51 protein-coding genes (2 of these 51 only partly in view) are annotated in these 57671 nt (G+C 65.2%); 22 read left to right on the top strand and 29 right to left on the bottom strand.

Annotated elements, in window-relative coordinates:
• From B9Z03_RS20330 to B9Z03_RS20355, 6 genes are all read left to right on the top strand, one after another.
• On the top strand, positions 1–120 hold the final stretch of the coding sequence (locus B9Z03_RS20330) for an alpha/beta fold hydrolase (protein WP_085465871.1). It extends 816 nt beyond the left edge of the window; only the last 120 of its 936 coding nucleotides appear in the window; the start codon falls outside the window, past its left edge; it ends in the stop codon at positions 118–120.
• Positions 121–147: 27 nt separating this feature from the next.
• A complete protein-coding gene (locus tag B9Z03_RS20335) occupies positions 148–387 on the top strand; it encodes a DUF4160 domain-containing protein (RefSeq protein WP_085465872.1) in 240 nt (79 codons plus the stop codon).
• Entirely contained in the window at positions 380–784 is a 405-nt protein-coding gene (locus B9Z03_RS20340; RefSeq protein ID WP_085465873.1) for a DUF2442 domain-containing protein, read from the top strand. The genes B9Z03_RS20335 and B9Z03_RS20340 overlap by 8 nt, the downstream gene beginning before the upstream one ends.
• A 186-nt stretch (positions 785–970) precedes the next feature.
• Positions 971–2155 carry a CaiB/BaiF CoA transferase family protein gene (locus B9Z03_RS20345; protein ID WP_085465874.1) on the top strand — a complete coding sequence of 395 codons (1185 nt, stop codon included), beginning with the start codon at positions 971–973 and terminating at the stop codon, positions 2153–2155.
• A complete protein-coding gene (locus B9Z03_RS20350; protein WP_085465875.1) occupies positions 2152–2784 on the top strand; it encodes a LysE family translocator in 633 nt (210 codons plus the stop codon). The genes B9Z03_RS20345 and B9Z03_RS20350 overlap by 4 nt, the downstream gene beginning before the upstream one ends.
• Before the next feature lie 27 nt (positions 2785–2811).
• Positions 2812–4461 carry a thiamine pyrophosphate-binding protein gene (locus B9Z03_RS20355; protein WP_085465876.1) on the top strand — a complete coding sequence of 550 codons (1650 nt, stop codon included), beginning with the start codon at positions 2812–2814 and terminating at the stop codon, positions 4459–4461.
• Between the two features lie 38 nt (positions 4462–4499).
• Here the strand turns inward: B9Z03_RS20355 and B9Z03_RS20360 are convergent, their stop codons facing one another.
• The gene (locus B9Z03_RS20360) at positions 4500–5399 is read right to left on the bottom strand and encodes a helix-turn-helix domain-containing protein (protein ID WP_085465877.1); all 900 of its coding nucleotides are present in this window, start codon (positions 5397–5399) and stop codon (positions 4500–4502) included.
• 86 nt (positions 5400–5485) lie between these two features.
• On the opposite strand from B9Z03_RS20360, the gene pobA reads away from it, so the two are divergent.
• The 5 genes from pobA to B9Z03_RS20385 are packed head-to-tail and all read left to right on the top strand — an operon-like array spanning position 5486 to position 9527.
• Positions 5486–6658: a 4-hydroxybenzoate 3-monooxygenase gene (gene pobA / locus B9Z03_RS20365; RefSeq protein WP_085465878.1), complete on the top strand. Its 1173-nt coding sequence runs from the start codon at positions 5486–5488 to the stop codon at positions 6656–6658.
• 25 nt (positions 6659–6683) lie between these two features.
• Positions 6684–7079 (top strand): 4-carboxymuconolactone decarboxylase, encoded by a 396-nt coding sequence (pcaC, locus tag B9Z03_RS20370; protein ID WP_085465879.1) that lies wholly within the window; start codon positions 6684–6686, stop codon positions 7077–7079.
• Between the two features lie 10 nt (positions 7080–7089).
• Positions 7090–7830 carry a protocatechuate 3,4-dioxygenase subunit beta gene (pcaH, locus tag B9Z03_RS20375; RefSeq protein WP_085465880.1) on the top strand — a complete coding sequence of 247 codons (741 nt, stop codon included), beginning with the start codon at positions 7090–7092 and terminating at the stop codon, positions 7828–7830.
• Between the two features lies 1 nt (position 7831).
• Entirely contained in the window at positions 7832–8446 is a 615-nt protein-coding gene (pcaG, locus tag B9Z03_RS20380) for a protocatechuate 3,4-dioxygenase subunit alpha (protein WP_085465881.1), read from the top strand.
• A gap of 19 nt (positions 8447–8465) precedes the next feature.
• The gene (locus B9Z03_RS20385) at positions 8466–9527 is read left to right on the top strand and encodes a 3-carboxy-cis,cis-muconate cycloisomerase (RefSeq protein ID WP_085465882.1); all 1062 of its coding nucleotides are present in this window, start codon (positions 8466–8468) and stop codon (positions 9525–9527) included.
• A 6-nt stretch (positions 9528–9533) separates the two neighbouring features.
• On the opposite strand, the gene B9Z03_RS30435 is transcribed toward B9Z03_RS20385, so the two are convergent.
• The 5 genes from B9Z03_RS30435 to B9Z03_RS20405 all read right to left on the bottom strand — a co-directional run bounded on the left by B9Z03_RS30435 (position 9534) and on the right by B9Z03_RS20405 (position 13555).
• Positions 9534–9662: a hypothetical protein gene (locus B9Z03_RS30435; RefSeq protein ID WP_280174846.1), complete on the bottom strand. Its 129-nt coding sequence runs from the start codon at positions 9660–9662 to the stop codon at positions 9534–9536.
• Between the two features lie 130 nt (positions 9663–9792).
• Positions 9793–10764 carry an ABC transporter substrate-binding protein gene (locus B9Z03_RS20390; RefSeq protein WP_085465883.1) on the bottom strand — a complete coding sequence of 324 codons (972 nt, stop codon included), beginning with the start codon at positions 10762–10764 and terminating at the stop codon, positions 9793–9795.
• Positions 10765–10787: 23 nt separating this feature from the next.
• Positions 10788–11900: an ABC transporter permease gene (locus tag B9Z03_RS20395; RefSeq protein WP_432417009.1), complete on the bottom strand. Its 1113-nt coding sequence runs from the start codon at positions 11898–11900 to the stop codon at positions 10788–10790.
• Positions 11897–12772 carry an ABC transporter permease gene (locus B9Z03_RS20400; RefSeq protein WP_085465884.1) on the bottom strand — a complete coding sequence of 292 codons (876 nt, stop codon included), beginning with the start codon at positions 12770–12772 and terminating at the stop codon, positions 11897–11899. Before B9Z03_RS20400 ends, B9Z03_RS20395 begins: the two co-directional genes overlap by 4 nt.
• A gap of 3 nt (positions 12773–12775) precedes the next feature.
• Positions 12776–13555 carry an ABC transporter ATP-binding protein gene (locus B9Z03_RS20405; protein ID WP_085465885.1) on the bottom strand — a complete coding sequence of 260 codons (780 nt, stop codon included), beginning with the start codon at positions 13553–13555 and terminating at the stop codon, positions 12776–12778.
• 189 nt (positions 13556–13744) lie between these two features.
• Here B9Z03_RS20405 and B9Z03_RS20410 point away from each other — a divergent pair, with 189 nt between their 5' ends.
• Positions 13745–14155: a cupin domain-containing protein gene (locus B9Z03_RS20410; RefSeq protein WP_085467786.1), complete on the top strand. Its 411-nt coding sequence runs from the start codon at positions 13745–13747 to the stop codon at positions 14153–14155.
• A 3-nt stretch (positions 14156–14158) separates the two neighbouring features.
• Here the strand turns inward: B9Z03_RS20410 and B9Z03_RS20415 are convergent, their stop codons facing one another.
• The 9 genes from B9Z03_RS20415 to B9Z03_RS20455 all read right to left on the bottom strand — a co-directional run bounded on the left by B9Z03_RS20415 (position 14159) and on the right by B9Z03_RS20455 (position 21376).
• Positions 14159–14536, bottom strand: coding sequence for a hypothetical protein (locus B9Z03_RS20415; RefSeq protein WP_085465886.1), 378 nt, complete (start codon positions 14534–14536; stop codon positions 14159–14161).
• On the bottom strand, positions 14536–15987 hold the full coding sequence (gene hydA, locus B9Z03_RS20420; protein ID WP_085465887.1) for a dihydropyrimidinase: 1452 nt from the start codon (positions 15985–15987) through the stop codon (positions 14536–14538). The genes B9Z03_RS20415 and hydA overlap by 1 nt, the downstream gene beginning before the upstream one ends.
• 19 nt (positions 15988–16006) lie before the next feature.
• Positions 16007–16363 (bottom strand): type II toxin-antitoxin system PemK/MazF family toxin, encoded by a 357-nt coding sequence (locus B9Z03_RS20425; protein WP_085465888.1) that lies wholly within the window; start codon positions 16361–16363, stop codon positions 16007–16009.
• Complete coding sequence (locus tag B9Z03_RS30440) at positions 16360–16578, bottom strand: antitoxin MazE-like protein (RefSeq protein WP_085465889.1); 219 nt, start codon at positions 16576–16578, stop codon at positions 16360–16362. Before B9Z03_RS30440 ends, B9Z03_RS20425 begins: the two co-directional genes overlap by 4 nt.
• A gap of 64 nt (positions 16579–16642) precedes the next feature.
• Positions 16643–17533 (bottom strand): hypothetical protein, encoded by an 891-nt coding sequence (locus tag B9Z03_RS20435; RefSeq protein WP_244561799.1) that lies wholly within the window; start codon positions 17531–17533, stop codon positions 16643–16645.
• A 293-nt stretch (positions 17534–17826) separates the two neighbouring features.
• Positions 17827–18501, bottom strand: a complete 675-nt coding sequence (locus B9Z03_RS20440; RefSeq protein WP_139832345.1) for a hypothetical protein — start codon at positions 18499–18501, stop codon at positions 17827–17829.
• Positions 18498–19748 carry a Zn-dependent hydrolase gene (locus B9Z03_RS20445; RefSeq protein ID WP_085465891.1) on the bottom strand — a complete coding sequence of 417 codons (1251 nt, stop codon included), beginning with the start codon at positions 19746–19748 and terminating at the stop codon, positions 18498–18500. The genes B9Z03_RS20440 and B9Z03_RS20445 overlap by 4 nt, the downstream gene beginning before the upstream one ends.
• A gap of 9 nt (positions 19749–19757) precedes the next feature.
• Positions 19758–20054 (bottom strand): cupin domain-containing protein, encoded by a 297-nt coding sequence (locus B9Z03_RS20450; protein ID WP_085465892.1) that lies wholly within the window; start codon positions 20052–20054, stop codon positions 19758–19760.
• The gene (locus B9Z03_RS20455; RefSeq protein WP_085465893.1) at positions 20051–21376 is read right to left on the bottom strand and encodes an omega-aminotransferase AptA; all 1326 of its coding nucleotides are present in this window, start codon (positions 21374–21376) and stop codon (positions 20051–20053) included. Before B9Z03_RS20455 ends, B9Z03_RS20450 begins: the two co-directional genes overlap by 4 nt.
• Before the next feature lie 241 nt (positions 21377–21617).
• On the opposite strand from B9Z03_RS20455, the gene B9Z03_RS20460 reads away from it, so the two are divergent.
• The 3 genes from B9Z03_RS20460 (at position 21618) to B9Z03_RS20470 (ending at position 25473) form a co-directional block, all read left to right on the top strand.
• A complete protein-coding gene (locus tag B9Z03_RS20460; protein WP_085465894.1) occupies positions 21618–22250 on the top strand; it encodes a TetR family transcriptional regulator C-terminal domain-containing protein in 633 nt (210 codons plus the stop codon).
• 76 nt (positions 22251–22326) lie between these two features.
• Positions 22327–23304 carry a TAXI family TRAP transporter solute-binding subunit gene (locus B9Z03_RS20465; protein WP_085465895.1) on the top strand — a complete coding sequence of 326 codons (978 nt, stop codon included), beginning with the start codon at positions 22327–22329 and terminating at the stop codon, positions 23302–23304.
• A gap of 99 nt (positions 23305–23403) precedes the next feature.
• Positions 23404–25473, top strand: a complete 2070-nt coding sequence (locus B9Z03_RS20470; protein WP_085465896.1) for a TRAP transporter permease — start codon at positions 23404–23406, stop codon at positions 25471–25473.
• Between the two features lie 16 nt (positions 25474–25489).
• On the opposite strand, the gene B9Z03_RS20475 is transcribed toward B9Z03_RS20470, so the two are convergent.
• The 5 genes from B9Z03_RS20475 to B9Z03_RS20495 form a co-directional block, all read right to left on the bottom strand.
• On the bottom strand, positions 25490–25861 hold the full coding sequence (locus tag B9Z03_RS20475; protein ID WP_176247575.1) for an META domain-containing protein: 372 nt from the start codon (positions 25859–25861) through the stop codon (positions 25490–25492).
• A gap of 150 nt (positions 25862–26011) precedes the next feature.
• Entirely contained in the window at positions 26012–26929 is a 918-nt protein-coding gene (locus tag B9Z03_RS20480) for a DMT family transporter (RefSeq protein ID WP_244561800.1), read from the bottom strand.
• A complete protein-coding gene (locus B9Z03_RS20485) occupies positions 26926–28140 on the bottom strand; it encodes a cytochrome P450 family protein (protein ID WP_085465898.1) in 1215 nt (404 codons plus the stop codon). Before B9Z03_RS20485 ends, B9Z03_RS20480 begins: the two co-directional genes overlap by 4 nt.
• A 31-nt stretch (positions 28141–28171) precedes the next feature.
• On the bottom strand, positions 28172–29485 hold the full coding sequence (gene preA, locus B9Z03_RS20490; RefSeq protein WP_085465899.1) for an NAD-dependent dihydropyrimidine dehydrogenase subunit PreA: 1314 nt from the start codon (positions 29483–29485) through the stop codon (positions 28172–28174).
• A gap of 3 nt (positions 29486–29488) precedes the next feature.
• On the bottom strand, positions 29489–30856 hold the full coding sequence (locus B9Z03_RS20495) for an NAD(P)-dependent oxidoreductase (protein ID WP_085465900.1): 1368 nt from the start codon (positions 30854–30856) through the stop codon (positions 29489–29491).
• A 204-nt stretch (positions 30857–31060) separates the two neighbouring features.
• Here B9Z03_RS20495 and B9Z03_RS20500 point away from each other — a divergent pair, with 204 nt between their 5' ends.
• Entirely contained in the window at positions 31061–31651 is a 591-nt protein-coding gene (locus B9Z03_RS20500; protein ID WP_085465901.1) for a transglycosylase SLT domain-containing protein, read from the top strand.
• A 3-nt stretch (positions 31652–31654) separates the two neighbouring features.
• Here B9Z03_RS20500 and B9Z03_RS20505 read toward each other — a convergent pair whose 3' ends face one another.
• From B9Z03_RS20505 to B9Z03_RS20530, 6 genes are all read right to left on the bottom strand, one after another.
• Positions 31655–33772 (bottom strand): dipeptide ABC transporter ATP-binding protein, encoded by a 2118-nt coding sequence (locus B9Z03_RS20505; protein WP_085465902.1) that lies wholly within the window; start codon positions 33770–33772, stop codon positions 31655–31657.
• Between the two features lie 10 nt (positions 33773–33782).
• Positions 33783–34982: an ABC transporter permease gene (locus tag B9Z03_RS20510; RefSeq protein WP_085465903.1), complete on the bottom strand. Its 1200-nt coding sequence runs from the start codon at positions 34980–34982 to the stop codon at positions 33783–33785.
• 13 nt (positions 34983–34995) lie between these two features.
• Entirely contained in the window at positions 34996–36033 is a 1038-nt protein-coding gene (locus B9Z03_RS20515) for an ABC transporter permease (RefSeq protein ID WP_139832346.1), read from the bottom strand.
• A gap of 91 nt (positions 36034–36124) precedes the next feature.
• Positions 36125–37777, bottom strand: coding sequence for an ABC transporter substrate-binding protein (locus B9Z03_RS20520; protein WP_085465904.1), 1653 nt, complete (start codon positions 37775–37777; stop codon positions 36125–36127).
• A 219-nt stretch (positions 37778–37996) separates the two neighbouring features.
• Positions 37997–42157: a translocation/assembly module TamB domain-containing protein gene (locus tag B9Z03_RS20525; protein WP_244561801.1), complete on the bottom strand. Its 4161-nt coding sequence runs from the start codon at positions 42155–42157 to the stop codon at positions 37997–37999.
• A gap of 28 nt (positions 42158–42185) precedes the next feature.
• A complete protein-coding gene (locus B9Z03_RS20530) occupies positions 42186–44099 on the bottom strand; it encodes an autotransporter assembly complex protein TamA (protein ID WP_348529049.1) in 1914 nt (637 codons plus the stop codon).
• A 348-nt stretch (positions 44100–44447) separates the two neighbouring features.
• Between B9Z03_RS20530 and B9Z03_RS20535 the strand changes: the two genes are divergently transcribed.
• Complete coding sequence (locus B9Z03_RS20535) at positions 44448–49919, top strand: alpha-2-macroglobulin family protein (protein ID WP_085465907.1); 5472 nt, start codon at positions 44448–44450, stop codon at positions 49917–49919.
• Positions 49916–52000 carry a penicillin-binding protein 1C gene (gene pbpC / locus B9Z03_RS20540; protein ID WP_085465908.1) on the top strand — a complete coding sequence of 695 codons (2085 nt, stop codon included), beginning with the start codon at positions 49916–49918 and terminating at the stop codon, positions 51998–52000. The genes B9Z03_RS20535 and pbpC overlap by 4 nt, the downstream gene beginning before the upstream one ends.
• A 5-nt stretch (positions 52001–52005) precedes the next feature.
• Here the strand turns inward: pbpC and B9Z03_RS20545 are convergent, their stop codons facing one another.
• The 3 genes from B9Z03_RS20545 to B9Z03_RS20555 all read right to left on the bottom strand — a co-directional run bounded on the left by B9Z03_RS20545 (position 52006) and on the right by B9Z03_RS20555 (position 53685).
• Positions 52006–52344, bottom strand: coding sequence for a YciI family protein (locus B9Z03_RS20545; protein WP_085465909.1), 339 nt, complete (start codon positions 52342–52344; stop codon positions 52006–52008).
• 113 nt (positions 52345–52457) lie between these two features.
• Positions 52458–53267, bottom strand: a complete 810-nt coding sequence (locus tag B9Z03_RS20550) for a creatininase family protein (protein WP_085465910.1) — start codon at positions 53265–53267, stop codon at positions 52458–52460.
• Positions 53268–53301: 34 nt separating this feature from the next.
• The gene (locus B9Z03_RS20555) at positions 53302–53685 is read right to left on the bottom strand and encodes a RidA family protein (RefSeq protein ID WP_085465911.1); all 384 of its coding nucleotides are present in this window, start codon (positions 53683–53685) and stop codon (positions 53302–53304) included.
• A 267-nt stretch (positions 53686–53952) separates the two neighbouring features.
• On the opposite strand from B9Z03_RS20555, the gene B9Z03_RS20560 reads away from it, so the two are divergent.
• The 4 genes in view from B9Z03_RS20560 to B9Z03_RS20575 are tightly spaced (at most 15 nt apart) and all read left to right on the top strand, a layout consistent with a single transcriptional unit that may run on beyond the window.
• Positions 53953–54957, top strand: a complete 1005-nt coding sequence (locus B9Z03_RS20560; protein WP_085465912.1) for an ABC transporter substrate-binding protein — start codon at positions 53953–53955, stop codon at positions 54955–54957.
• Positions 54958–54972: 15 nt separating this feature from the next.
• Entirely contained in the window at positions 54973–55776 is an 804-nt protein-coding gene (locus B9Z03_RS20565; RefSeq protein ID WP_085465913.1) for an ABC transporter ATP-binding protein, read from the top strand.
• On the top strand, positions 55763–56617 hold the full coding sequence (locus tag B9Z03_RS20570) for an ABC transporter permease (protein WP_085465914.1): 855 nt from the start codon (positions 55763–55765) through the stop codon (positions 56615–56617). Before B9Z03_RS20565 ends, B9Z03_RS20570 begins: the two co-directional genes overlap by 14 nt.
• Positions 56618–56624: 7 nt before the next feature.
• A protein-coding gene (locus B9Z03_RS20575; RefSeq protein ID WP_085465915.1) for a cytosine deaminase crosses the window boundary here: on the top strand, positions 56625–57671 show its 5' portion. It continues 270 nt past the right edge of the window; the window shows 1047 of its 1317 coding nt (coding positions 1–1047); it begins with the start codon at positions 56625–56627; its stop codon lies beyond the right edge, outside the window.

Raw genomic sequence — 57671 nt, forward strand, 5'->3', positions numbered from 1 at the left:
TCGAGTCTGGTTTCAACGATTTACCCGCAGACCCGCCACGAAAGCCTGAACGAGGTGAACCGCGACCAGGTGATGGCGGATTTCGCGGCGTGGCTGGAGCGAGTGGTACCCCCACGTTGAAAAACCCAACTGGATGGGTTATTGGATATGATCACCGTTCTGAGAGAAAGCGGCTTTCGCATCGTCATTTTCCTGAACGACCATCTGCCCGAGCATGTCCACGTGTATGGCGATGGAGAGGCCAGGATCGATCTGGGCGGAGAGGCTGGCGGCGCGAAAGTCGTATGGTCGTTGGGAATGAAACGGAGCGACGTTCGCCGCGCAGTGTCGATCGTCAATGCGCACCGCGATGATCTCATCCTTCGCTGGAGGGAGTTGCATGGTTGAAATCACCGATGCTGAAATGATAGCGGCGCAAAGGCGTGGCGCTGAGGCACAACACACTGAACCTCGCGCCATATCGGCCCGATATGACCCGAAGCTGAAAAGGGTCATTGTCAAACTCTTGAACGGCTGCGCTTTCGCATTCCCGCCACACCTTGCCCAAGGTCTGGAAACGGCAACCGACGAACAACTGGCGAAGGTCGAAATACTCGGGGCAGGCTTCGGGCTGCGCTGGGAAGCGCTTGATGTCGATCTGAGCGTGCCAGGCCTGCTCGATGGCATCTTCGGAACGAGCAGATGGATGGCTGCGAATGCCGGCCGTACGACATCGGAGGCGAAGGCGGCCGCCGCCAGGGCGAACGGCGCAAGGGGCGGACGGCCGCGAAAGGCGGCGTCCTGAGCATTGAACCGTCCGGTCACAGCCATAGATCAGTCGCACCTGCGCGCCGAGCCTGGCGAAGCTGATCGGCTTCCGCCACGCGACGTTCCCTGCTCCGCCAGAAGGTGTGCGCCGCGTGGCACAAGGCAAGCCCGTGACATCATTCGCGGCCGCTGCTAGTCAGCCGGCAATCGGAGTTTCTCACGCATGTCCAAGCCACCGCTCTCCGGCGTCCGCGTCATCGAACTGGCCCGCATCCTCGCCGGCCCCTGGGCCGGACAGGTGCTCACCGACCTCGGCGCCGACGTGATCAAGGTGGAAAACCCGGACGGCGGCGACGACACCCGCAAATGGGGACCTCCCTTCGTCATGGCTGCGGACGGCACCAACCTGTCGGCCGCCTACTATCACTCGACCAACCGCGGCAAGCGCTCGATCGAGATCGATTTCACCACGCCCGAGGGCGCCGAGACGCTCAGGAAGCTGATCGCCGATGCCGACGTGCTGATCGAGAACTTCAAGGTCGGCGGCCTGAAGAAATACGGCTTCGACTACGACAGTGTGAAGGCGCTCAACCCGCGCCTCGTCTACTGCTCGATCACCGGCTTCGGCCAGACCGGTCCCTATGCGCCGCGCGCCGGCTACGACTTCATCATCCAGGGCATGTCCGGCATGATGTCGATCACCGGCGAGGCCGGCCGCGAGCCGCAGAAGGCCGGCGTGGCCATCTCGGACATTTTCACTGGCCTCTATTCCGTCATTGCCATCCAGGCTGCCCTGCGCCATGCGGAGGCAACTGGCGAGGGCCAGCACATCGACATGGCGCTCTACGACACGCAGATCTCGGTACTCGGCAACCAGAACCTCAATTATCTCGTCTCCGGCAACGCGCCGATCCAGATGGGCAACGCCCATATGAACATCGCGCCCTACGAGGTGCTGCCGCTGGCCGACGGACACTTCATCCTCGCGGCGGGTAACGACGGCCAGTTCCAGCGCTTCTGCAAGGTGGTGGGGCTCGAGAACCTGCCCGCCGATCCCGACTTCGCGACCAATCCGGCGCGCGTGGTCAACCGCGCCCGCCTGCGCGAAAAACTCATCGCCGCGCTCGCCTCCTGGACCCGCGCCGACCTGCTGCCGAAGCTCGATGCGGCGGCGGTGCCGGCGAGCCCGATCAACAACATTGCCGAGAGCTTCGCCGACCCGCAGGCGGTCGCGCGCGGTATGCGGATCGACCTCCCCGACGGGCACGGCGAGACGCTGCCCGGCGTGCGCGCGCCGATGCTGTTCTCGGCGACCCCGATCGAATACTCTCGCCCCTCGCCGAGGCTCGGAGAGCATACGGCGGAAATCCTGGCTAAGCTCGATCAAAGCAAGGAACACGATAGATGAGCGTCTGGACCCTCTTGGCTTTCTCGGCCGTTGCCTTCATCGCCATCGCCACGCCCGGCCCGACGGTGCTGCTGGCGCTTGCCAACGGGTCACGCTTCGGCTTCCGCCGCGCCGCGTGGGGCATGGCGGGGGCCGCGACGTCGGACTTCGTTCTCGTCGGCGCCGCGGCAATCGGACTCGGCGCGCTGCTCGCCGCATCCGAGTTCTGGTTCGGGGTCGTCAAATGGGTCGGTGTTGCCTACCTCGCCTGGCTCGGCATCCAGCTTTTGCGGTCGCACGGCAGCCTCGACCCCGCTGCTCTCGCCACGACAGACCAGCTTCGCGGATCTCCGCGCGCGCTGTTCGGAAAGAGCTTCTTCGTCGCGGTGACGAACCCAAAGGGATACCTCTTCGTCTCGGCCTTCCTGCCGCAATTCGTGTCAGCCTCTGGCCCTCAGCTTCCCCAATATGCGATCCTGGCTATTCTGTTCGCGGCGATCGACGTGGCGGTGATGGCGATGTACGCGGCCTTCGGCGCCCAGGCAGTGCGCGTGCTGACGCGAGGCGGCCTGGTCTGGCTCGACCGCGCCTGTGGCGGTGCGCTTCTGGCGCTTGCGGGCTCCCTCGCCTTTTATCGCAAGGCGGCCTGATATCCGAACCGACCTAGAGGACATCGCATGAAGACCGGCGGACAGCTCATCGTCGACTGCCTGGAGGCCAACGGGGTCGAGCGCATCTATTCGGTGCCGGGCGAAAGCTATCTCGCCGTGCTCGACGCGCTGCATGATTCGAAGATCAGGAACATCGTCTGCCGCCAGGAAGGCGGGGCCGCGATGATGGCGGATTGCGAAGGCCGCCTGACCGGGAAACCGGGCGTCTGCTTCGTCACCCGCGGCCCTGGAGCCACCAACGCGTCGGCCGGCATCCACATCTCGCGGCAGGATTCCAATCCAGTCGTCATGTTCGTCGGCCAGGTCGCGCGCGGCAATCTCGAGCGCGAGGCGTTCCAGGAGGTCGACTACCGGGCCTTCTTCGGCTCGATGGCCAAGTGGGTGGTCGAGATCGACGACGCCTCCCGCATCCCCGAACTCGTTACCCGCGCCTTCGCCGTGGCCACCTCCGGACGCCCGGGCCCGGTGATCGTCGCCCTGCCGGAAGACATGCTGACCGAGCAGGTGGAGGCGCCGGTGCCCCTGCCCTTCGTGCCGGTCGACAGCGCGCCCGGCGAGGCGGAGATGGCTGCCACCATCGCCCTGCTGGAAAAGGCCGAGCGGCCCTTCGTCATCCTCGGCGGCACGCGCTGGACGGCTGACGCAGTCAAGGCCATGTGCGGCGCGCTGGAGCGATGGAACCTTCCCGCCGGCTGCTCCTTCCGCCGCCAGGCGCTCTGCGATCAGCTTCACGTCTCCTACGCGGGCGACATCGGCATCGGCATCAACCCGAAGCTCGGCGACTATATCAAGAAGTCGGACCTGATCCTGCTCGTCGGCTGTCGCTTCGGTGAAATGCCGTCCGCCGACTACACATTGATGAAGAGCCCCTATCCCGACCAGAAGCTGGTCCACATCTATCCCGACCCGCACGAGCTCGGCCGCGTCTATCGCCCGACCGTCGCGATCAACGCGACACCGGCTGCGTTTGCCCATGCCCTGGCCAGGACCGCACCACGGGCCACGCCGGTCTGGGCGAACCGAACTGCCGAGATGCACGAAGACTACCTCGCCTGGTCGACGCCACCCGCCGACGGACCGGGTCCGGTCAAGATGGGTCCGATCATGGCCTGGCTGGAGGAACACCTGCCGGAGGACGCGATCATCGCCAACGGCGCCGGCAACTTCGCCACCTGGATACACAGGTTCCACCGCTTCCGTCGCTTCAACTCGCAGGCCGCGCCCACCTCTGGCTCCATGGGCTACGGCGTGCCGGGCGGCGTCGCCGCCAAGCTGGCGTTTCCCGAGCGAGAGGTCATCGTCTGGGCCGGCGACGGCGACTTCCTGATGAACGGCCAGGAGTTCGCGACGGCGATCCAGTATGGCGCACCGGTCATCGTCGTGATCCTCAACAACGGCATCTACGGCACGATCCGCATGCATCAGGAGCGCGAATATCCCGGCCGCGTCTCAGGCACCACGCTCCAGAACCCCGACTTCGCGGCCCTCGCCCGCGCCTATGGCGGCCACGGCGAGACAGTGGCCACGACCGACGAATTCGCCCCCGCCTTCGAGCGGGCCCGCGCCAGCGGCAAGCCCTCGATCATCGAGGTCAAGCTCGATCCTGAAGCGATCACACCGACGCGCACGCTGACGCAGATCCGCGAAGGAAAGTAGGGGACGCGTCTTCTGCCTTCGGTACGCGCCGCGCCGGCTCAGGCCAGCTCAGGCGGCGCAAGCCGTCCCTTTTCCGCCGAGCGATATTCCCCCGGTGTCACCCCTGTCTGTCGCCGGAAGAAACGGTTGAAGTAGGCCGGATCTGCAAATCCAAGCGATTCCGCAATACGGTTCACCGGCGTCGGCGTGAAGACGAGATCGCGGCAGGCGGCCTCGGTGATGCGCCGCGCGATCAACCCCTGCAGCGTCTGTCCCGTGACCGCGCGCGCGATGCGGTTGAGTTGGGAGACGGAGACCCCTATCCGTTCGGCATAGAACGCCGCTGGCAGGCCATGCCGGTAGTGCGTCGCCACCAGCGTCTCCAACATCTGCGCCCTAGAGTTCTGGGGGTCCGGCTTCGCCGCGTCGTCGGAGCGTCCGGCAGTCCAGATCCGCGCGAGGCCGATCACCGCGAGCGCCGTCAGCGCCTCCAGCGCCGCCCCGCGCCCGACCGGCCGATCGCGCATTTCCGCATCGATGCGCAGCAGGATCTCGTCAACACCGTCCGCGACGGGAAGAACACGCACAGCATCGGCAAAGGCCGCGACGTGCCTGTCCGCCGACCCCACCGAGACCAGCCGGTCCGCGAGCGCCGTCACGACGATGCCGCCAACCGAGGGCGAGAAGCGGAATCCGTGCACCGCTCCCGCGGGAATGAAGAGGACGCAAGGCGCCGCCAGCCGCGTCACCGAGCGGCCGTCGAGAACCTCGCCTTCGCCCCCGGTCACCAGGAACATTTGGAACAGCGAGGGGTGGCGGTGCGTGGCGATCTCGAAGCGGTGCAGCCGCGAGCGTTCCGGCAGCGGCTCGCAGTGGATCCAGAAATCGGCCGCCTCCTCGCGTGCCTCGCGATAGAGTCGGTATTCGGGAACGTCGTTGGGAGCTTTCCTGGCATCCATGCGCGGATTGTGCAGTCAGATGCCCGAAATGTCCATTGCTGGGCCCTTCGCATGCGTTCAACGTGCAAGCATCAAGGGAGGAACGCTTGCGAACCCAGGTCGCCATCATCGGCTCTGGCCCGTCAGGGCTGCTGCTCGGCCAGTTGCTGTCCGACGCCGGCGTCGACAATATCATCCTGGAGCGTTCCTCCAAGGCGCATGTGCTCGAACGCATCCGCGCCGGCGTGCTGGAGGAAGGCACTTGCCGCCTGCTGGACCAGGCCGGCGCAGGCGAACGGATGCACCGTGAGGGGCTGCCGCATGACGGCTTCGACCTGACCTTCGACGGTAAGCGCCATCGCATCGACCTGCGCGACCTGACGGGCGGCAGACGGGTCATGGTCTATGGCCAGACCGAGGTGACGAAAGACCTGATGGACCGCCGCGAGGCGACCGGAGGCAAGACCTTTTACGAAGCGGCCGATGTCGAGCCGCACGACTTCGCCGGCGAGCGCCCCTGTCTGACGTTCCGCCACGGCGGCGTCGAGCACCGTCTCGACTGCGATTTCATCGCCGGCTGCGACGGCTATCACGGTGCCTCGCGCAAGGCCGTGCCGAAGGATGCGATCCGGCTGTTCGAGCGCGTCTACCCCTTCGGCTGGCTCGGCGTCATCGCCGACGTGCCGCCGGTGAATCACGAACTGATCTATTCCAACCATCCGCGCGGCTTCGCGCTATGCTCCATGCGCTCGCACACCCGCTCGCGCTACTATGTGCAGGTGGCGCTTGACGAGAAGGTCGAGGACTGGTCGGACGAGCGCTTCTGGGACGAGATACGGCGACGGCTGCCGCAGGGCACGGCGGAGGCGATGACCACGGGTCCGTCGATCGAAAAGTCGATCGCGCCGCTGCGCTCCTTCGTCGCCGAGCCCATGCGTTTCGGCAGGATGTTCCTCGTCGGCGACGCGGCCCACATCGTCCCCCCGACCGGTGCCAAGGGCCTGAATCTCGCTGCGAGCGACGTCCACTATCTGTTTGAAGGCCTTCGTGAATTCTACTCCGAGGGGTCGTCTGCCGGCGTCGATGTCTATTCGGCCCGCGCCCTGTCACGCGTTTGGAAGGCGGAGCGTTTCTCCTGGTGGATGACCTCGCTCATGCACCTCTTCCCCGACAATGGCGATTTCGGCCAGCGCATCCAGGAGGCGGAACTCGAATATCTCGTCGGCTCGCGTGCGGCGTCGACCGCTCTTGCCGAGAACTATGTGGGTCTGCCCTATTGAAGGACGACCTATCCGGAGAAAAGCGATGAGCGACAAGGAGAAGAACGAGCGGCTGGCGACAGGCATGAAGACCCGGCGCAGCGTTCTGGGCGACGCCTGGGTCGACGCCGCGAATGCGCGCCGCACCGAGTTCGATTCCGACTTCCAGGACTACATCACCGGCATGGCCTGGAACGATGTCTGGTCGCGTCCCGGCCTGACGAAGCGCGAGCGCTCGATGATCACCATCGCGCTGCTGGCCGGCCTTGGCCAGTGGGACGAGGTTGCCATGCACACCCGCGCGACGCTCAACACCGGCGCCAGCCGCGACGACCTGCGCGAGGTGATGTTCCATGTCGCCGTCTATGCCGGCGTTCCGGCTGCAAACCACGCCATCAAGGTGATGAAGCAGGTCTTCGCCGAGATCGACGCAAAACCCTGAGGAGGAAGCCATGTCCAACAACCGGCCCGAGACCGGATCCTTCTTCGCCCGCGACCGCGAATGGCATCCGCCAGCATTCACGCCCTGGTACAAGACCTCCGTTCTGCGTTCGCCGCAAAAGGCGATGATCTCGCTCGACAACACGATTTCCGAGATCACCGGGCCCGTCTTCGGCCACAACATGCTGGGCGAGCTCGATGACGACCTGATCCACAATTTCGCCAGGCCCGGCGAGAGCGCCATCGGCCAGCGCATCATCGTCTACGGCCGTGTGCTCGACGAGCGCGGCCGCGGCGTGCCGGGCGCGCTGCTGGAGTTCTGGCAGGCTAATGCCGGTGGGCGTTACCGCCACAAGAAGGAGGGCTACATGGCCCCCCTCGACCCGAACTTCGGCGGCTGCGGCCGCACCATCACCGACGAGGACGGTGCCTACGCCTTCCGCACCATCAAGCCCGGCCCTTACCCCTGGCCGAACGGCCCGAACGACTGGCGTCCCGCCCACATCCACTTCTCGATCTTCGGCCACGGCTTCGCGCAGCGGCTGATCACCCAGATGTATTTCGAAGGCGACCCGCTGATCTGGAAATGCCCGATCGTGCGCACCATTCCCGACAAGGCGGCGATCGAACAGCTCGTCGCTGCGCTCGACATGGAAGCGACGATCCCGATGGACGCCCGCGCCTACAAGTTCGACATCGTGCTGCGCGGCCGCCGCTCGACCATGTTCGAGAACCGCCTGGAGGGGAATTGATATGGCCCAGTCGCTCAATCGCCTCAAGGAATCCGCCTCGCAGACGGCAGGCCCCTACGTGCATATCGGCCTCACGCCCAACTTCGCCGACATTCCCGGCGTCTATCCCGAGGATCTCGGCATCTCCATGGTCAACGACAAGACCAGGGGCGAGCGAATCACGGTGAAGGTGCGCGTGATCGACGGCGCCGACACGCCGCTGAAGGACGCGCTGGTCGAGATCTGGCAGGCGGATGCGGACGGGCTCTACAACTCGCCTTCCGAGATGCGCGGCGCGGCCGACCCGAACTTCCAGGGCTGGGGCCGCAAGGCGACCGACATGACCACCGGCGAATGCGTCTTCGAGACGATCAAGCCCGGTCGCGTGCCGTTCCGCGACGGTCGCCCGCAGGCCCCTCACATCACGTTCTGGATTGTCGCGCGCGGCATCAACATCGGCTTGCATACACGGATGTATTTTGCCGACGAGGAGAAGGCCAATGCCGAGGACCCGATTTTCCAGCGCATCGAGCACAAGAATCGCATCCCCACGCTGATCGCGCCGCGCGACGGCGACACCTACACTTTCGACATCCGGCTGCAGGGCGAGAAGGAAACCATCTTCTTCGACATCTGAGCCCGTGCGATAAGGCCGCATGACCGTCTCGCCCTTCGACCATCCGATCCTGTCCGGCCTGCTCGGCGATGCCGAGCTTGCCGGCTTCTTCTCGACCGAAGCCGAACTCGACGCGATGCTGCGCTTTGAGGCGGCCCTCGCCGAGGCCGAGGGCGCGGAGGGCGTCATCCCGCTGGACGCCGCGAAAGCTGTTGCCGCGGTCCTGCCACGGGCAGCGCTTCATCACGCTGCGCTCCGCGAGGCGACGCGGCGGGACGGCGTGATCGTTCCCGAACTGGTGCGCCAGCTGCGCGCCGCGGTCGGCGAGGAGCTTGGCAGGCATGTGCATGTCGGAGCGACCAGCCAGGACGTGATCGACACCGGCCTTGCTCTGCGGCTCGCCGAGGTTCTTCCGATCCTTGACACAAGGCTTGCGGCGGTTGTCGCGACGCTCGACGCGCTCGACACCCGCGACGGCAAAATCAAGACGATGGGGCACACGCGGATGCAGGCCGCGATCCCCGTTCCCGCCTCGCGCAAGATCCTGAGCTGGCGCGACCCGTTAGCGCGCCATCGCGAGCGCCTTGCCGCCGTGTGCGCCGACGTCGAGATCCTGCATTTCGGCGGCGCGGCCGGCACGCTCGAAAAGCTCGGCGACAAGGGAGAAGCCGTCGGCCGCCGCCTCGCAGCCTCGCTCGGTCTGGCTTACATCCCCCGCCCCCGCCACACCGAGCGAGACGGCATCGCGGCGCTGGCCTCCTGGCTGTCCCTGGTCACCGGCAGCCTTGGCAAGATGGGGCAGGACGTGGCGCTGCTGGCGCAGAACGAGGTCGCGGAGGTGAAGCTCGCGGGCGGCGGTGGATCGTCGGCCATGCCGCACAAAGCCAATCCGGTCGGCGCGGAAGTGCTCGTCACGCTTGCCCGCTTCAACGCCACGCTTCTGTCGGGCATGCATCAGGCGCTGGTGCACGAGAACGAGCGCTCGGGCGCGGCCTGGACACTGGAATGGATGCTGCTGCCGCAGATGATCCTTGCGACGGGCGTCGCCCTGCGGACGGCGGCGACGTTGATCGATGGCCTGACCTTCGTCCGAAAGGGCTGACCGCCCTTAGAGCCCTGCCATCCTGAGCAGTCGGCTCACTTCGGCGATGACCGCATTTGTCATGTGCCAGTTGTTGTACAGCTGCTCGTAGAGAATGTAGAACGTCACGACGACGACGGCGATGACGATGCGCATGGGCGGGGTTCTCCGGATTGTAGCGTGGAGCCTATGAACCTTTCCTTGCGCGAGTGTTTCGCTCCGCTCCCGCCAAACGAAAAAGGGGCGGTTGCCCGCCCCTTTCGCAGTTCGGACCCGCAGCGGACCGTTACTTGATCGCCGCGTCGGTGATTTCCTTCGTCCAGGCGCCCGACGGCTCCTTGGTCAGGATCTTCTGGTCGAGCAGCGCCTTGGCGGTGCGGTCGTACGCCGCCTCGATCAGCTTGCCGTCGGCATTGTCGATCAGCTTCGCCACCTCGCCCATCATGCGCTTCTGGTGGTTCTCGTCCTGGCCGCCGTTCTCGACCACGATGTCGGCCGCCTCGTCGGGGTTCTTCACCGCGTAGTCCCAGCCCTTCATCGAGGCGCGGACGAACTTGACCATCTTCTCCTTGAAGGCCGGGTCCTTCAGCTTGTCCTCGAGCGTGTAGAGCCCGTCCTCAAGCAGGTCGACGCCCATGGCCGTGTAGTTGAACACGATCAGGTCGTCCGGCTTGTAGCCGGCGTCGATGAGTTGCCAGTATTCATTGTAGGTCATCACCGAGATGCAGTCCGCCTGCTTCTGGATCAGCGGCTGCACGTCGAACGACTGCTTCAGCACCGTAACGCCGTCGGCTCCGCCTTCGGTCGGGATGCCGAGCTTGTTCATCCAGGCGTAGAACGGATACTCGTTGCCGAAGAACCAGACGCCCAGCGTATGGCCCTTGAAGTCGGCTTCGGTCTTGATCGGGCCATCCTTCGGGCAGACGAGTTCCATACCCGCCTTCTTGAACGGCTGGGCGATGTTGACGAGGCCGACGCCCTTCTCGCGGGCCGCCAGCGCGCCGCCCATCCAGTCGACGATCACGTCGGCGCCGCCGCCGGCGATCACCTGCTCGGGCGCGATGTCGGGGCCGCCCGGCTTGATCGTGACGTCGAGACCTTCCTCGTCATAGAAGCCCTTGTCCTTGGCCACGTAGTAGCCGGCGAATTGGGCCTGCGTCACCCATTTGAGCTGCAGCGTCACCGCGTCGGCCGCCTGGGCCTGAACGGCGGCCAGCGACACGCCGCCGGCCAGCATTGCGAAGATCAGCTTTTTCATTCTTGTTCCCTCTGAAGTTAAGTCTATCCACCACGGACAGACGGATGCCAGAACGTCACGGCCCTCTCGATAAGGGCCAGCAAGCCGTAGAAGATCGACCCAGCCAGCGCCGCCACCGCGATCTCCGCCCAAACCATGTCGACATTCATCCTGCCAACCTCGGTCGAGATGCGGAACCCCATGCCGACCACCGGAGTGCCGAAGAATTCCGCGACGATAGCGCCAATCAAAGCCAGTGTTGAGTTGATTTTCAAGGCGTTGAAGATGAAGGGCGCGGCGGCCGGAAGCCGCAGCTTGAGAAGTGTCTGCCAATAGTCGGCGGCATAGGTGCGCATCAGGTCGCGCTCCATATGGCCCGCGGCCGCCAGACCTGCCACCGTGTTCACCAGCATCGGGAAGAAGGTCATGATCACCACGACCGCCGCCTTGGAATGCCAGTCAAAGCCGAACCACATCACCATGATCGGCGCCACGCCGATGATCGGCAGCGCCGAGACCATGTTGCCGATCGGCATGAGGCCGCGCCGCAGGAACAGGAACCGGTCGGCAAGGATCGCGACGGCAAAGCCTGCGCCGCAGCCGATCGCATAGCCGATCAGCACCGACTTGAAGATCGTCTGACGGACGTCTGCAAACAAGATCGGCAGCGACGACGCGAACCTCGCACCGATGGCGGAGGGCGGCGGCAGGAGGATGAATGGGATTCCCGCGCCGCGCGTCACGGCCTCCCAGATGATCAGCAGCCATGCGCCGAAGATGGCGGGAATGATCAGCTTGAGCGCCCAGCCCAGCTCCCGCGTCCTGATGCCTGAGAGCACCGTGGCAAGCCGCCATGCGAGCAGCCACGCCGCCGCGATCAGCAGGAAGAACGCGCGCGTCGCTTCGCCCTCGTGGCCGGCAATCCCGCTCAGGAGCAGCCATGCCGCGCCATGAGCCCCGAGGAAGAGAATGACCGCTTCCCCCGCTGCTCCGAGACGCAAGGCCGGCACGAACACACCGGCAAGCAGCAGCGCGAATATCGCCGTTGTGGTGACGGCACCGTACCCCGGTTCGGAGACGGCGATGGGCAGAAGCAGCGCCGCGAGCACCGTGGCGACAAGCGCAAGCCAGGATTGCCAGGGAAGCCTCGCCATCATGCCGGCCGCGCCCCCATCAGGCGCTCGGTGATCCTCCCGGCAAGGCCTACCAATGTGACCAGCAGCATCGCCACAACAGAGCCGGCGACGAGGGCGGCGAACATGTCGATCGTCTGGCTGTAATAGGAGCCGCTGAGCAGCTTGGCGCCGATGCCGGCAACTGCGCCCGTCGGCAGCTCGCCGACGATCGCGCCGACGAGAGACGCCGCCACCGCGACCTTCATCGAGGTGAACAGGTAAGGCACCGAAGCCGGCACGCGCAGTTTCCAGAACACCTGCGATTTCGAGGCGTTGTAGGTGTGCATCAGGTCGAGATGCATGATCTCGGGCGAGCGCAGACCCTTCACCATCCCGACCGCGACCGGGAAGAACGACAGATAGGTCGAAATCAGCGACTTGGGGATCAGCCCGGTAACACCGACCGCCGCCAGCACCACGATGATCATCGGCGCCAGCGCCAGGATGGGAATGGTCTGCGAGGCGATGATCCAGGGCATCAGCGAGCGGTCCAGCGTCGTCACGTGCACGATGCCGACGGCGATCAGGATGCCGAGCACCGTGCCGAAGGCGAAGCCCAAGAGCGTCGCCGACAGCGTCACCCAGGCGTGGTAAACGAGGCTGCGGTTGGACGTGACCTTCCTGAGGAAGGTGTTCTCGAAGAAATTCTGCGCCACCTGATGCGGCGCCGGCAGTGTCGGCTTCGGCTGCGTCATCGTCTTGACGACAAACTCCCAGGGCGTCGATGTAATGCCCGCCCGCCGGTCGAGATCGCGCTGGAACGGGGCGTTCAGCGCATACGAGCCGATGTACCAGGCTGCCACGATCAGCGCGAGGATGACGAGGACGGGGAAGATGGAACGCAGAGTCCTCATCTATCAATCCTCATAGCTGTGCCCTGCCCTCAACCCCTCCCGCACCCGCGCGGCGATGGCGAGGAATTCCGGCGTTTCGCGGATGTCGAGTGGCCGCTCCTTCGGCAGCGTCGACTCGATGATATCCGTCACGCGCCCCGGCCGCGGACTCATCACCACGATCTTGGTCGAGAGGTAGACGGCCTCAGGGATCGAATGCGTCACGAAGCAGATCGTCTTGTTGGTCCGCGCCCACAGTTCCAGCAATTGCTCGTTCAGATGGTCGCGCACGATCTCGTCCAGCGCGCCGAACGGCTCGTCCATCAACAGCAGGTCGGCGTCGAAGGCGAGCGCGCGCGCGATCGAGGCGCGCTGCTGCATGCCGCCGGACAATTGCCACGGGAACTTCTTCTCGAAGCCCGTCAAATTCACCAGCGCCAGCGTCCGCCTGATCCGTTCCGCCTGCTCGGCCTTCGAAATCCCCATGATCTCCAGCGGCAGAGCTATGTTCTTTTCGATCGTGCGCCACGGATAGAGCGCCGCGGCCTGGAAGACGTAGCCGTAGGCCCGCGCCTCACGAGCTTTCTCGGGCGTCATGCCATTGACCGTGATCGTGCCGCCGGTCGGCTTTTCGAGGTCGGCGATGACGCGCAGGAACGTCGTCTTGCCGCAGCCGGACGGGCCGATGAAGGAAACGAATTCGCCTTTGCCGATCTCGAGATTGACGTCGTTCAGCGCATGCACAGGTCCGTCGGCGGTCTGAAAGACCAGATCGAGATTGCGGGCGGAAATGATTGATTGCATTCAGGTGCCGGGCCGGATTGCGAGGTGCCGAAGGCCCGACGATAGATTGCCGCACTGCAAACACAAGCGGATTCGCAGCCGCTTTCCCCGGCCCAGACGCCGCAGTCCCGCGGCCTTGCGCAACGAGCGGACGCAGTGTTCAATCCGCGCCGCCGGGATTCGCCGCCTGGCCTTCCGGAAGGCTCGTCCATGACCGATGAACCCAGACCGACCTGCCGTGTGGTTCGTCCCGCCGATGCCTATGGCGGCAAGCAGGGGCTGAACTATTTCGCTGGCATCGCCGCGGAGACCGTCGGCTCGAAGGGCCTGTGCATGCATGTCGTCACCATCCCGCCCGGCGCCCGCGCCAGGGCGCATCTGCATGAAGCGCATGAATCGGCCGTCTACGTGCTCTCCGGCACGGCGCGCACCTGGTATGGCGAGCGGCTGGAGGATTATGCCGACATGGGGCCGGGCGAAATGATGTATATCCCCGCCGGCGTCCCTCACCTGCCCGCCAATCTGGGCACCGAACCCTGCACCGCGATCATTGCCCGCACCGACCCGAACGAACAGGAAAGCGTGGTCCTGCTGCCCGAACTCGACGCCTTGACGAAGTGATCGTCACGGGCACTTGCGCACCTCGGACAGTACTTCGCCGGTCGACTGACGCACACGCATCAGCCCCGGGTCGGTGTGGTCCTTCTCGATGATGTACATCTCCACCGTCTGGTAGTCCTCGCCCTCGTGCCCGCAGAGCCCGGTCACGATCTGCGCCCCGCTGGTCGACGGCAACGCCTGGACCCACTCGCACAGCGTGACATAGGTCTCGATGCCGTCCGGCTTGAGCACCACCATGTCGTCGTTCTCGTAGTTGCCGTCCTTGGCATATTTGCAGCCATTCGGATTGCCCCAGGTGCCTTCGAGCTGGAGCGGCTGGGCAAACAGGCCGGTGGGCAGGCAGGTCACAGCCAGCAGCAGAGCCGCGCGTGCAACTCGCATCACACGCCGCTCGCGGGGATACCCGACCGCTCGACCTTGCGCGGCGCGACCAGTTCCTTCCAGGTCGACAGCGCGCGGTTGACGGCGCCCTTCGGCTCGCGGCCGACGAATTGGCCGTGGCCCGGCTTCGCCTCCACCTTGCCGTCGTTCACCGCCAGTTCCCCGCGCGTAAAGACGTAGCGCGGCAGGCCGGTCACCTCGTAGCCCTCGAACACGTTGTAGTCGATCACCGACTGCTGGCTCTTGGCCGCGATGGTCTTCTTCTTCTTCGGATCCCAGACGATCACGTCGGCATCGGCCCCTTCGAGGATCGCGCCCTTCTGCGGATACATGTTGAGGATCTTGGCGATGTTGGTGGAGGTGACCGCCACGAATTCGTTCGGCGTCAGCCGGCCGGTGTTGACGCCGGCCGTCCACAGCACCGGCAACCGGTCTTCCAGCCCACCCGTGCCGTTCGGTATCTTGGTGAAGTCGCCGACGCCGTAGCGCTTCTGGTCGGTGGTGAAGGCGCAGTGGTCCGTCGCCACCGTCTGCAGCGAGCCGGCCTGCAGCCCCGCCCAGAGCGAATCCTGGTGGGTCTTGTTGCGGAAGGGCGGGCTCATCACGCGCCGCGCGGCATGGTCCCAGTCCTTGTCGAAATACTCGCTCTCGTCGAGAACGAGATGCTGGATCAGCGGCTCGCCATAGACGCGCATGCCCTTCTGGCGCGCGCGGCGGATCGCCTCGTGGCTCTGCTCGCAGGAGGTGTGAACGACGTAGAGCGGCACGCCCGCCATGTCGGCGATCATGATGGCGCGGTTGGTCGCCTCGCCCTCGACCTCGGGCGGACGCGAATAGGCGTGCGCCTCGGGACCGTTGTTGCCCTCGGCGAGCAGCTTCTGCGACAGCGCCGCCACCACGTCGCCGTTCTCGGCATGTACCAGCGGCAGCGCGCCAAGCTCGGCGCAGCGCTGGAAGGAGGCCAGCATCTCGTCGTCGTTCACCATCAGCGACCCCTTGTAGGCCATGAAGTGCTTGAACGAGGTGATGCCCTTGTCGACGACGGTCTGCATCTCGTCGAACACCTGCTTGCCCCACCAAGTGATCGCCATATGGAAGGAATAGTCGCAGGCCGCCTTCGAGGTCTTGTTGTCCCACATCTGCAGCGCCTCAAGCAGCGACTGGTTGGGCGACGGCAGGCAGAAGTCCACCACCATCGTCGTGCCGCCGGCGAGCGCAGCCCTTGTGCCGCTTTCGAAGTCGTCGGCCGAATAGGTGCCCATGAACGGCATTTCGAGATGGGTATGCGGATCGATGCCGCCCGGCATCACGTAGCAGCCGGTGGCGTCGTATTCGTGGTCGCCATGCAGGTCGGGACCGATCGCCTCGATCTTACCGTGCCGGATCAGCACGTCCGCCTTCCACGTGCGGTCGGCGGTGACGATGGTGCCGTTCTTGATGACTTTGGACATGCTAGTTCCCCACTTATTTTCAGTTGTCTGCCAGTGTCGCCAGTGTGCCGGGACTGAGCTGGAAAAAAAAGACGAGAGCCGCATCGAGGCGAAGCATATCCACCTCGATCAATCGTCCGATCGGACCGAAAACCTTGCTTTTCGGGTAGGTCTGGATCTTGTCGACCATCATGTCGGAAGGCAACTTCAATCCGTTTTCCGGGGTCGGTTCCACGGCGACCCGGATGAACTCCCTGTTCAGGATGTCGCTCGTCAATGGACACACAGTGAGACTGTCCAGGCCGTCGACAAGATAATCCGCCTGAACCACGATTGCGGGCCGCGACTTCCCGTAATCCCCCTTGCCGGATACGAGAACCACGTCGCCCCGCTTCATTTTTCGAAGTCGTCCGCGAGATCGTCAACCGTCTCGCTCAGTCGATCCAGCTCACCCGAACGCCGATCCGACGCGCGGATCGCGCCAAGCTCGTTGCCCAGGCGCTCTCGTATCTCACTCTTCGAAAGATCCGGCACCCAGATCTCCACAGGCCGGTACCCCCTGGCGAGCAGTCGGGCCCTTTCGGCATCTGTCAGTTCTCGTGGACGCCCCATCGCGGCCTCCTCGTTTCGTCCAGACCATTATTGTCCCCTGCTCCGCGCGTTTCAACTGCGACCGTCACGCGCTGCGCATCCGTTTGCGGCTGCGCCGCTCGCGCCAGCGCCTCACCTCGACCACCAGTTCGTCGAGCGTGCCGAAGACCGGCACCAGCACGGCGAAATGCGCCGGCTTCAATTCGCGCGAAGGGGTGCATGCGGTCGCAATGCGCGCCTGGTATTCCTGCGGCGCCCAGATGCGCGAGAATTCGAGGAACTGCACAATGAGCGCCTCGCGCAGCGTGCCGATGCGCTCGTAGTTGGCCCTGAAGATCGCGAATGCGGTGTAGACGGCGGTTGCGACCGAGATGCCCAATATGCCGGCAAGCAGGCCCATGTCGCCCGAATATTTGCCCGGCACCAGCGCATAGATGCCGGCCAGCGCGGTGAAGACGACAAAGGTTTTCGAGATGTTGTAGGCGGTGGACACGCCGGCGATCTCGTCGTGGTACGCGGCTTCCGTCGTCTGCTCGATCTCGCGCAGCTTCTTCTTGAACTCGTAGAGCCGCTGGTTCTCCTCGTCCGTATGCTCCTCGCCGCGCGCCTCGCGCAGGATGTCGAAAGCGGCCAGCGTCACGTCGTCATTTGCCTCCCAGCCCGAGAGCGGGATGATCGCTGGCGGGATGTAGGTGCCGAGGCGGTTGAAGACGACATAGACGATATGGATCGTCGTCAGGAAGACGAAGAGGATCAGCAGCAGCGCGAAGTCCGACACGCCCAGCACGTCGAAGATGTTCTGGTAGTTCTGCACCACCTCGTTGAGAATGTCGGCATTGGGAAGAAAGCCCTCGGTCGAGGAGCCAATGTCGGTGAAGCCGGACAGGATGTAAAACACAACGCCCGCCACCAGCAGGCGCGAGGTCATGAAGTTCGAGAAGCGGATAACGCTTTGGAGAAGGCCTTCGACGTCCATGTTTCAGGCTCCCGTAACGAGAGCCGTGGCCGCGTCCAAAGAAGAGAAGCCCGGAAATCCCGTGATATCGACCGGATTGATCATCCGGCCGATCATCATCGTCAGTGTTTCCGCCGTATGTCGCCGCCTGCCGCCGGGGCAACGCGGTACAAAGGTTAGCATTCGACAACGGACATTCGCTAGTCGAGCCGATATAATTGCAATAATGCGACCTAGAACCCGACACCAGCAGGCGCGGCGTCATAAACTACAAAAAGAGAATAACGCTCTGGAGAAGGCCTTCGACCTTCCTCCTAATGCCTCGTTTTGGATAGTCTGAAGGCCTCAGCTTTGATCAGATCGATCACGCTTTCATCCCGATGTTCATCCTCCTCAAGGACAACATTATGGAAGGTGACGCCGGTCTGATCTTGCCCAACTTCGTATTGTAAGACTTCCCGATAACGACCGTCGTTCAGAAGCGCGATCAGATAGGAAGTGGTGTACTTCCCGAACTCCAAGGAGGAGTTGATATATCCGACTAGGTCAGTGAAGCTGGTGTCCTCTAGAAGTGAGATCACGTGAGGATATTGTTCGTCCGCAAATTCGATGAAGTTTCGAACATCGGCTTGAGGATTCTGTAGCGGAATGGAGCATGTCGCGAGCGTCGGCACGCGGCAAACAAATGCCCCCGATTCCCGATGTGACAAAGCAAATTTTTCGAAACCCTCAATTTTCATGATCCGCCAGAGCTGAGAATCTAGCGCCATCGGTTTCACAGATACATCAAATGAAACGCGCCGCGTCGGCCACCAAAGTGATAGGTTTGCAGCGACAAACCATTCCTTGTAACGCCTCACTAAAGAAGACTGGTACTTCGTCCAACCGCTGCCCTTAGCGAGCTGTCGCAACTCAGTATCGCAGGATTTGTCATAGACTTTCCGCCGACTGGCATCGACCCGCGATGAGAGGGAGTATCTTTCACTCACCCCACGATCTCCGCCGTCTCCAGCACGGCATGCAGCAGCACGTCGGCGCCGGCGCCGGCCCATTCCTTGCTGATGTCCTCGGCCTCGTTGTGCGACAGGCCACCGACGCAGGGACACATCACCATCGTCGCCGGCGCGACCTTGGCGGCCCAGCAGGCGTCGTGGCCGGCGCCGGAGATGATGTTCATGTGCGAATAGCCAAGCTTCTCGGCAGCCGAGCGGACGCGGCCGACCAGCGTCGGGTCGAAGGTGACCGGATCGAAATGGCCGACTGCCTCGACCGAGCAGCCGACGCCGAGATCGGCCGCGATCGCCGCCGCCCTTTCCTCGATCGTCGCGCGCATGCGGTCGAGCTTGCCTTGGTCCGGCGTGCGGATGTCGACGGTGAAGACGACCTTGCCCGGCAGCACATTTCGCGAGTTCGGCGAGAACTTCACCTGGCCGACGCCGCCCACAGCACCAGGCTGGTTCGCCATCGCGACTTCCTGCACCATCTCGAAGATGCGCGCCATCGCGAGCCCGGCATTGACGCGCATCGCCATCGGCGTCGAGCCCGTATGAGCCTCCCTGCCGGTCAGCGTGAACTCCAGCCACCACAGGCCCTGGCAATGAGTGACGACGCCGATCTGCTTGTTCTCAGCCTCGAGGATCGGCCCCTGCTCGATATGGTATTCGAAATAGGCGTGCATCTTGCGCGCGCCGACCTGCTCGTCGCCCAGCCAGCCGATCCGCTTCAGTTCCTCACCATAGGTCTTGCCGTCGAGGTCCTTGCGGCCGTAGGCGTAGTCGAGCGTGTGCACGCCGGCGAACACGCCCGAGGCCAGCATGGCCGGCGCAAACCGAGCGCCCTCCTCATTCGCCCAGTTCACGACGACGATCGGATGCTTCGTCTTGATGCCGAGGTCGTTCATCGACCGCACGACCTCGAGCGCGGCTAGAACGCCCAGCACACCGTCATACTTCCCGCCGGTAGGCTGGGTGTCGAGATGCGAGCCGACATAGACCGGCAGCGCGGCCGGATCCGTGCCCGGCAGCGTCATGAACATCGTGCCCATCTTGTCGACGCCCATGGTCAGCCCGGCGTCGTCGCACCAGCGCTTGAAGAGATGGCGCCCCTCGCCGTCCTCGTCGGTCAGCGTCTGGCGATTGTTGCCGCCGGCCACTCCCGGCCCGATCTTCGCCATCTCCATCAGGCTGTCCCACAGCCTGTCCGGATTGATGCGCAGATTTTCGCCGGGTGCCGCCATGCAATGCTCCTATTTCAGTTCGACTTCGACGAAGGCCATCGGTTCGGACCCGCCATTGACGACGTTGTGCTCGATGCCCTCGTCTCGCCGGTAGGCAATACCTGCCTCCATCTCGACGCGCCGCGAGCCGCCGCCGGGTTCCTCCAGCAGGAACTCGCAGCGCGTGATCGTCGTCACGACATAGTCCATGCCGTGACGGTGCCATCCGGTCTCCGCGCCGGGCGCGAAGTCCCAGCGCGTGACGCGCACCTTGTCGTCGTCGATCAGGACGGTCGAGGTTGCGACCTCGCGTGCCCGGAACGTCAATCCACCGCCCTCAGCACTTCGCGGACGTGGTCGATCAGCTCGTTGATCTGTCCCTTGGTGATGATCAGCGGCGGCGACAGCGCGATGATATCGCCGGTCGTGCGGATCAGCGCCCCACGCTCGAACGCCTTCACAAAGGCCTGGAAAGCCCGCTTGGTCGGCTGGCCGGCGATCGGCTCCAGCTCGATCGCGCCGACAAGGCCGATGTTGCGGATGTCGATCACATGCGGCTCGCCCTTGAGCGAATGGAGTGCCTCCTCCCAATACGGCGCAAGTTCCTCCCCGCGGGTGAGCAGGCCCTCTTCCTTGTAGGTGTCGAGCGTGGCGATGCCGGCCGCGCAGGCGATCGGATTGCCCGAATAGGTGTAGCCATGGAAGAACTCGATCACATGCTCCGGCCCGTTCATGAAGGCGTCGTGGATCTCCTTCTTCACGAACACCGCGCCCATCGGGATGACGCCGTTGGTGATGCCCTTGGCCGTGGTGATGATGTCGGGCGTGACGCCAAAATAATCCGCCGCAAACGGCGCGCCGAGACGGCCGAAACCGGTGATGACCTCGTCGAAGATCAACAGGATGCCGTGCTTGTCGCAGATCGCGCGCAGCTTCTGCAGGTAGCCCTTCGGCGGGATCAGCACACCGGTCGAGCCCGCTACCGGCTCGACGATCACCGCAGCGACGGTCGAGGCATCGTGCAGCGCGACGATACGCTCGAGCTCGGTCGCGATGTCGGCGCCATGCTCCGGCTCGCCCTTGGTGAAGCTGTTCTGACCCGGCAGGTGGGTGTGCGGCATGTGGTCGACGCCGGTGAGCAGCGTGCCGAACATCTTGCGGTTGGTGACGATGCCGCCGACGGAGATGCCGCCGAAATTGACACCGTGATAGCCGCGCTCGCGACCGATCAGGCGGAAGCGCGAGCCGTCGCCGCGGGCGCGGTGATAGGCGATGGCGATCTTGAGCGCCGTGTCGACCGATTCGGAGCCGGAATTGGTGAAGAACACATGTTCCATGCCCTTCGGGGCGATCTCGACCAGCCGGTTGGCGAATTCGAAAGCCAACGGATGGCCCATCTGGAAGGCCGGCGCGTAGTCCAGTTCGCCTGCCTGCTCGCGGATCGCTTCGGTGATCTTCGGCCGGCAATGGCCGGCATTGACGCACCAAAGACCCGCCGTGCCGTCGAGCACCTTGCGGCCGTCCGTCGTGGTGAAGTGCATGTCCTTCGCCGACACGAACATGCGTGGCGACTGCTTGAACTGCCGGTTCGCCGTGAACGGCATCCAAAAGGCGTTGAGGTCGTTCGGAACGACGCGCGAGTGATACATGACCAAGCTTTCCCCTTGTTCTGCTGCCCGGGCAGACGTGCCAACGCTTGGTTATTCGGGCGCAGTCGTGCTACGCAGTTTTTGACCGAACGGACAAAGGTTAGCACCGCCTGACGGGCGGTCAAGCGCTTGATAGACGATATGGCAGGCCCGATGCGCGCTCCACGGCGTCAAAGTAACTGGTCCAGTCCGTTGGTCCAGATCGCTCCGCAGCCCGCGGCGCTCCGGGCGCTTCGCTGACATGGAAGGCTCGGCCGCCCGTCCCCGCACCCGCATCCAGGCGGAGAAGCGCGAAACGATCCTCGAAGCCGCGCTGGAGGTCTTCTCCACCCATGGATTCCGGGGCTCCACGATCGACCAGATCGCAGCCGCCGCCGGCATGTCGAAGCCCAACCTGCTCTACTATTTCCGGCGCAAGGAAGACATCTTCACGACGCTGATCCAGCGCCTTCTCGACACCTGGCTCGCGCCGTTGCGCGAACTGGACGAGGAAGGCGACCCGATGACGGAGCTGCGCAGCTACATCCGCCGCAAGATCGAGATGGCGCGAGACTTCCCGCGCGAAAGCCGCATCTTCGCCAATGAGATCCTGCAGGGCGCGCCGCGCATCCTGCCGATGCTGGAGGGCGAGCTGAAACAGCTCGTCGACGAGAAGGCGGTGATCATCCGCGGCTGGATGCGCTCCGGCCGCATCGCGCGCACCGATCCCTATCACCTGATCTTCTCGATCTGGGCGACGACCCAGCATTATGCCGATTTCGACGTCCAGGTCCGCGCCGTGCTTGGGCCCGATCGCGGCGGTGACGGCCGCTTCGAGGACGCCGCCCGCTTTCTGGAGCAGCTTTTCGTCGAAGGGCTGAAACCGAAGGCGTGACGTACAGTGCACCTGCAACGCTGTTGACAAGACCAGCCCTGGTTCCCAATCTCCCCGTTTAACTGGGAGATAACAAATGACCTTCAACGTGACCCGTCGCAGCCTCGCCGTTGGCGTCGCTCTGCTCATCGCTGGGGGAGCCGCCTTCGCACAGCAGGCTTTCTTTCGGATCGGGACCGGCGGAACGTCGGGCACCTATTATCCGATCGGCGGCCTGATCGCCAACGCGATCTCGGCCACAGGTGAGAACGGCGTCGAGGGCCTCGTCGCGACTGCCGTCTCGTCGAACGGCTCTGTCGCCAACATCAACGCGATCCAGAGCGGCGCCAGTGAGTCGGGCTTCAGCCAATCGGACGTTGCATATTGGGCGCATTCGGGCACCGGCCTCTACGAGGGCAAGCCGAAGGTGGAGGATCTACGCTTGATCGCGACGCTCTATCCGGAGACGCTGCACATCGTCGCCCGGGCCGATGCCGGCATCAAGTCGGTGGCCGATCTCAAGGGCAAGCGCGTCTCGATCGACGAGCCCGGTTCGGGAACGATCGTCGATGCCCGCCTCGTCCTCGCCGCATACGGGCTCTCGGAAAAGGACATCACGCCTGAGTACCTGAAGCCCGGCCCCTCCGGCGAGAAGATGCGGGACGGCGCGCTTGACGCATTCTTCTTCGTCGGCGGCTTCCCGGCTGGTGCGATCACCGAACTCGCCGCCTCGACCGCGATCACCCTCGTCCCGGTATCAGGTCCAGAGGCCGAGAAGCTGATCGCCGACAACCAGTTCTTCGCCGTCAACACCGTGCCGGCCGAGACCTACAAGGGTGTCGGCGAAATGCAGACGATCTCGGTCGCCGCGCAATGGGTCACCAGCGCCAAGCAGTCTGATGACCTAGTCTACAACATCACCAAGGCTCTGTGGAGCGACGGCACCCGCAAGGCGCTCGACGCCGGCCACGCCAAGGGCAAGCTGATTACGCTGGAGAACGCCGTGAGCAGCGCCGGTATCCCGTTCCATCCCGGCGCCGAGAAGTTCTACAAGGAAGCAGGCGTCCTGAAGTAGGGCCATGCTCATCAGAACATTGCGGAGGCGGGAAGCATGCTTCCCGCCTCTGTTCATATCCATGGACCGTGAGAACGGCGCTGCGATCGGACGGGACACATGACGCGACCAGACGGCACCGACGGCAAACTCGAGGACGTTCGGCTCGCGCCGATGGAGCTGAACGAGCAGGAAGCGCGTGAACTTGAGGAAAAGTTCGATTCCGAGATGCGTTTCCGCAAGCTGTCGCCCGCAACCGCCTGGCTGGTCGGCTCGGCGCTAGTGACGCTGTCGCTGTTCCACTACTACACCGCCGGCTTCGGCCTGCTGCACGAGATGGTCCATCGCGGCATCCATCTCTCCTTCGTCCTCGCGCTCGTCTTCCTGGTCTTCCCCTTCTGGAAGAGCGGCTACGACCGTCCCGCCAAATCGACGCTTCTGACGCCGCTCGGAATCCCCTTCTACGACTGGATCCTCGCCATCGCCGCGGTCGTCGCGGTCGCGCATGTACCGCTCATCCCGCTGGATGAACTCGCGTTCCGCGTCGGCAACCCCACCCGGACCGATGTCGCGCTCGGCCTGACGCTGATCGTCGTTCTGCTCGAAGCCACGCGCAGGTCGGTCGGCTGGCCGCTTCCGATCATCGCGCTGCTGTTCATGGCCTATGCCCTTTTCGGCCCCTGGATGCCGAGCATCCTGGTCCATCCGGGCAACACGGTCGCGCAGCTCGTCGACCATCTCTACCTGACCACGCAGGGCATCTACGGCATCGCGCTGGGTGTCGTGGCGACCTACGTCTTCCACTTCGTCCTGTTCGGCGTGTTCGCGACCCGCATCGGCCTCGGCCAGCTCTTTCTCGACTGCGCCGCCTGGGTGGCCGGACGCTATGCCGGCGGCCCTGCGAAAGTGTCGATCTTCGGCTCGGCGCTGTTCGGCATGATCTCGGGATCCTCGGTTGCCAACACAGTCACAGTCGGTTCTCTAACCATCCCGGCGATGATCCGCCTCGGCTACAGACGGCCCTTCGCCGCCGCCGTCGAAGCGGCGTCGTCGACGGGCGGGCAGATCACCCCGCCAATCATGGGGGCGGCCGCCTTCTTGATGATCGAGTTCCTCGAACTGCCCTACACGACGATTATCCTGGCCGCGATCGTGCCGGCCTTCATGCATTTCTTTGGCGTGCTCATGCAGGTCCATTTCGAGGCCAAGCGCAGCGGACTGCGCGGCATGCGGCCTGACGAAATGCCGGACCTGTCGGCTGCGTTGAAGCGCGACTGGCCGACCATCATCCCGCTCATCGCGCTCATCGGCGTCCTGCTCGCCGGCTATACCCCTTATCTCGCCGCCTTCTGGGGCATCACGCTGTGCATAGCCGTCGGCCTGCTCAATCCACGCCGCCGAATGACGTTCCTTGAGGTGTTCGAAGGCTTGCGCGACGGAGCCAAATACGCGCTCGCAGTCGGAGCCGCGGCCGCCACTGTAGGCATCGTCGTCGGCGTCGTCACACTCACCGGCGTCGGCTTCAAGGTGTCCTACATCGTCACCTCGACGGCCGCCGAGATGGCGAGCTTCGTCGGCGCGATCCTGCCGGTCGACTGGTTCGCGCCGACCACCCTGACGCTTCTCTTCACGCTGCTTATGACGGGCGTGGTTTGCATCCTGATGGGATGCGGCATCCCGACGACCGCCAACTACATCATCATGGTCACGATCGCCGCCCCATCGCTGGTCATGCTGGGCGTCGAGCCGATCGTCGCCCACTTCTTCGTCTTCTACTACGGCGTCCTGGCCGACATCACGCCTCCGGTGGCGCTCGCCGCCTATGCCGCAGCGGGCATGGCCGGCGCCGATCCGTTCAAGACCGGCAACCTCGCCTTCCGCCTCGGGCTCGGCAAGGTGCTGGTGCCGTTCGTCTTCGTCTTCTCGCCCTCGCTGCTGCTCGTGACGAAGGATTTCACCTGGTCCAGTTTCATCCTCGCCTTCGGCGGCTGCGCATTCGGAATTCTCTGCCTCAGCGCGGCGCTTTCACGCTTCATGCTCGTTCCCACCAAGGCTTGGGAGAACTTCCTGCTGGTGGTCGCAGCAGTGCTGATGATCGCGCCCGAGGGGTATTCCACCGCGATCGGGGTGCTCCTGGTCCTGCCGGTCCTGGTGCGGCAGTTCACGGCCTTCCGGACGTCCTCGCCCTGACGCTCGCCGAAAAAGCCTAGCGCCCGATCAACATCAGCGGCTTTCCGGCGGCATCGACGAAGACGACGTCATCGCCGCGCATCTCATATCCTGCGACCTTGTCGATCGCATCGGTGAGCGTCTGCTCGGCGTCGCCGATCTCGCCGGGGCATGCCATCCGCGTCGCCATGCCCGGCGCGAAGGTGACGGCACTGCCCTCGCCCGGCATGATCTGGGTGCCGATGCGGTTGCAGCCGACCGAGAGCGAGACGCGCAGATCCTTATCCACTTCTAAGGTGAGCTTCGCCGCCGCCGGAAGGGGCTGCAGCGCGCCGTCCTTGCCGGCCAGTTCCATCCGCGTCCAGTTGCCGGCCCAGTCGAAGCTCGATGTTGCAGCGGAACTCGTCATGGCTGGGCTCTCCGGTTCATCGGCAACGGCAGCTGCCGGGACAACGAAAAGAAGTCCCGCGAGCATCCAGGCTGTCCGTGACATGTCGATCTCCATGCGTTTAGTCGCAGCCAACATCCTCCCGGATTGCAGCGCCAGTGTGACTGAAAGTCAGTCCCGTGCCAGCGCCATGACGAGTAGGCCGAGCACGGTGATCCCGGCGCCGGCAGCGACGCCGGCGCTCGCCCAGCCATGTCCGAGCAATCCCTCGTAGAGGATGATGAAGCCGGACGTCAGATAGGTGTAGGCGAGCACTTTCGCCGCGGGCAGCCTCATCGAGGCATATTGGGTGAGAAAGAACGTGCCACCCGTGGTGAATATGCCGAGATAGAAGATCGACAGCCATGCCGCCGGCGAAAGGCTCGCCCAGTCGGTCGAGACGATGTCCCGCCAGCCCCAGAGGGCAATGCACAGGCCTGTCGCCGCCACCGTCCAGAGCGTGAAGACGACGCCCGTCTCTCCCCGATTGAAGCGGCGCAGCAATGGGCCATAGGCGGCATGGCAGAGCACGCCGACGAAGAAAATGAGTTCGCCCCTGCCGACCTGAAGATTGGCCGCCGCCGAGAGATCACCACGGAAGATCACCCAGAGCGAACCGAACGCCGCGAGCACCAGGCTCGCGACCACGACCCCGCGCGGCTTCTGGCCGAGGAACAGCCAGCCGAAGCCGGCGCTGGCGATGGGCATCAGGGTGAAGACGGCACCCGTCGACACCGGGTCGGTCAGTCGCAACGCCACGAACATGGTGATGAAGAACACTGCCATCAGCGCGCCAAGAACGCCGTAGCGCCAGACGGCGCGTGGACGCTCGATCCGGCCACCCGCCAACGCCAGCGCGACGCCTGCCATGATGCCCGTCCCAATGGCAAAGCGCGCGGCGTTGAGCGCCGCAGGCGAGAGGTAAGGAGCCGCGATCGCACCGAACGAGAACGAACCGGCGACGAACGCCGCAAAGCCCACCATTGCGAGATGGCCGAGAAGCTTGTCGCGGCCGGTGGCGAAGGTGGAATGGAGCGCGGGCGCGTTCAATGGGTCAACCGCACCGGCAATCGCGCGAGGGCGCGAATGCCGACGCGCTTGCGCCAGGCGATCTCCTGCGGCGCCACGGCCAGGTGGATATCCGGAAAACGCGCAAAAAGCCTCTCGATCGCAATCCGCATTTCGGCACGCGCGAGCTGGAAACCGAGACAGAAATGAACGCCGGTTCCGAACGACAGGTGCGGATTCGGATGCCGGCCGATGTCGAAGCGCTCAGGCACCTCGAACTTGTCCGGGTCTGTATTCGCCCCGCTGAGAAAGGCAGCAAACATGTCACCGCGACGGAACCGCCTGCCCTGCCATTCCACGTCGGAGCGGGCGAAGCGCGGCTTGGTCATCTGCACCGGGCAGACCCAGCGCAGGCATTCCTCCACTGCGCCGGGCATCAGCGAAACATCGGCGGTCAGCCGCTCCCTTTCGTCGTGATGGGTGAGCAAAGCCCAGATGCCACCCGCGATGAGATGCGTCGTCATTTCCTGCCCTGCCCCGAACAGGAGGAAGACCATCGCCACGAGCTCGTCTTCGGACAAATCGCCATGCTCGGTCTGAGCCTCTCGCAGCGCCGTGATCAGCCCGTCGGGATGCGCCCCTCCGTCCGGCCGCGAGACCGTCCTCAGATAAGTGACCATGCGCCAGACCCCCGGCACGGCACGCAAAACGGCCCAGATGTTGGCGGTGTCGGTCAGGTTGCCCAACCAGGCTTTGAACCAGTCGTGATCCTTCTCCGGGAGCCCGAGCATCGCGCAGATGACCGACAGCGGCAGGTCACGGCAATAGGCCTGCATCAGTTCGGCTTCAGGCTTGCCGTCGAGCCGGTCCAGCAGCCGCTCGGCGACCTGCTCGATCATCGGCTTCATCCCGTCGATGCCCCGGCGCGCGAAGGCCTGATCTACAAGGGAGCGCAGGCGTCGATGTTCGGGATCGTCGAGGCCGAGCATGTTCTTCGCGAGCAGGCCGAGCGTCGCCGGCAGCACCTTCAGCACCCGCTCCTGCGTCCGGCTGCCGGCATTGCCGGGATCGCGGGCGAAGCGCTCGCTGTCCTTCAGAAGTTCAGCCGAGGCAGCGTGCGTCGTCGTCAGCCAGATGCGGCCGAGGATCGGCAGTCGCATCCCCACCACGGGGCCGGCCTGCCGCATTCGCGTCAGCATCGGAAAGGGATCCGCGTGGAACCCCGGCGAGACGATGTCAAACGCTTCGGCCATGGCGCTCCTCCTGCCGCGGCCGGAGCCTATCTCACTCCGCCGCGACCTTCGCCATGGGATTGTTCGGATGCGTGGTCCAGTTGGCATAGGTCGGCTGGACGGTCTTGCCGGTGCGCTGGTCGAGCACGCCCGCCGCGAGCGGCACCATGTCGATGCAGCCCTCCACCGGGCAGACGTTGACGCAGAGATTGCAGCCGACGCACTCGTCCTCCATCACCTCGAAATGCCGCTTTCCGTCGACCATCGAGGTGATCGCCTGGTGCGAGGTGTCTTCGCAGGCGATGTGGCAGCGGCCGCACTTGATGCAAAGGTCCTGGTCGATGCGCGCCTTGGCGATGTAGTTGAGGTTGAGGAACTGCCAGTCGGTGACGTTGGGCGTCGCGCGGCCAATGATGTCGTCGAGCGAGCGATGGCCCTTCTCATCCATCCAGTTTTCCAGACCGGCGATCATCTCCTGCACGATCTTGAAACCGTAGGTCATCGCCGCGGTGCAGACCTGCACGTTGCCGGCGCCGAGTGCCATGAACTCGGCCGCATCGCGCCAGGTGGTGATGCCGCCGATGCCCGAAATGGGCAGGCCGCGCGTTTCCGGGTCGCGCGCGATCTCGGCCACCATGTTCATGGCGATCGGCTTCACCGCCGGACCGCAATAGCCGCCATGGCTGCCCTTGCCGTCGATCGAGGGTTCCGGCGAGAAATTATCGAGATTGACACCGGTAATCGAGTTGATCGTGTTGATCAGCGACACCGCGTCCGTGCCGCCCTGATGCGCCGCCCGCGCCGGCTTGCGGATGTCGGTGATGTTGGGCGTCAGCTTTGTGATCACCGGCATACGCGTATACTGCTTGCACCAGCGCACGACCATTTCGATATATTCCGGCACCTGGCCGACAGCGGCGCCCATGCCGCGCTCAGACATGCCGTGCGGGCAGCCAAAATTCAGCTCGATGCCGTCAGCGCCCGTCTCCTCGACCAGCGGCAGGATCGCCTTCCAGGATTCTTCGACACACGGCACCATGATCGAGGCGACCAGCGCCCGGTCCGGCCAGTTCCTCTTCACCTGCTTCATCTCCTGCAGGTTGATCTGCAGCGCGCGGTCGGTGATGAGCTCGATATTGTTGAGGCCAAGCAGCCGCCTGTCCGCGCCCCAGATCGCGCCGTAGCGCGGGCCGTTGACGTTGACGACCGGAGGACCTTCCTCGCCCAGCGTCTTCCAGACCACGCCGCCCCAGCCCGCCTTGAACGCGCGCTCGACATTGTAGGCCTTGTCGGTCGGCGGCGCCGAGGCCAGCCAGAACGGGTTCGGCGACTTGATGCCGACGAAATTGTTGCGAATGTCAGCCATGGCTCATGCCCTCCCGTTCGAGGTGAGAGTACGATGAATGCTCTCCGCCGCGTCGCGGCCGGCCGCGACGGCCGCGACCGTCAGATCCTCGCGCGCATCGGCGACGCAGTCGCCGCCGGCCCAGACCTTGGGATTGGAGGTCCGCCCCTCGGCGTCCACCTTGATGCGGCCTTTCTCCATCGCGATCGTCGTGCCCGAACCGTTCAGCGGCGCGGCATCGAAGGACTGGCCGATGGCCTTGAACACCTGGTCGGCAGGAAGCACCACGGTCTCGCCGGTGCCCGACAGCCTGCCATCCGTCTCCGCGGTGTATTCCAGCTCGATGCCGGCGACCTTGCCGTTCGCGGCGATCACGCGCTTGGGCTGCAGCCAGTGCCGGATCGTCACCCCGTTGGCAGCGGCCAGATCCTGTTCGAACTCGGAAGCGTTCATTTGCTCCTTGCCGCGGCGATAGGCGACCGTCACTTCTTCCGCGCCCAGCAGCTTCGACTGCACGGCCGCGTCGATTGCCGTCATGCCGCCGCCGATCACCACCACGCGGCGCCCCACCGGCAGCCCGCCGAGGTCGGAGGCCTGGCGCAGTTCGGCGATGAAATCGACAGCGTTGTCGACGCCGGCGGCCGCCTCGCCTTCCGCCCGCAGCGCGTTGACGCCGCCGAGACCCATGCCGAGGAACACCGCGTCATAGGACGCCGTGAGGTCGGCAAGGTGGTAGTCGCGCCCCAGCACCATGCCATTCTGGATGGTGATGCCGCCGATGGCCGTCACATAGTCGACCTCCGCCTGCGCGAAGCCGTCGACGCTCTTGTAGGCGGCGATGCCGTATTCATTGAGCCCGCCCGCCTTCGGCTTTGCCTCGAGGATGGTGACATCGTGTCCCTTGACCGCCAGACGATGTGCGGCGGCCAAGCCCGCCGGGCCCGCGCCAACGACAGCGATCCTCCTGCCCGTCGGCTCGGCGCGCGTATAGAACTGCTTGCCCTGCCCCATCGCGACATCAGTCGCATAACGCTGCAGCCGGCCGATCTGCACCGGCTTGCCTTCGGCGGTCTCACGCACACAGGCTTCCTCGCACAGCGTCTCGGTCGGGCAGACCCGGGCGCACATGCCGCCGAGGATGTTCTGGTCGAAGATGGTCTTCGCAGATCCGATCGGATTGCCCGTCGCGATCTGGCGGATGAAGAGCGGGATGTCGATGGAGGTCGGACACGCCTGCATGCAGGGCGCGTCGTAGCAGAAGTAGCAGCGATCGGCCTCGACCAGCGCCTCGTGATGGTCGAGCGGCGGATGCAGGTCCGAGAAGTTGTCGGCGTATTCGGCTGGCGACAGACGGCCCGCGACGATGCCGTCCTTAAGCTGGCCAGTGGCCATTTCAGCAGTTCCCCATTGTTGTTCGTTGGGAAGATGCTAGCACAGGCTATAATTTTATCAATCGGTCAAAAAATCAGATAAGCCGTTGAATTTTCATCCTAAAAACTTGATAAATCCGCTCATATTTAGCTAGGAATCGTCATTAGCGATCCATTAACGATCCTTGCAAACGCGGCCTTCACCTTTAGCGGCGAGAACTGCGGCATGGTTCGCGGGCATTTGACTAAAATGGTCCTTGTCGCCCTGGCGCTCGGCCTGTCGGGTTGCGCCACGCGTCCGCACAGCATCAACAATGTCTGCGCCGTCTTCGAGCAGCAGGACGGCTGGATCACCAACTGGCAGCGTTCGGCCAAGGCCGCCGAGCGTCGGCATGGCATTCCGGTGCCCATCCTCATGGCCACGATCCGCAAGGAATCCGGCTTCCAGTCCAATGCGCGCCCGCCGCGCACGAAACTGCTCGGCTTTATCCCGTGGAAGCGTCAGTCCAGCGCCTACGGCTACGCACAGGCGCTGGACGGCACATGGGAGCAGTACAAGCGCGAGCGCGGCGGCTTCTCCGCCAGCCGCTCCAAATTCGCAGACGCGGTCGATTTCGTCGGCTGGTACCACGGCAAGACCGTGTCGACCTACGGTGTCGCCCCGAACGACGCCTACAGCCTCTATCTCGCCTATTATTCCGGCTGGTCGGCCTTCGGAAAAGGAAGCTGGCGCTCCAACGCCTCGCTCAAACGCACCGCCCGCGACACTGCCCTCATGGCGCAGAGCTACGAACGGCAGATGTCGAACTGCCGATAGCGGTCAGGCGGCCTCGCCTTCCGGCGCGAAGGAGATGACGTTCTCCATGCCGGCGAACACCTCGGCCGACAGATGGCACTTCACCTGGTGCCCGCCGCCGAGATCGCGCACTGGCGGCACCTCGCGCTCGCACAGGTCGCCCGGAACCAGCTTCTTGTAGTTGCACCGCGTCTGGAACGGGCAGCCGGAGGGCGGGTTCATCGCCGACGGGATGTCGCCTTCCAGCACGACGAGCTTCTTCACCACACTCGTGTCTGCGATCGGGATCGCCGACAGCAGCGCCTCGGTATAGGGGTGGTAGGGCGGCTGGAAGATCTGGTCGGTGGTCCCCTGCTCCACGATATGGCCGAGATACATCACCACGACGCGGTCGGCGATGTAGCGCACCACCGACAGGTCGTGGCTGATGAACAGCATCGTCGTCTTGTTCTTGCGCTGGATGTCCATCAGCAGTTCGGTCACCGCCGCCTGCACCGACACGTCGAGCGCTGACACCGGCTCGTCGGCCACCACCACCTTCGCCATGCCGGCAAAGGCGCGCGCCACGCCGATGCGCTGCTTCTGCCCGCCGGAGAGCTGGCGCGGCATGCGGGTTTCGAACGCTCGCGGCAGCTTCACCAGGTCGAGCAGTTCCAGCATCCGCTGCCGCCGCTCGGCCACCGTCTTGCCGACGCCGAATTTCTCCAGCGTGCGGATGATCTGCGAGCCGACCGAATGGCTGGGATTGAGCGTATCGAACGGGTTCTGGAACACCATCTGGATCGAGGAGATCGTCTCGACGTCTCGCTTCTCGATCGGCGTCCCGGCGATCTGGCGGTTGCCGAGCGTCACGCCGCCCTCGGTCGCGGTCTCCAGCCCGAGCAGGATCTTCGCGAGGGTGGACTTGCCGCAGCCGCTTTCGCCGACGATCGCGACCGTCTCGCTCTCGCGCGCCACGAAGGAGATCGTCTCGTTGGCCTTGACCGTCTTCGCCTCCGCTCCGCCGAAGATCTCGTTGGCCGCGACCTTGTAGTATTTCTTCAGGTCCTCGATGTTGAGCATCGGGGCGCCCGGCTTCACCGGCTCTTTCGCCGCGGTTGCGTTGGGAGGCAGCGCCTCCCAGTCGATCTCGTTGAAGCGCACGCAGCGGCTGTAGTGGCCGTCGTGGCCCGCCACCTCGATCATCGGGATCTCGGCGGCGTTACAGAGCCCTTCGACGAAATGGTGGCAGCGCGGTCCGAAATTGCAGCCCTTCGGCCGCTCATGCGGCAGCGGCAGTTGCCCCGGGATCGCCACCAGCGGGCGCGAATTCTTGTCGGCGCCCGGCAGCGGGATCGAGCGGAACAGTCCCTGGGTATAAGGATGCCGCATCCGGTCGAACACATCCCTGATCTTGCCGGTCTCCACCGCCTCGCCGGAATACATCACCGTGATCCGGTCGCAGGTCTCGAGGATAAGACCGAGATTGTGCGACACGAAGATCATAGACGTGCCGAACTCCTCGCCGAGCCCTTTCACCAGCTCGACGATGCCTGCCTCGACCGTCACGTCCAGCGCCGTCGTCGGCTCGTCCAGAAGCAACAGCGCCGGCTTCGACAAGAGCGCCATGGCGATAACGATGCGCTGCTGCTGTCCGCCCGAGAGCTGGTGCGGATAGGAGTTCATCATCCGAGGCGGGTCCGGCAGGCGCACCGCCTTCAGCATCGCCAGCGAGCGCTCATAGGCTTCTTCCTTCGACACCTTCTCGTGGATGATCGGCACTTCCATCAGCTGCTGGCCGATCTTCATCGCCGGATTCAGCGAGGCCATCGGCTCCTGGTAGATCATCGCGATCTTGTTGCCGCGGATCGAGCGCAGCTCCGCCTCGGACATGTCGCCCATGTCCCTGCCCTGGAATTTTATCCGTCCGCCGACGATCTTCCCGACATTGGACAGGTCGCGCATGATGCCGAGCGACACGGTCGACTTGCCGCAGCCGCTCTCGCCGACGATGCCCATCGCCTCTCCGGGCATTACGGTGCAGGAGAAGTCCATCACGGCGGGGATCTCGCCGCGCTTGGTGAAAAAGGAGATCGACAGGTTCTCGATCTCGATGATCGGCTTGGCGTCTGCGATGGTCGTGGCTTTCACGGCTTCGTTCATCGTCGGCCTCTCAATCCTTCAGCGATTGTTCGCGCAGCGCATCCGCGAGCAGGTTGAGCCCCAGCACAAAACTCATCAGCGCGATCGTCGGCGGCAGCGCGGGATGGATGAAGGAGCGCAGGAGCCGCGAGGCGTCCTTGATCGCGGTGCCCCAGTCCGGGCTTTCGGGCGCCAGCCCCAGGCCGAAATAGCCGAGCGTGCCGAGCAGGATCGTGGTGTAGCCGATGCGCAGGCAGGCATCGACGATCAGCGGTCCGCGCGCATTGGGCAGGATTTCCCAGATCATGATGTACCAGGGGCTCTCACCGCGCGTCTGCGCCGCCGCCACGTAGTCGCGCGTCTTGATGTCCATCACCAGGCCGCGCACGATGCGGAACACGCCCGGCGACGAGGCGAAGACAACAGCGACGAAGATGTTGAGCGTCGACGGCTCGATCGAGATCAGGCCGAGCGGATCGGCGCTGAACACCAGGCCGAGATAGACCCAGCCGCCGATCAGGAGGGTCAGCGCCAGCTGGATCCACAGCCGGTCGGGCCGGTTCTTGAACCGCGTCCAGAACAGCGTGCAGAAGAACACGACCGGGAACAGGAAGAAGAACGCGGCCATCCCGCGCGGGATCGAGACGCCGATGCCAGTTGCCTGGCTGAACCAGCTGTCGAAGGTGAGGTTGCGGATCTCCGGCGTCACCAGCAGGTAGAACAGCAGGATCACCGGGAAGGCCAGGACAAGGTTGGCGAGGAAGGACAGGACCGAGTCTATCCTGCCTCCGTAGTAGCCGGCGGGCAGGCCCAGCGTGATCCCGACCATCAGCGCGAACATCGTCGCGAAGGGCGCGATCACCAGCACGATCTGGCTGCCGTAGACCATGCGCGAGAACACATCCCGTGCGAGCTTGTCGCCGCCGAAATAGTAGACATCGCCCGTGTCCGGCACGACGGTGCCCGGCATCGCGTCCTTCATCACCGCAAGCTGCGTCAGCGGATCGAACGGCGCGATGACCGGCGCGAAAATCGCCGTGAACAGCCAGAACAGGCAGATGAACACCCCGGCGATACCGACGGAGTTCGAGAACAGCTCGCCGTAGAGGCCGAGCCGCTTGCGATAGGCGAAACTCGCTCCCATCACGATCGCCAGGGCCAGCCAGACCGGCCAGAAGCGGCCGATCACCCCGATGAGAACCTGAAACCAGCCGATGTTGTCCAACTGCATCCTGCGTCCCCCCTTACTGCACGCGGATGCGCGGATTGAGATAGGCGTAGCCGATGTCCGAGATGAGCTGCGTGAACAGCACGACGAACACGGAGACGAGCGAACAGCCGAGCAGCAGGTCGATGTCGTTGTTGCCGGCGGCCTCGACCAGCGTGAAGCCGAAGCCCTGGTAGCGGAACATCGTCTCGACAATGACCACGCCGGTGAGCAGCCACGGGAACTGCAGCATGATCACGGTGAACGGCGCGATCAGCGCATTGCGCAGCGCATGCTTGATAATGACCGACCTGAAGCTAAGTCCCTTCAACCGCGCCGTGCGGATATATTGCTGCGTCATCACCTCGACCATGGAGGCGCGGGTCATTCTCGCAATGTAGCCGATGCCGTAGACCGACATCGTCATTACCGGCAGCGTGAAATTGTAGAAATTGACCCCCTGCGAGGTCGCGGACGCGGCGGAGCCGTTGAGCCAGCCTAGCCAGGATGCGAAGATGACGGTGAAGATGACGCCCGAGACATATTCGGGCGTGGCGGTTGTTGCTATCGAGAGCACCGACAGCGTCCGATCCGTCCTCGACCCTTCCCGCATGCCGGCGAGGATGCCGATCAGCAGCGAGATCGGCACCATCGTCACCATGACCCAGAACATCAAAATCCCGGTGGCGCCGAGCGCCGGCCACAGCTTTGCCGCGACAGTGGTCTTGAACTTGGTCGAACAGCCGAAATCGCCCTGCAGGATTCCGCCGTAGTAAGGCTCGGCCGGCTGCTGGCAGGCCTTGTAGCGCAGCGTCGGCTTGCCGGTCGCGGCGTCGATCTCCGGCACACGCTTCACCACGCCAAGCCACTGGCCGTAGCGGACGAAAAAGTTCTCGCGGAACCCGTTCTTCACCAGCCACTGCTCGATGTGTTCGTCAGACGAGCGCATGTCGAGCTGGCTGATGGACAGCTTTCTCAGGTTCGGCTCGAGATTGACCATGTAGAAGACGACCATGGTCAGGCAGAGCATGGTGATGACCATGGTGCCGAGTCGCCTGATGATGAATGCAAGCATGTAAGCCCCTGCCATCTAGGTTGGGGTCACGAAGTCACCCGTCGAAACATGAGGGGCGCGCTCGGCGCCCCTCCCGGTTTTCCTGCTATGATCAGGCTTCCTCCAGCCAGACCTTGCCGTAGTCGTGCTCGAAGGTCGGATGCATGCCGTGGTTCTTCACGGCCGGCACCGAAGAATTGTAGAGCTTGCGCCAGTAGGGCTGGATCAGGATGCCGGAGTCCTGGATGATCTGCTCGATATCCTTCATGGCGCCCTTGCGCTTCTCGGCATCCGCGATGCCAAGCGCCTCGCCGATCTTGGCATCGAGATCGGGATTCGAGTAGGCCGCCTCGTTCCACGCCTCGCCGGTGCGGTAGGCGATGGCGACGACCTGGATGCCCAGCGGGCGCATGTTCCAGTTCGTCATCGAATAGGGATACTTCGTCCAGTCGTTCCAGAAGGTCGAGCCCGGCAGAACCGTGCGCTTGACCTTGATGCCGGCCTCGCGCAGCTGCGCGGCGATCGCGTCGCCGGTGTTCTTGTGCCAGTCCTCGTCGACGGTGATCAGGTCGTGCTCGTAGTCGGCCTGGCCGGCCTCGGCCATCAGTGCCTTTGCCTTCTCGACGTCGCGCGCCACCTTTGGCAGCTCGACATATTCGGGATGGATCGGGCAGACGTGGTGGTTTTCCGCCGGCGTGCCGGCATTGCCGTAGCCGAGCTGCAGCACGATGGCGTTGTCGACCGCGAGCTGGAGCGCATGGCGTACCTTCTGGTCGTCATAGGGCTTGTTGGCGACGTTGGTGCGCGCCACGATCGTGGAGGCCGTGACGACCTCCGAGGTCACGCAGCCGACACCCTCGAGGATCGACACGTAGTCAGCCGAAGTCTCGTGGTTGGTGTGCACCTCGCCGGCCTCGAAGGCCGAGACCATCGCCGACGGATCGGTGCCGTAGTCGATGAACTCGACGCCGTCGAGATAAGCCTCGCCGCCCCACCACTTGCCGTCCTCGCGGCGCTTGTAGACCACCTTCTGGCCGACGTCGTAGGAGACGAGCTGGAACGGGCCGGTGCCGATCGGGTCCTTGGCGAAGTTGGCGCCCGTCTCGTCGAAGGAGCGGTGCACGATCAACGCGGGATAGTCGCACAGGCTCGGGATGAGCGCGATGTCGGCCTTGGTCAGGCTGATCTTCACGGTCATGTCGTCGACCTTGGTCAGCGAGCCCTCACGCAGCTTGCCCGTCGCCTCGTCGACGATCGTGCCCAGGCGTCCCGGCATCGAGTTGCCCTCTGCCGACTTGTCGGCCCAGCGCGTGAAATTGTAGATCACGTCATCGGCGTTGAACGTGTCGCCATTGGTCCAGGTCACGCCCGGGCGCACCTTGAGCGTGTATTCGGTGGCGTCGTCGTTAACTTCCCAGCTCTCCAGCAGGTAGGGCTCGAACGTGTAGTCCTTGGTATATTTCACCAGCGGCTCGAGCGTCTGGCGCTCGGCATTGGCGATCTCCGACCAGTCGGCCGTGCGGGGATCCTTCGGATCCTTGATCCACATCGCAACCTTCAGCACGCCGCCCTTCTTGGGCTCCTGCGCGACTGCGGGGGTGGGCGCTGCCAGCCCGATCATGCTGTAGGCCATTGCGGTCGATGCGCCGAACGCGCTGGCGAGCGCCAGGAATTCGCGACGGTCGACGCCGCTTTCCCGAACCGATTTCGCCATCTTTACAATGTGATCGGGAACCCGGTCACCATTGCTCCTGTACATTGTCATCTTGACTCTCCCATTGAGCATTTGAGTGGCGTTGTGCCGTTAAGCATTTCGCATCCGGCCACCTTTGTCAAAAAAGGGAGGCCCGTGCGAAAGTTGGATGACAGTCTGCAACGGTGCGTGAGGGAGAGAAGGCGCGATTGCGACAATATTGACGCTATTTTCGCAGTGATGGCGAAAATCAGACTTTTTTAGCAATCGGGGGACGGGAGCGGCGAGCGCTCAGTACTCGCGCTCGAAGAAGATGCCGCCCTTCGTCTCGCCGCTGTCCGTCGCCTCGCCGCGCAGCTTCACGCCGCGGCCGACATTGAGATCGATCGCCGCCTTGCCCGATCCCGGTTGCGAGCCCTTCTCGATCGAGAGATAGGTGCGGTCGTTGAGATACTTGCCGACGGATACCGACGTGTCGCCCGTCTCCTCGTCGGTCTTCACGTCGATGTCGTCGACCCCGAGCTGACTCTGCAGGTTGTCGAGCAGCGAGGTCGAGCCGCCGACGCCGGCGAGCACGGCCGCCGCCTGGGCGAGCTGCGCGATCTGGACCGCCGAGAGGCTGCCCATGGCTCGGCCGAAGACGAGCTGCGCCAGCACCTCGTCTTCCGGCATCGAGCTGGACGACGAGAAGCTGAACTTCGGGTTGGTCGCTTCGCCGCTGACAGTGACCGTGGTGGTCGCGCTGTTGACCGCGGACGTCGCCGTGAAGTCCAGGGTCGGCACCAGCGAGCCCGAAAAGCCGATCGAGCCTTCCGAGAAATCCAGCCGCCGGCCGAGGATGGCGAGTCGGCCGCGCCTCAGTGTGAACAGGCCGGTCGCCGACGGCGACGAGGCCGGACCGGTCAGCTTGATCGTCCCGCCGAGTTCCGCATTGAGGCCCCTGCCCTGTACGAACAGCTGGTTCGGCGCATTGACCGACAGGTCGAGCATCAACCCGCCGCCTCCGCCGGAGGAGGTCGCCGGCTTCAGCGCCTCGGCCTGCGCCTTCACCTCGCCGCTCGCATTGCGGTGCTGGACGTTGAGGCGCGACAGCGAGGGAGAGAGCTTCTCCGGAATGGTGATCACGGTGCGCCCGAGATTGATCGTCCCGCCCAGCGTCGGTGCGGAAGTGAGCGGCCCCTTGACCGCGATGTCGCCGCCGAAATTGGCCGTCACCACGCGGCCGTCGGTGTAGCGGCCATCCGTCACTTTCACCGACAGGTCAGCCGGGAAACCGGCCGCCGCGTCGAGGCCGACCGTGCCGCTGGCCGAGACCGAGCCGCCGGTCGAGATCGTCCCGGTAAAGCTACGCAAGGTCGCGCTGCCCGCGCCGAGCGCGATGTCGGCGTTGATGCCGTTGATCGCGATGCCCGAGCCCGCGTCGACGAAGCGTGCGCCGGACGTCCGCACCGTGCCGCCGATCACCGGCGAATTGGTCGAGCCCGTCACGGCGAGCGAGATGTCCGCCGCGCCGTCGAGCGCCAGCCCCTGCGCGGCGAGCCGCCGGGTGAGGAAGCCGAACGGCACCCTGCCGGCAAAGTTCACGTTGAGCGCGCGCGAGCCGCCGGTCTGCACCGTGCCGCCGCCCTTCATCGACAAGCCGCCGCCCTCGCCCACATCGGCCTGGAACCGCAGCGTGCCGCCGGCGAAGGTGCCGGTCGAGGCGATCGTCATCGCGCCGAACCCGGCCGAGCGGGTCTGGCTCGTCTCCGCCCCCGCCAGCCGCAGGTCGTAGCCGATCGACGGGGCGGCCGGGGCACCGGTCACGCGCACGGTGCCGGACACGGTTCCGGCAGCACCCAGCCCCGGTGCGAAGCCGTTCGCGATCGACGCGGGAACGCCGGCGAGTTGCACGTTGAGATCGAGCGCACCGCCCGCCGTCCCGTTGATCGTCGCCGTGCCGCCGGAAAGTCCCAGCGCCAGGTTGGTGATCCGCGTCACGCCACCGGCGTTCACGATGGTCGACGGCTTCGCGATCGTCGCCGCCACGCCCTGCACCGTCGCACCGCCGCGCGTCAGCTCGACCGTCGCCTCGCCGTTCTCGTATTTGGCGCGGCCGGTGGCCTTGACTGGAATGCCGTTAACCGTGGCGCCCCCGTCGAAGGCCGTCCACACCCCATCGCGCGACAGCGTTACGTCGACCGCGGTGATCTCGGCACCCGCATTGACCGCGCCGGCGCGGATGCGGCCGGACACGGCAGGCGCCGCGACATAGTTGGTAATCTGCGCCTCGATCGAGATGTCCTTGCCGCTCACAGTGTCGCGGGAGAAGGAAGGCACCCTGGCATCGACACGCGCCGACGGGCCTGCGGCGACCGTGTCGAACGTGACATTGCCCGAGGCGCTGCCCGACACCTGCTGCAGCGCAAGGGCAGCCAGCGGCGCGATGTCCGGCAGTTCGAAGGCGATGCTGCCCTTGGGCAGAAAGGCCTCGTCGAGGTCGAGATCGCCGCTGATGCGGTTGGCGCCCAGCGAGATGTTCAGGCCGGACAGGGTGCGCCGACCGTCCGTGCTCGACAGCTTCGCGCTGCCCGTGAGCGTCTCGTCACCAACCTTGCCCGACAGGCTGACGTCGGCCGCGGGATTGACGAGATCGGCCTTGCCCGATGCCTTCAATTCCAGCCCTGTGATGGCGCGGCCGCCGCTCTCGATCCGCTCGCTGGACAGCGTCACGGAGAGGTCGGGTCCGAACAGCGGCCCATTGGCCGACAATTCAAAGGAGGCTGCTCCGGCAACGTCGGCCGCGAGCCGCGACAGGTCGGAAAGTGCGCCATCGAGATCGGCGGTCACCTTGCCGTCGGCGATGCGGATCGATCCCTCAGTCGTCAGAGGGCCTGACGCCACCTTCAGGCCCGAGGCATCGATCGCCCGGTCGGCATCGCGGGTGATACGGCCGGCGAGCGTAACGCGTTCGCCCAGCACCGCATGCGCGCCCTGTGGCAGCGCTGAGCGCGCGACATCGGCATTCAGGTCAAATCTCGCCTGGCCGTCGACACGGGAAAGCGTTCCGGCGGCGGAAGCCTTGAGAACGTCATTTTCGATCGACGCCGCGCGCACGTCGATTGAGTCGGCCCCGATCTCGGTGTCGGCCGCCAGTGCGATCTGGCCCACAAGGAACGGCACGAGCGGAGCGATGAGGGTTTCGGCCGCTCCAACCCGCCCGCGCACCATCACGGGTCCGGTGCGGGTGGCCACGTCAAATCCGGGCGACGACAGGTCGACCCCGATGTCGCGCAGGGTCGCCTGCGGATGGACCAGCGAGGCGAGCGACACGGCGGCATCGAGGCTCGGCTTTGCGCCAGTTCCCGCGATGCTGCCTTCCGCGCTGCGGATCGCCACGGAGACGAGGTTCTCCCCCTCGCTGAAGGACAGCGCCACAGGCTCGCCCCTCGCCTGCAGATTGAAGGTGAGATCGCTGACGCCTTGGGGATCCAGGCTGCCAGACGCGTTGCCGGTGAGGGCCGACGAGGCGATCGAGGCCTGCTCGATGGCGATGGCTCCGTCGGTCTTCAGCGTGCCCGCGAAGCTGATGCTCGACTGGCCTTCTCCTAGGGTACGGACGATTTCCGGCAGGAACTGCGCGAACTCTCCATCCGCGTTGAGCTCGATGCGGCTGCCGCCCTCGACGAACTGGTGCCGTCCGGTGAACTTGGCCGCGACCGCCTCGTTGACGGCCACCGCCCCCTGCCCGCGCCAGTCGGAGGCCGGCCCGCTGCCCTCGATCGCGATCGACACGGGCGGGGCGCCCGGCAGCTTGAGCAGGTTGGCCACCACGCCGCCCTGCGGCTCGTGCCCCTCGACCTTCACGTCCAGCCGGTTCTCGTCCGGCGCAAACACCAGCGACAGGTCAAGCTCGCCTTGCCGCTGGTCGGTGCGCGCGACCTGTGCCTGCGTCTCGATCCTGAGCGGCGAGGCCGTCGCGGCGACCTTGGACGTCGCGCTCAGCGTCGCAGCCTCCCCCGCGAGGTCGGGACCCAGCGCGATCTGCGGCAGGTCGATCTTGCGAATGTCGATGTCGACAGGAAGCTGGAAGGAGCCGGTCGAGCTGTCGGCGGACGCAGGTGCTGGCAGCGGCTGCCGCGCGACCTCGACGCGGCCGACGCGCAACGTGTCGGCGCTGACCTTCATCGAGATCAGGTCGAGATAGGAGATGTCCGTGCTGATATCTTGCAGCGCGAGCCAGGGACCGTCGGCATCTTCCACGGTCACGGTTTCGACCGACAGCGGCCCGGTCCAGATGCCCCGGATGCCCGAGATCGTCACCGTGCGTCCCTCGCCCGAAGCGAGGCTCGACGCGATGGATGCCAGCATGCCGCGGCCGGGCGGCGTCAGCGTCAGCAGGCCGACCGCGACGAGCACGATGGCAAGAAGCGTCAGGACGACATTTCGAATGATCCGCAGGCTGCGCGGCAATTGACCCCTCCGGGAATCGGCTCTCGGATCAGAATGCCTGACCGATTCCCGCATATATACCGAATGAGGCGTCACCGGGACGCCTGTTGAGCGGCACGGCCGCGTCGACGCGCAGCGGTCCGAACGGCGTGATGTAGCGCACGCCGACGCCCGCGCCGACACGCACGTCGCTGAAGTCGGGGAACTGGTCTTCCGACACCGTGCCGGCGTCGATGAACGGCACCACGCCGAAGCTCTCGGTGACCTGCACGCGCAGCTCCGCCGACGCTTCGGCATAAGAGCGCCCGCCGGTCGGCAGGAACTTGCCTGGATTCGCCGGATCCGGCACGCGCGGGCCGATCGCCTGGTAGGCATAGCCGCGCACGGAGCCGCCGCCGCCCGAATAGAACCGCCGGTCGGCCGGGACGTCGCTCAGCGAAGCGCCAACGATCGAGCCGAGTGCGGCACGGCCGGCCGCCACGATGCGCCCGTTGCCGTCCAGTGCCTGGTAGACGGACCCCTCGCCCTTGAGCTTGACGAAGGTCGCGCCCGAGAGCGCGTCGTAGGTCGGCTCGACATAGGCGAGCGCGCGCCAGCCCTTCTTCGGGTTCAGCTTGTCGTCGCGCGCGTCGTAGACATATTCGATCGGCGTCGAGACCAGCAGGTATTTCTTGCCGTCCGGATGCAGCGGCTCGTAGCTGATGTCGGTGTACTCGACGCGAAACTGGCCCGACAGCGTCTGCTTCTTCGTGATCTCGTAGGAAATGCCGGCGCCTGTCGAGAACGAGAAGCGGTCGTAGGCTTCAGGATGCTCCGACACGAGCTTGATGTCGTATGTGAATTTCGATGCAGGCCCGACCAGCCCTGGCTTCTCGAACAACAGCGCCGCCTTGTAGTCGAGGTCCTTGTAGTCGGCCGTCTCGCCGATCCGGCTGATTGAGCCTTCCAGCCTCAGCTTCTCGGCGCGCCCGAACAGGTTGCGGTGCCCCCAATAGCCCTCGATACCCGCGCCGTCCGTACTGGACACCGTCGCGCCGATGCCGAAGTAACGGAACTTGCGCTCGCTGACCCTCACGTCGACCGGGATCGAGCCGTCGGCAGCCAGCTTATCCTGCTCCCTCACCGTCACGGAATCGAACACACCGAGCGCCAGGAGCCGCTCCCGCGCCTCCTCGACATCCTTCGGCGAATAGGTCTTGCCGCGCTCGATGTCGGCCATGTAGGCGGTGAACTCCGCATCGACCGCCTCGGTGCCTTCGACAAGCGTGTCGCCGAACGGTGCGATCGGCCCCGACGCGAAGGCCATCATCACGTCGAGCGTCTTGGTCGCGTGGTCGGCGATCACCTCGCGGTCCGCCACAGCCGCGAGCGGCCTGCCCTCTTCCTTCAGCGCACGGATGATCTGGGTCTCGGCCCGCAGGATCGCGGTCGAACTGGCGTCGCCGCCGGTGACCAACCCAAAGCTCTCGGGCGAGATGCCGCCGACATCGCCGCGCACGACGACGTCGCCGAGCGTGAACTTGTCCCCGGAACGGACCGCCACCTTGATCGGCACCGGCCGCGACGTGTCGAACACCGCGTCCGGTTCCAGCGAATCGAGCGAGCGGCCGTCTATGGTGATCTCGACCGTGCCGTCGTAACGCGCTTCCTGATAGAGCGCGGCCACCAGCAGCTCGCGTTCGTTGCGCGCTTTGGCGAGGATACCGAGCGAACCCGACACCGGCCGGTCCTCGTCGGCCACCAGCGTCGAGGCCTTTTCGAGCCGGCTGCGGATGGATTCGTCGGACTGGCTGAGGTCGAGGCTGACCGTGTAGCGGACGGGATCGACGATGTCGGCGTCCTCGTCCTTGCCGCCGAACAGCTTCATGCCGAAGAGCTCGAAGGCCTGTGCCGGCGCGGGTGCGGCGGCCGCGAGCGCCAGAATGCTCGCCGCCAGCGACAGGCGCAGGCCATCGCGCGCCAATGCGCCGGCCCTCCGCACTCTCGCTACGCAACACAACATGGCCGGGACCCTAGCTCCAATCGTTAAAATTGCGGTGTACGCCGAGAGCTTTTGTTATCCATGCTCGCCGGGACGGCACGGGGCGGATACAAAGGGTGCTTAACACGCGGTCGGAAGCAGCGGCAAACTGAATGCGCCCCCGGAAGCTCACGCCTTGGACACGTTCATTAAGATTTTGTTATTCCCAACAGAATCCCGCCACGATTCTGGAAAAGCTTACGTAACTGGAACTGATGGCCCATGGATCGGCCCGGAAGCAGCTTGATGCACCGGACGCACCGACCGCATTCCACATTGGGGGAGTATCACATGGCGAAGAGATTTCTGGCGCGCGCCTTCGCGGCGATCGGTCTTGTCGCAGGTCTTGCGGGCGCCGCAGCGGCGCAGATGGACACCCGGTCGATCGAAAGGAGCCAGAACTCCGACTATTTCGGCTTCGACCTGCGCACGGTCCAGAACGTCACGCTCGACCAGTGCGAGGCAGCCTGCCTCGGCGATTCGCAGTGCCGCGCCTTCACCTACAACACGCGGGTGAAGTGGTGCTTCCTCAAGTCCGACTACAACAAGCTAAACGCCTTCGCGGGCGCTGTCGCCGGCAAGGTCGTGACCCGCTCCTCCGATCCCGACATCGGCGCGCCCGAAGCACTTTCCTTCGTGCCGGCCTACATGCTTGATGAGGCGGTGCGTTACCGCGCCGGCATCGAAAGCGCCACCCAGCCGCCGGAGCGCGGCCTGGCCGGTCTTGTGGAGAGCGCGCAGAACATGGCCAGGCTCGGCGATCCGCGCGGAGCCGCCGCCGCATGGGCGGCCGCGATTTCCATTTCCAAGACCGATCCGGCGCTCTGGCTCGGCCTGACCGATGCCGCCATGGGCGTCGTCGCGCTCAATCAGAACGATTCCTGGACCTGGCGCCAGAACGCTACCTCGGCGGGCGTAGTCGCTTACCAGCTGACCCGCACCACCGCGAGCCGCGCCCAGGCGCTTGCCACGCTGGCAAGGGCGCTGGAGGTCCGCAGCAACCCGCGTCCCGCGCTCGAAGCCTACAAGGCGAGCCTCGTGCTCGTGGCCGATGCGGGCGTTCAGTCCGCCTTCGACAGCCTCTACGAGAAGTATGGCTTCCGCGTCGTCGACCACACCATCGATTCCGACAACCGCACCCCGCGCGTCTGCGTCCAGTTCTCCGAGGCGCTGGTGAAGTCCGGCGTCGACTATGCCAATTTCGTCACCGTCGACGGCCAGGACAAGCCGGCTATCGTGCCCGGCGACCGCGAGATCTGCGCCGAGGGACTGGAGCACGGCAAGAACTATACGATCAGCGTGCGCCAGGGCCTGCCGGCCGCGATCGGCGAGGTGATCGAACGTCCCGTCACCCTCAACGTCTACATCCGCGACCGCGCGCCGTCGGCCCGCTTCACCGGCGAGAACTTCGTCCTGCCGTCCACCGCGCGCCGCGGAATCCCGCTCGTCACCGTCAATACCCAGTCGGCCAAGCTGTCGCTCTACCGTATCGGCGACCGCGGCCTGGCGGACGCGATCTCCAACGAGCGCTTCCTGCGCCAGATGGACGGCTATGACGCCCAGCGCATTGCCAACGAGACCGGCGAGCCGATCTGGTCTGGCACGATCGACATACAGTCGAAGCTGAACGAGGAAGTCACCACCTCCTTCCCGGTCGACGAGGCGCTGCCCGAGCGCAAACCCGGCGTCTACGTGCTCGTCGCCGAGCCGGTGAAGGGCGTGGACGAGGACGACTGGTCGACCAAGGCGACGCAGTGGTTCGTCGTCTCCGACATCGGCCTCGCCACCTATACCGGCGAGGACGGGCTGACCGTCTTTGCCCGCTCGCTCTCCACCGCCAAGCCGCTGGCGAACGTCGAGCTGCAGCTGCTCGCCCGCAACAATGAGGTTCTCGGCAAAGCGACCACGGATGCGGAAGGTCGCGCCACCTTTACGCCGGGCCTCGTGCGCGGTGAAGGCGGCCTCACCCCTGCCCTCGTCGCAGCGCATGCCGCAGAAGATTTCGTCTTCCTCGACATGACCCGCGCCGGCTTCGACCTGTCCGACCGCGGCGTCGAGGGTCGCGAGACGCCCGGCGCCATCGACATCTACGCCTGGACCGAGCGCGGCATCTACCGCGCCGGCGAGACGGTGCATCTCCAGGCGCTCGCCCGCGACGACCGCGCCAAGGCGATCGCGGACCTGCCGCTGACGGTGATCTTCTCGCGTCCCGACGGCGTCGAGAACAGCCGCGAGGTCACGACCGGCGCCGAGCTTGGCGGCCATCACGCAGCACTCGCGCTCACCGACAACGCGATGCGCGGCACCTGGACCGCGCGCGTCTACACCGATCCCAAGGCCTCGCCGCTGTCGGAAATCTCCTTCCTGGTCGAGGACTTCACGCCGGACCGGATCGAGTTCGACATGTCGAGCGAACAGGAAGAGGTCGCGGTCGGCGAGCCCGCCACGATCGACATCGACGGCCGCTATCTCTACGGCGCGCCCGCCGCCGGCCTGTCGATGGAAGGCGAGGTCAACGTCTCGACGACCCGCGAATGGGACGGCTTCGATGGCTACCAGTTCGGCCTCGCCGACGAGGAAGGTGACGACGAGCAGTCGACCCGCGTCGATCTCGACGAACTGCCCCTCACCGACGAGAACGGCAAGGCCTCCTTCGAGGTGACGGTGGACGAGGTGCCTTCCACCACCCGTCTGCTCGTCGGCGAAGTCGTCGTGCGGATGCGCGAAGGCGGCGGCCGCGCCGTCGAGCGGACGCTCGACCTTGGCATCCGCGGCGACGGACCCGTCATCGGCATCAAGCCCGAATTCGAAGGCGATTCCGTGCCCGAAGGCTCGACCGCCAATTTCAAGGTCATCGCCGTCGACCCGGAAGGCGAGCGCCAGGATCTCGCCGGCATGGACTGGTCCCTGGTCAAGGTCGAGCGGAACTATCAGTGGTATCGCTCGAACGACGCCTGGGCCTACGAGCCGGTGACCTTCACCACCAAGGTCGCCGACGGCAAGCTGGATGCAAAGGCGGGCGAGGAAGCCTCGCTGTCGCTGCCCGTCAACTGGGGCCGCTACCGCCTCGAGATCACCGCGCCCGACGCGTCGGGACCTGCCACGAGCGTCGAGTTCGACGCCGGCTGGTATGTCTCGGCCACCTCCACCGAGACGCCTGATGGACTCGAGGTCGCGCTCGACAAGCCGGCCTACGCGCCGGGCGAGACCGCGCGCCTCAACATCTCCTCGCGCTTCGCGGGCGAGGTGCTGGTGACGGTCGGCGCCGACCGCCTGCTCGCCACCTACACCGCGACCGTGCCTGAGGGCGGCACGATCGTCGACATCCCCGTCAGCGCCGACTGGGGCGCCGGGGCCTATGTCACGGCCGCGCTCTATCGGCCGGGCGATGCGCAGGAATCGCGTATGCCGATGCGCGCCATCGGCCTGAAATGGCTGCAGGTCGACCCGGCCTCGCGCACCATCGCTGTGTCCCTCGAAACGCCGCAGAAAATGGAGCCCCGCGGTCCGCTGGTCATCCCGGTCGCGCTCTCCAACGTGCCCGCCGGCGAAAAGGCCTATGTCACGGTCGCAGCCGTCGACGTCGGCATCCTCAACCTCACCTCCTACACCCCGCCGGATGCCGGCAAGTGGTATTACGGCCAGCGCAAGCTCGGCATCGAGATGCGCGACATCTACGGCCGGCTGATCGACGGTTCGCTGGGTGCCGCGGGCCGGCTGCGCACCGGCGGCGACGGCGGCATGCAGACCACCGGCAGGCCGCCAACGGAAGAGCTGGTCGCCTTCTTCTCCGGCATCGTCGAGGTCGGACCCGACGGCCGCGCCTCGGTCTCGTTCGACATCCCGCAGTTCAACGGCACGGCCCGTGTCATGGCGGTCGCCTGGTCGGGCTCGGCACTCGGCCGCGCCCAGGCCGACGTCATCATCCGCGATCCCGTCGTGGTGACGGCCTCGATGCCGAAGTTCCTCACGCCCGGCGATCGGGCGGAACTCAGGCTCGATATTGCCAACACGGACGGCCCGGCCGGCGACTACAAGCTGGCCCTCAACGGCGCCGGCCTGATCCTCGACGGCGGCGACGAGACGCTGAACCTTGCCGCCGGCAAGAGCCAGACCGTCACGGTGCCGCTCGTCGCCGGCGATGCGGAGTTCGCCACGATCAATGTGTCGCTCACCCATGCGAGCGGCCTGACGGTCGAACAGGCTTTGTCGGCTCCGATCCGTCCGGCCGTGCTGCCGGTCACGACGCGCCACGTCGTCACGCTCGCTCCGAACACCGGCAGCGTTACCGTCGACGGCGGCCTGCTCGCCGAGAGCGTTCGGCAGGGTGCCACCGTCTCGGTCGGCGTCTCCCGCTCGGCCGCGCTCGACATCCCGGCCATGCTGATGACGCTCGACCGCTATCCCTATGGCTGCGCCGAGCAGACCACCAGCCGCGCCCTGCCGCTGCTCTACCTGTCCGAACTGTCGGCGGAGGCCGGCATGGAGGACGACCCGGACGTGCGCAAGCGTGTGCAGGACGCCATCGTGCGCGTTCTCTCCTACCAGTCGTCCTCCGGCTCCTTCGGCCTCTGGGGCCCGGGATATGGCGACCTCTGGCTCGATTCCTACGTCACCGACTTCCTGACCCGCGCGCGGGAGCAGAAATACGACGTGCCGTCCGAAGGCATCGACCAGGCGCTGCGCAACCTCCAGAACGCGCTCTCCTACGACGTCAACATCGAGGAGAAGGGCAATGAGATTGCCTATGCGCTCTACGTGCTCGCCCGCAACAAGAAGGCCTCGGTCGGCGACCTGCGGTACTATTCCGACACGCAGATCGGCCAGTTCCGCACGCCGCTGGCGCGCGCCCACCTGGCGGCGGGCCTGGCGCTCTACGGCGACAACGTTCGCTCGGAAGCCGCCTTCGACTCGGCGTTCCAGCTGGCACAGGCGACAGAAGGCAAATCGCTCGACCGCTCCGACTACGGTTCCGCCCTTCGTGACGGCGCCGCGATGCTGGCGCTCGCCGCCGAATCCCGCCCGGCGCCCGCGCTGATCCCGTCCATGGTCCAGCTCGTCTCGCAGGAGCGCAACCAGTCGCGCTGGACATCCACGCAGGAGGAAGCCTGGATGCTGCTCGCTGCGCGTGCCATCAAGGCCGGCAGCAACGACATCAAGCTCAACGTCAACGGCCAGCCGCACACCGGCAACTTCTCGGTGCGCAAGACCGCCGACGACCTGGACGCCGCCCCCGTGGTGATCTCAAACACCTCGAACGAGCCGCTGGAAGCGGTTTTGACGACGGTCGCAGCACCTCTCGACCCACTACCGGCGGGTGGCGACGGCTTCGCCATCGAGCGCACCTACTACACGCTCGACGGCGAGGAGGCGAACATCACCGAGGCGGCGCAGAACGAGCGCTACGTCGTGGTGCTGAAGGTCACGGAGCGGAACTCCTGGCCGTCGCGCGTGCTCGTCAGCGACCTGCTGCCGGCAGGCTTCCAGATCGATAATCCGTCGATCGTCGGCAGCGCGGACCTCTCGAACTTTGACTGGCTGGGCGGCGTGGAGCCGGCCCATGTCGAGTTCCGCAACGATCGTTTCATCGCCGCGTTCAACCGCGACGGCTCTTCCAACCGCGAGTTCAACCTCGCCTACGTCGTGCGCGCCGTGACCCCGGGCGACTATGCGCACCCGGCGGCGACAGTGGAGGACATGTACCGGCCGCAGTTCTCGGCCCGCACTGCGACCGGCCGCATGCAGGTGCTGGCCGCACAATGACGCGCTGGCTGCGCCGAACGCTCTATGCCGCCGCCGGGGCCTGCGCCCTGGCGGTGGCCTGCGCGTTCGGCCTCGACCGCCTCGACAAAGCCTACCCGCCACCGCTGGAAGCGGCGATGGAGCGTTCTGCGGAAGTGGTCGACCGCGACGGCCTCCTGCTGCGCGCCTTCGCCACCAGGGAAGGCCGTTGGCGGCTCGAACCCGACATGGCCGATGTCGACCGGCGCTTCGTCGACATGCTCACCACATTCGAGGATCGGCGCTTCCGCGAGCATTCCGGCGTCGATCTCAAGGCGCTCGCGCGTGCCGCGATCCAGTTCGTCGCCAATGGCCGCATCATTTCCGGCGGCTCGACTCTCTCCATGCAGCTCGCCCGCCTGATCGAGCCGCGCGAGCGGCGCTCGATCACTGCAAAGATCATGCAGATCGCGCGCGCGGTCCAGATCGAGCGAAGGCTGTCCAAGGACGAGATCCTGCGCCTCTACCTGACGCTCGCGCCCTATGGCGGCAATCTCGAAGGCATCCGCGCCGCCTCGCTCGCCTGGTTCGGCAAGGAGCCGCGCCGGCTGACGCTCGCAGAATCCGCCCTGCTGGTCGCGATCCCGCAGCTCCCCGAACTGCGCCGCCCCGACCGCAACCTCGAGGCGGCGAGAGCCGCCCGTGCCCGTGTGCTCGCCCGTGCCGTCGAATCCGGCATCGTCGGCGAAGGCGAGGCGCGGCTGGCAGGGCTCGAACCCCTGCCCTCCGTCCGCCAGGCACTGCCTTCGCTCGCGCCGCATCTCGCCGAGACCGTGAAACGGACCGAACTGAACGAGCGCCGCCACGTCGTGACCCTGTCTCGCCCCGTGCAGCAGGGACTGGAGACCGCCGCGAACAATGCCGCCCGCACGCTCGGCCCGAAACTCTCGGTCGCGATGGTGATGGCGGATGCGCAGACGGGCGAGATCCTCGGCGAGGTCGGCTCCGCCTCCTATCTCGACCGCGCCCGCCAGGGTTATGTCGACATGACGCGCGCCGTACGCTCGCCCGGCTCGACGCTGAAGCCCTTCATCTACGGCCTCGCCTTCGAGGACGGCCGCATCGCCCAGCAGACGATCATCGAAGACCGGCCGGCCAATTTCGCCGGCTACCGGCCGCGCAATTTCGATATGGAATACCAGGGTGACGTATCGATCCGCGCGGCCCTGCAGATGTCGCTCAACGTGCCGGCGATCCGCTTGCTCGACGCAGTCGGGCCCCACCGCCTGATGGCGCGCTTCCGCGACGCCGGCATCAGCGCGAAGATGCCGAGCGGCAAGGCTGCGGGTCTTGCCATCGGCCTCGGCGGCATCGGGCTCACCCTGCGCGATCTCGTCCAGCTCTACACCGGCCTCTCCAATCGCGGCCAGGCAACGACGCTCTCCAACCGTCCGCGCAAGGAGGGCGAAACGCCGCGCCGGGCACAGGTCCTGCCCGCCATCGCCGCGTGGCAGATCGCCGACATCCTCTCTGGCGTCAATCCGCCCAAGGGCGCCACCCAGCGCGGCATCGCCTACAAGACCGGCACCAGTTACGGCTACCGCGACGCCTGGGCGATCGGCTTCGACGGCAGGCATGTGCTGGGCGTCTGGGTCGGGCGGGCGGACGGGTCCGCCGTGCCCGGCATCTCCGGCTTCGGCACCGCCGCCCCGCTTCTTTTCGACGCCTTCGTGAAATCCGGCCTGCCGATCACGCCGCTGCCGCGCGCGCCGGCCGGCGCGCTGCGCCAGGCTTTCTCCGAACTGCCCGTCACGCTGCGCCGTTTCGAGAGCACGGCATCGGAGACCAAACCCCGAGGCGTCGCCGAGGCCGCGCCCCAGATCGTCTTCCCGCCGCAGGGCGCACGCGTCTCGCTCGCCGACGGCAGCGACGGCTTCTCGCCGCTGGTACTGAAACTCCAGGGCGGCCGCGCCCCGTTCCGCTGGTTGTCGAACGGCAAACCGTGGCCCGAGGCCGAACGCCGCCGCACAGCCCGCTGGCTCCCTGACGGGGCGGGCCAGCAGACGCTGACCGTGATCGACGCGGCAGGACGCGCGGCAAGTGTGCGGGTGTTCGTGGAGTAAAGTCTTCAGATCTCCATGGCGCTCCACACGGGCCGCACCTCGATGGTCGCGGCGCGTGCCATCGGATGGGTCTTCGCAAGGGCGACCGCCTCCTCCATGCCGCCACAGCGCACCAGTTCGTAGGCGCACATCTGTTCCTCAGAGGAGGAGAACGGCGCGAGGTCGATCTTCTCCTTGCCGTCGCGCAGCCTCACTGTCACCGCCGCGCTGGCCGGCTCCAACGGCTTGCCGTCGACGCGAACCCCTTTGGCCTCGGCGACTTCATTCCACGCCCTGATGTCGGATAGAAGCTTGGCGTCGGGCCGGAACGCACTGTCATGGCTGATGATGAATAGGAATTCCAATACACCCCTCCTCAAACCACAAGGCAGATTTACGCATTCGGTTGATATCAACATATCAGGCAATGAAAAGCTGGCCTCACAAACCTCCTGACATATCCTGATAACGCGCGGTGCTACTCGCGGTGCGGATCGCTGATCCACTCCCCCAGCGCCGCCTGCCTGACATCCTCCAGCAGCCGCACAAACCCGTCCGCCTGATGTTCCGCCGTCAGCCGGCCTTTCTCCGCCGTCGCCTTCGAGGCTTCGCCCACCACGCCGTTCGGATTGAGGTCGCTGGCGATCCAGGCGAAGGCGTGCGTGCCGGTGTGGCGCAGCAACGAGAAGCTTTCCTCGGCCGCCTGCACGCGCGAGACGAAATCCTGCGCCTTGCGCATGTCGACCAGGTCCGGCCGGAAATGCAGCATCAGCGACGTCTCGACATCGCCGCCGTGGATCCCGTAGCGGCCTTCGATGTCCGAATAGAGCCCGTCCGGCTTGCCGAAACGCATCCAGCTCGTCTTCACCGACATCATGCCGAACCGCACGCGCAGTTCGCGGCTGACGATCCCCATGATCTCCTCGTTGCCGCCATGCGAGTTGACGATGACGATCTTGCGCACGCCCGCGCGCGCCACCGAGGCGCCCAGTTCCGTCCACGCCTCGATCAGCGTCGTCGCCGGCAGCGTCAGCGTGCCCGGCGCGTGCAGGTGTTCGTTCGACTTGCCGACCGCCTGCACCGGCAGGATGCGCACGTCGAGCGCGGCCGGCAGCCGGTCGATGACGGTGGCCAGCATGCCGTTCATGATCGCCGTGTCGGTCGACACCGGCAGGTGCGGTCCGTGCTGTTCGATCGCCGCCACCGGCAGCACCGCGATCGTGTCCTCCGGGTCGATCGAGGCATATTCCGTCGTGGGGAAATCGCCCCACCAGACGCGGCGCGCCATCTCGTTCTCCTTCTTTGCGGGTCTCGCGCAGGCTTCAGGCCGCCGCGATCACCTCGATCTCGACCTTGAACTCAGGCCGCGTGAAGCCGCCGACGATCATCAGCGTCGACGCTGGCGGCGGATCGGCGACCACCCGGTCCCTCACCGTCATGTAAGGCCTCATATAGGCCCGGTGTGTGACATAGGCGTTGATGCGCACGATGTCTTCCAGCCCCATGCCGGCCTCGCCGAGGATAGCCTCGATATTGGCGAAGCAGATTTCCGCCTGTTCCTCGACGCTCTCCGGCACCGTGTCGTCCGCACGTGCGCCGAGTTGCCCCGACACTGCGACGATCCGCTTGCCGGCCGCCACCTCGACGCCATGGCTGTAGCGGGCGAAGGGAGCCCTGATCGTTGGCGGATTGAGCGGTCTGTGCATCTGCGTGTCCTGTTGTTGCGGCCAGCTATGCCCCGCGTCCGACGCGCTTTCAACAATCAACTGTTGGCGACCCGCAACGGCGATGGACAGCGGCCCAATATTTGGGCACCGTGCCCGCCACAGCACCAGCCTGGGCCGTACGCCGGCGGCAATTCACCGATCCGCGACCGCATTGGTCGTCAGCGGACCTTGGCATGGGCTTTGCATTTTGATTCTCTTGATTCAGGCCGGCGCATATCGCGGACGGGCTCAACAAAGGGTGGTGTCATGAAGACGAAACTGTTCATGTCGGTCGCTGCGCTGACGGTCCTGGCGGGTTCCGCCGGCCTCGCCGCGGCCCAGGAAAAGGTCACCTTCCAGACCAATTGGCTCGCCCAGGCCGAGCATGGCGGCTACTATCAGGCCGTCGCAGATGGCACCTACAAGGCCTGCGGCCTTGAAGTGACAATCGCCCAGGGCGGCCCGCAGGTCTCGGGCAGGCCGTTGATGCTGGCCGGCAAGATCGACTTCTACATGGGTGGCAACATGCTCCAGGCCTTTTCGGCAGTCCAGGAGAACATTCCTGTGGTCATCGTAGCGGCCTCCTTCCAGAAGGAACCCCAGGTGTTGATGAGCCATCCTGGCCAGGGCCTCGACACATGGGAAGATCTTAAGAAGGCGGAACAGTACATACTTGGTGATGAGGGCTTCCAGTCCTACTTCCAGTGGATGGTGACGGAATTCGGCTTCGACGCCGCCAAGCGTATCCCCTACACCTTCAACCCTGCCCCCTTCATCGCCAACAAGATGTCTGTCCAGCAGGGCTACGTCACTTCCGAGCCGTACGCAGTTGAAAAGGAAGGCGGTTTCAAGCCAAACCTGTTCCTTCTCGCCGACTATGGCTTCGACACCTATGCGACGACGATCGAGACCATGGCGGACACGATCGCCAAGCGTCCCGAAGTTGTTAAATGTTTCGTCGATGGCTCGGCCAAGGGCTGGTACAACTATCTCTACGGCGACAACAAAGCTGCCAACGAGATGATCATGAAGGACAATCCGGATATCACGGCGGAGCAGATCGCGTTCTCGATCGACAAGATGAAGGAATACGGCATCGTCGATTCCGGCGACACCGAGAAGCTCGGCATCGGCGCCATGACCGACGAGCGGATGAAGAGCTTCTACGACAAGATGGTCGCGGCCAAGGTCCTGCCGGAAGGCATCGACATCAAGAAGGCCTACACGCTGGACTTCGTCAACAAGGGCGTAGGCCTCGACCTCAAGAAGTGAACCATCTTGCCTGAAATGAAACCTGCCGGCGGCGCGCCGCTCCTCATCATGCGCGCCGTCGGAAAGACCTTTTCCAACGGCGTGACGGCTCTCGACCGCGTCGACCTGACCCTTCGCGAGGGCGATTTCCTGAGCTTGCTCGGGCCGTCCGGCTGCGGCAAGTCGACGGCGCTGCGCATCGTCGCCGGCCTGTCGTCGCCCACGACCGGCGTGCTCGACTGGCGCGGCGCGCCGATGGGCAAGACCGACATCGGCTTCGTCTTCCAGGAGCCGACGCTGATGCCCTGGGCCAGCGTCTTCGACAATGTCTGGCTGCCGCTACGCCTCAAGGGGGTGTCGCGCCGTGAGGCGACGCCCGCCATCGCCGAACTTCTGGAGCGCGTCCATCTGACCGGCTTCGAAAACGCCGTGCCGCGCGAGCTCTCCGGCGGCATGAAGATGCGCGTCTCGATCGCCCGCGGCCTCGTCACGCGCCCGCGCGTACTCCTCATGGACGAGCCCTTCGCCGCGCTGGACGAGATCACCCGCTTCAAGCTCAACAACGACCTGCTTGAACTGTGGCAGGACCAGCGCTTCACCGTCGTCTTCGTCACCCACAGCGTATTCGAGAGCGTCTTCCTGTCGAACCGCATTGTCGTCATGGCGGCGCGGCCGGGCCGCGTCTTCGAGGAGGTCGATGTCGACGTTCCCTACCCGCGCAACGAGACGTTCCGCACCTCGCCGGAATACGCGGCACTGTGCCGGAAGACGTCCGACGTCCTGGTTGGCGCGATCAATAGTACGGCGGCATCGAAAGGCGTGCTTGATGGCGTCCTTTGAAGAGTCCGCCCCCGTGCCGCTCGACGCGGAGGAAATGCGCCGCCTGCGCGTCGCGCGGCTGGAGAGGATCGGCAAATGGGTGCTCCCGATCGCCATCATGTGCGTGGCGATCTTCCTGTGGGACCGCATCGTCGTCTGGAACGAGATCCCGCACTACATCCTGCCGCGCCCGATCGACGTGCTCCAGGCGCTGATCGATGACCGGGCGCTGCTGTTCTCCTCGCTTCTGACGACGCTGCGCATCACCGGCCTCGGCCTGCTTCTTGCCGTCGTCGGCGGCGTTGGCCTCGCCGTGCTCTTCGCTCAGTCGAAATGGGTGGAGATGTCGTTCTTCCCCTTCGCGATCGTGCTTCAGGTCACGCCCATCGTGGCGATCTTCCCGCTGATCAACATCTATGTCGACAACCAGACGGCAAAGTTGCTGCTCTGCGCCTGGATCGTCGCCTTCTTCCCGATCCTGTCGAACACGACGCTCGGCCTCAACTCGGTCGACCGCAACCTGCGCGACCTGTTCAAGCTGAACGGCGCGACGCGCTGGCAGGAGCTCTGGCACCTGAGGCTACCCGCCGCGATGCCCTATTTCCTCGGCGGCCTGAAGATCGCCGGTGGCCTGGCGCTGATCGGCGCGGTGGTGGCCGAGTTCGTCGCCGGTTCCGCCGGCCAGTCCTCGGGGCTTGCCTCACGCATCATCGAGAGCGGCTACCGGCTGCGCACGGCGCGGCTCTTCGCCGCTTTGATCCTCATTTCGCTGACGGGCATCGTCATCTTCATGACGCTCACCTGGATTTCCCACATGATGCTGCGCCGCTGGCACGAAAGCGCGCTGAAGCAGGAACAGTGAGATCGGCATGACTGCCCTCCCTATCCCTACGAGCGGCTGGTACGTGCTTGCCGACGCCCGCCTGCACGTCTCGACGGTCGAGCCCCTCTCCGCCCAGCCCGACCGCGACGGCTTCATCCGCTGCGACATCTCGATCGCCGACGGCAGGATCAAGGCGATCGCCCCGCGCAACGACCGCCCCGTGCCGCCCCGCGCAGTCGACCTCAAGGGTCGTATCGTCCTGCCCGCTTTCGTCGACTGCCACACCCATCTCGACAAGGGCCACATCTGGCCGCGCATGCCCAATCCGGACGGCTCCTTCATGGGCGCGCTCACCGCCGTCGGAACCGACCGCATGGCGTTCTGGAACGCGAAGGACGTCGAACGGCGCATGGATTTCGCCTTGCGCACCGCCTATGCCCACGGCACCCGAGCGATCCGCACCCATCTTGATTCCATCTCGCCGCAGGAGACGATCTCCTGGGACGTGTTCACCGCGATGCGCGAGCGCTGGAAGGGCCGGATCGACCTCCAGGCCGCCTCGCTCACCGGCGTCGAGACGATCCGCGACGGCGCATGGTTTTCCCGCCTCGCCGAGCGCGTCGCTCGTTCGGGTGGGGTGCTGGGCGCGGTCACCTACATGGTCCCCGACGTGGTCGAAATGATCGACCGCGTCTTTTCGACGGCGATGGAGCGCGGCCTCGAGCTCGACTTCCATGCCGACGAGACCGACGATGTCGAAGCCGTTTCGCTGCGCCTGATCGCGGAGGCGGCGATCCGCCACGGCTTCACCGGAAAAATCCTCGTCGGCCATTGCTGCTCGCTTGCCCGCCAGCCGGATGCCGACGTGCTGCGCACGCTCGACCTCGTGGCGAAGGCCGGCCTGTCCGTCGTGTCGCTGCCGATGTGCAACATGTATCTGCAGGACCGCCGCCACGACCAGACCACGCCGCGCTGGCGCGGCGTCACGCTGTTGCACGAGATGAAGGCGCGCGGCATCAACGTCGCCGTCGCCTCCGACAACACCCGCGATCCGTTCTATGCGTATGGCGACCTCGACATGCTGGAGGTCTAC

Source organism: Mesorhizobium australicum, from assembly GCF_900177325.1.
In the GTDB taxonomy this organism is placed as follows: Bacteria; Pseudomonadota; Alphaproteobacteria; order Rhizobiales; family Rhizobiaceae; genus Mesorhizobium_A; species Mesorhizobium_A australicum_A.

Coding starts and splice junctions, on each gene's coding strand:
- pcaH (WP_085465880.1), top strand. CDS start 7,090: ATGTCCAACAACCGGCCCGAGACCGGATCCTTCTTCGCCCGCGACCGC.
- B9Z03_RS20465 (WP_085465895.1), top strand. CDS start 22,327: ATGACCTTCAACGTGACCCGTCGCAGCCTCGCCGTTGGCGTCGCTCTG.
- B9Z03_RS20510 (WP_085465903.1), bottom strand. CDS start 34,982: ATGCAGTTGGACAACATCGGCTGGTTTCAGGTTCTCATCGGGGTGATC.
- B9Z03_RS20410 (WP_085467786.1), top strand. CDS start 13,745: ATGACCGATGAACCCAGACCGACCTGCCGTGTGGTTCGTCCCGCCGAT.
- B9Z03_RS20500 (WP_085465901.1), top strand. CDS start 31,061: ATGGTTCGCGGGCATTTGACTAAAATGGTCCTTGTCGCCCTGGCGCTC.
- B9Z03_RS20485 (WP_085465898.1), bottom strand. CDS start 28,140: ATGGCCGAAGCGTTTGACATCGTCTCGCCGGGGTTCCACGCGGATCCC.
- B9Z03_RS20565 (WP_085465913.1), top strand. CDS start 54,973: ATGAAACCTGCCGGCGGCGCGCCGCTCCTCATCATGCGCGCCGTCGGA.
- pbpC (WP_085465908.1), top strand. CDS start 49,916: ATGACGCGCTGGCTGCGCCGAACGCTCTATGCCGCCGCCGGGGCCTGC.
- B9Z03_RS20520 (WP_085465904.1), bottom strand. CDS start 37,777: ATGACAATGTACAGGAGCAATGGTGACCGGGTTCCCGATCACATTGTA.
- B9Z03_RS20345 (WP_085465874.1), top strand. CDS start 971: ATGTCCAAGCCACCGCTCTCCGGCGTCCGCGTCATCGAACTGGCCCGC.
- B9Z03_RS20475 (WP_176247575.1), bottom strand. CDS start 25,861: ATGACGAGTTCCGCTGCAACATCGAGCTTCGACTGGGCCGGCAACTGG.
- B9Z03_RS20435 (WP_244561799.1), bottom strand. CDS start 17,533: ATGGACGTCGAAGGCCTTCTCCAAAGCGTTATCCGCTTCTCGAACTTC.
- pcaC (WP_085465879.1), top strand. CDS start 6,684: ATGAGCGACAAGGAGAAGAACGAGCGGCTGGCGACAGGCATGAAGACC.
- B9Z03_RS20335 (WP_085465872.1), top strand. CDS start 148: ATGATCACCGTTCTGAGAGAAAGCGGCTTTCGCATCGTCATTTTCCTG.
- B9Z03_RS20470 (WP_085465896.1), top strand. CDS start 23,404: ATGACGCGACCAGACGGCACCGACGGCAAACTCGAGGACGTTCGGCTC.
- B9Z03_RS20495 (WP_085465900.1), bottom strand. CDS start 30,856: ATGGCCACTGGCCAGCTTAAGGACGGCATCGTCGCGGGCCGTCTGTCG.
- B9Z03_RS20535 (WP_085465907.1), top strand. CDS start 44,448: ATGGCGAAGAGATTTCTGGCGCGCGCCTTCGCGGCGATCGGTCTTGTC.
- preA (WP_085465899.1), bottom strand. CDS start 29,485: ATGGCTGACATTCGCAACAATTTCGTCGGCATCAAGTCGCCGAACCCG.
- B9Z03_RS20550 (WP_085465910.1), bottom strand. CDS start 53,267: ATGGCGCGCCGCGTCTGGTGGGGCGATTTCCCCACGACGGAATATGCC.
- B9Z03_RS20460 (WP_085465894.1), top strand. CDS start 21,618: ATGGAAGGCTCGGCCGCCCGTCCCCGCACCCGCATCCAGGCGGAGAAG.
- pcaG (WP_085465881.1), top strand. CDS start 7,832: ATGGCCCAGTCGCTCAATCGCCTCAAGGAATCCGCCTCGCAGACGGCA.
- B9Z03_RS30435 (WP_280174846.1), bottom strand. CDS start 9,662: ATGCGCATCGTCATCGCCGTCGTCGTCGTGACGTTCTACATTCTCTAC.
- B9Z03_RS20340 (WP_085465873.1), top strand. CDS start 380: ATGGTTGAAATCACCGATGCTGAAATGATAGCGGCGCAAAGGCGTGGC.
- B9Z03_RS20455 (WP_085465893.1), bottom strand. CDS start 21,376: ATGTATCACTCGCGCGTCGTTCCGAACGACCTCAACGCCTTTTGGATG.
- B9Z03_RS20385 (WP_085465882.1), top strand. CDS start 8,466: ATGACCGTCTCGCCCTTCGACCATCCGATCCTGTCCGGCCTGCTCGGC.
- B9Z03_RS20445 (WP_085465891.1), bottom strand. CDS start 19,748: ATGGCGGCACCCGGCGAAAATCTGCGCATCAATCCGGACAGGCTGTGG.
- B9Z03_RS20400 (WP_085465884.1), bottom strand. CDS start 12,772: ATGAGGACTCTGCGTTCCATCTTCCCCGTCCTCGTCATCCTCGCGCTG.
- B9Z03_RS20355 (WP_085465876.1), top strand. CDS start 2,812: ATGAAGACCGGCGGACAGCTCATCGTCGACTGCCTGGAGGCCAACGGG.
- B9Z03_RS20560 (WP_085465912.1), top strand. CDS start 53,953: ATGAAGACGAAACTGTTCATGTCGGTCGCTGCGCTGACGGTCCTGGCG.
- B9Z03_RS20505 (WP_085465902.1), bottom strand. CDS start 33,772: ATGAACGAAGCCGTGAAAGCCACGACCATCGCAGACGCCAAGCCGATC.
- B9Z03_RS20570 (WP_085465914.1), top strand. CDS start 55,763: ATGGCGTCCTTTGAAGAGTCCGCCCCCGTGCCGCTCGACGCGGAGGAA.
- B9Z03_RS20395 (WP_432417009.1), bottom strand. CDS start 11,900: ATGATGGCGAGGCTTCCCTGGCAATCCTGGCTTGCGCTTGTCGCCACG.
- B9Z03_RS30440 (WP_085465889.1), bottom strand. CDS start 16,578: ATGGGGCGTCCACGAGAACTGACAGATGCCGAAAGGGCCCGACTGCTC.
- B9Z03_RS20415 (WP_085465886.1), bottom strand. CDS start 14,536: ATGCGAGTTGCACGCGCGGCTCTGCTGCTGGCTGTGACCTGCCTGCCC.
- B9Z03_RS20555 (WP_085465911.1), bottom strand. CDS start 53,685: ATGCACAGACCGCTCAATCCGCCAACGATCAGGGCTCCCTTCGCCCGC.
- B9Z03_RS20405 (WP_085465885.1), bottom strand. CDS start 13,555: ATGCAATCAATCATTTCCGCCCGCAATCTCGATCTGGTCTTTCAGACC.
- hydA (WP_085465887.1), bottom strand. CDS start 15,987: ATGTCCAAAGTCATCAAGAACGGCACCATCGTCACCGCCGACCGCACG.
- B9Z03_RS20360 (WP_085465877.1), bottom strand. CDS start 5,399: ATGGATGCCAGGAAAGCTCCCAACGACGTTCCCGAATACCGACTCTAT.
- B9Z03_RS20390 (WP_085465883.1), bottom strand. CDS start 10,764: ATGAAAAAGCTGATCTTCGCAATGCTGGCCGGCGGCGTGTCGCTGGCC.
- B9Z03_RS20425 (WP_085465888.1), bottom strand. CDS start 16,363: ATGAAGCGGGGCGACGTGGTTCTCGTATCCGGCAAGGGGGATTACGGG.
- B9Z03_RS20350 (WP_085465875.1), top strand. CDS start 2,152: ATGAGCGTCTGGACCCTCTTGGCTTTCTCGGCCGTTGCCTTCATCGCC.
- B9Z03_RS20515 (WP_139832346.1), bottom strand. CDS start 36,033: ATGCTTGCATTCATCATCAGGCGACTCGGCACCATGGTCATCACCATG.